The following is a 46,938-nucleotide window of genomic DNA, read 5'->3' as shown; positions in this document are numbered from 1 at the left end:
TAACATTCTCTGCAGCCGATAAATTCATCTCTCAAATCACGACTAGTTTCTCCCGATGAGGAATCAGCCATCATAGACGTGGTCTTTGTACCATTAGTTGGCTGTGGTGTAACATTCTCAGAACCACTTGTTATTTCGCCAACAACTTCCTCATTAGCTGGTACAGCCTCCTCTGCTAAAACACCTGGGGCAAGCAAAAGACTAGCAGTGGCAACACCAGCAACAACCCACTGCTTTTTAGCCTTATACATCTTCTTTTTCATGATTTAATCTCCTAAGCTAAAACATTTTGAAATAAGTATAGCAAACGTTTCTTTAATTTTCTACCTTTTTTACTAAAATTTTCCTTATTTTAATTTATCATTTTTGTAAAGGTGCACCCTTTCTAAACCTCGAAACTGTTGCTGCCGCAATGCTTCATATACAACCATGCAAACAGCATTAGAAACATTTAAACTTCTAACGTGTTCATCATTCATTGGAATCCTAAGAGCCTTCTCTGCATTTTTTCGCATAAACATTTCCGGTAGACCAGTATCTTCGCGTCCAAACATAAAGTATTGATCTAGCTGCTGATTATAATCCACATCAGAATAGGTTTTATCTGCAAACTTAGAAATCAAAAAAACTGGTCCATCAACGCTTTCCATAAACTCTTCCAAAGAGTCATAATAATAAATATCCAATTTATCCCAATAATCCAGACCAGCACGTTTCATTTTTTTATCATCAATAGGAAATCCCATTGGTTTAATAATATGTAAGGGACTATTAGTCGCTGCACAGGTTCTCGCAATATTCCCAGTATTTTGTGGGATTTGCGGCTGAAAAAGCACGATGTGATTACGACCAGTTGATTGTTTCTCATAATTATTTTCTATCATAGCTTCATCTCCTTGATTTTGCCCATAAAAATAACCACGCTACCCGGAGTCAAGCTCAGCAGATAGCGTGGTTCGTGTTGACTCGTTACCTTAAATCATAACAGGTTTGATTTAAACCAACGAATAGCTTAATAGTAAGTATAACACTTTCATCACTAGTGTCAACTATTTTCTCTTAAATTTCTTCATAAAATTATCCTTCAGTGTGATGCATTTCTGACAAAAAAGGAGTATGATAGGATGTAATTATTTATGGAGGAAAATCATGCAAATAATTCTAGTCGGCGGTGGTAAGGTCGGAGCTGCGCTTTGCCGATCACTCGTCGAAGAAAATCACGATGTCGTATTGATTGAACAAAAAGAAAGTGTCTTAAAACATCTCACTAAACGCTACGATATCATTGGACTTCTTGGAAACGGCGCCAACCATAAGATTCTAGAACAAGCTGATATTCAAGATTGTGATATTTTCATTGCAATGACCGACAAAGATGAAGTCAATATGATTTCAGCAGTTCTTGCTAAGCAAATGGGAGCTAAAGATACCATTGTCCGTGTCCGTAACCCAGAATACTCCAACGCTTACTTTAAGGAACGCAATTTCTTAGGATTTTCACTAGTGATTAATCCTGAACTTTTGACAGCTCGCTACATCGCTAATAGTATCGACTTTCCAAATGCTAAATCTGTCGAACACTTTGTCAATGGACGCGTCATGCTTATGGAATTTTCGGTATCCGACCAAAGCGTGCTAAGCCATATGTCACTATCAGAATTCCGTAGAAAATTTGGAAATATCGTTATCTGCGCTGTTCAAAGACAAGGTACTATCCTCATTCCTGATGGTAACGACACCATCCTTCCTAAGGACCGTATTTTTGTAACAGGTAGTCGTGTTGAAATGGTTCTTTTCCACAACTTTGTTAAGCACAAACTCATCAAAAATATGATGATTATTGGTGCAGGACGCATTGCCTACTACCTACTCTCGTTACTTCGCAATAACAAAATTAATTTAAAAGTTATTGAACGGGATGAAAAACACGCGCAATGGCTTAGCCAAGAGTTCCCCCATCTGAACATTGTTGTTGGTGACGGAACTGCCAAGGATGTCCTCTTAGAAGAAAGTGCTGCCAGTTATGATGCCGTAGCTACCTTGACAGGTGTTGATGAAGAAAATATCATTGCTTCTCTTTTCTTGGAAAAAGTCGGTGTGCCAAAAAACATTACCAAGGTCAATCGTACAAGTCTCCTCGAAATTATCGACCATAATTTTGTCTCTTCTAGTATTATTACTCCAAAAAGTATCGCTGCTGATACCGTCATGCACTTTGTCCGTGGACGTGACAATGCTCAAGATTCTAATTTGGATGCCATGCATCACGTGGCCAATGGCCGTATCGAAACGCTTCAGTTTGAAATTCGCGAGAAGAACAAAATGGCTGGGCAACAACTCTCCAATATCAAACTTAAAGATAATGTCCTGATTGCTGCTATTATCCGTAAAGGCAGAACGATCTACCCCACTGGTGAAGACATTCTTGAAGTCGGAGATAAAATCGTTATCATTACCCTGCTTAAAAACATTACAAAAATCTATGATTTGATGGAGAGGTCCCGTCATGAATAGAGCAATGGTTCGTTTTTTATTATCAAAACTCCTTATCATTGAGGCAGGGCTGCTCCTAGTTCCTCTTTTGGTATCCTTCATCTATCAAGAAGATTGGACTATTAAATTCAGTATCCTCTATACAATTGGGCTGCTCCTAGTCCTTGGGGGCCTAGGCAGTTTGCGAAAACCGAAAAACCACCACATTTACACTAAAGAAGGCATGCTGATCGTCGCACTCTGTTGGGTCCTTTGGTCCTTCTTTGGTGCTCTTCCCTTCGTGTTTTCAGGTCAAATTCCAAGTCTTATCGATGCCTTTTTCGAAGTCAGCTCAGGCTTTACGACCACTGGAGCTACTATTCTGCCCGATGTTTCTGTCTTATCGCATTCTCTCCTTTTCTGGAGAAGTTTCGCTCATCTGATCGGAGGTATGGGGGTACTGGTTTTTGCACTTGCTATTATGAGCAATAGCAAAAATGGTCACCATGAAGTTATGAGAGCTGAAGTTCCTGGGCCTGTCTTTGGAAAAGTGGTTGCAAAGCTAAAAAACACCGCTCAAATCCTATACTTCATCTACATGGGAATGTTCCTGATCTTTACTCTCATTTTATGGCTTTGTGGCATGCCATTTTTTGACAGCATCATAACAGCTATGGGAGGTGCTGGTACTGGTGGATTCGGTGTCTACAACGATTCTATCGCTCACTATAAGAGTCCACTTATCACCTATGTCATTTCTTTTGGTGTCACGCTTTTTGGCATTAATTTCAACTTATACTATTTGATATTGATGCGAAAGTTCAAGCTTTTCTTTAAAGATACTGAATTACGTCTATATCTGGGAATCATTCTCGTAGCGACAATAATGATCAGCTTAAACATCAGCCACCTATATACTAGCTTAGATGAGACTATTCGCTTCTCTTTCTTCCAGGTAACCAATATCATCACAACGACCGGTTTTGGGATTACAGATTTAACGGTTTGGCCATTATTTGCGCAATTTATGCTTCTCTTATTGATGTTTTTAGGCGGATCTGCTGGCTCCACAGCCGGTGGTTTTAAAGTTATAAGAGCACTTATCATTTCTAAGGTTGTCAAAAACGAAGTTTTAAGGACACTTTATCCTCGTCGCGTAATGTCTCTTCATATCGGAGAAAATGTTATCGATAAGGAAACACAGCATAGTGTTCTAAAATACTTAGCCATCTATGTTATCATGTTTCTTTGTCTGGTCTTTTGTTTAAGCATCGACCATCAAAAAGATTTTATGGTAGTTATTAGCGCAGCTGCTTCTACCTTTAATAATATCGGACCGATGTTGGGAACGGCTGAAACTTTTGACATCTTCAGTCCCTTCTCAAAACTGCTCATGAGTTTTGCCATGATTGCTGGTCGTCTGGAAATCTACCCTATGCTCTTACTTTTCCTAAAACGCACCTGGTCCAAATATTAATACTAATCATGACCACCCATCTAACGGGTGGTTTATTTGTCTCGCACCTATCGGAGCGAGACTGGGCTTAAAGCCACATAATGAAAAAACGGTTCACTTTTGTGAATCGTTTTTGCTATGTCTTTTAAGCGAAAAATGGTCAGGAACGGGATCAAACCCCGTTTTTGACCAAGGATGGCAACGCATAATTCTGGCTATTCCCATTAGCATTCCTTTAAAGCCATGTTTATCAATGGCTTCAATCATATACTGGGAGCAGGTAGGTCGAAAACGACAGGTTCCTGATGATATGGGAGAAAGGTATCTTTGATAAAAGCGAACAATTGCTATTAATGCTTTTCTCATCTGGTTTTGTTAACCGCCAAATTATGAAGCTGGCTGACTTCTTTCTTGTTAAGACGACGAGATTCTCCTGGACGAAGTCCTGTCAAATCAAGGGTACCAAACTGAGTGCGTGATAATTTATCAACGAGTAAACCGACAGCTTCAAACATCTTCTTAACCTGGTGATTGCGTCCCTCATGGATGACCAATTCAACAACGGAACGATTTTTATCTACTTCAACTTTAATGATATTGTAACGAGCAGGCTTCGTTTTCTTACCATCAATAACAACACCACGTGTCAGTGGTCGAAGATTTTCTTTAGTTGCAAGACCCTTCACACGTGCCACGTAGACCTTGTCAATTTCATTACGAGGATGGATCATTTTATCAGTAAAATCACCATCATTTGTCAAAAGAAGAAGCCCAGAAGTGTCCCAGTCCAAGCGACCAACAGGATAGATCCGTTCCTTAACTTGTGGCAGTAAATCCACAACTGTTTGACGTCCTTTTTCGTCCGACACACTGGAAATCACCCCTCGGGGCTTATTTAACAGATAATAAACTTTTTCTTCGTTATAAATAGGGCTACCTTCAACTTCAACAACATCACCTGACTTGACGGTTGTCGCCAACTCGGTCACTTTCTCTCCATTGATGGTTACGAGACCCTTTTTAATCAATTCTTCTGCCTTACGACGACTTGCCACACCTGCGTGGGCAATGTATTTGTTAATTCTCATCATCTTGTTTCCTTATTCTTCTAGAGAGGGAACTTCCGCAAATAATGCGACCTCTTCTTCCTTGATGTCAATAGCTGACACATCAACCAACTCGTCTAAGCTATTGATCCCCATGTAATCTAAAAAATAATCCGTAGTCGCGTAAAGGTTAGGCCGGCCAAGAACTTCCTTCTTTCCAATTTCCTGAACCAATCCGAATGCTTGCAGCTTACTAATAGCTCCACTTGAATTTACCCCGCGAATCCCATCAACTTCAATCCGTGTAATCGGTTGCTTATAGGCAATAATAGATAAGGTTTCAAGGCTTGCGCGAGACAGACTTTGATTGACTGGAGTATGAGCATATGACTTCAAAAGTTCTGCGTAGTCATCTTTGGTGACTAATTTATAGGTATTGGCAGATTCTAAAACGCTTAGAGCAGAGTCCTTGTCTTGTTGATACTTCTCTACTAATTTGTCCATAGACTGTTGTAAGCCTGAGGGTGGTAGTTCCAGTAATTCTGCTAATTGACGGATTGATAAGCCTTCTTCTCCAGCCACGAAGAGAAGCGCTTCGATTTGCGATAAGGTTGTCATGTCGCCTCCCTTCTTAAGGTAATATCTGAAAAATTCTGCACTTGCTCAACTCTTAGTGTTTGACGTTTGACCAACTCTAAAATAGCCAAAAAGATGGTGATCATCTGCTCTGTGCTCTCCACTTTTTGAAACAATACTTGCATCGACTTAGGTTGACCAAACTCCAGCTGATCCTCAACAAATACCATCATGTCCTCAATACGGTAATCATCTGCTGCGATGGTCGTATGCTCTTGGTTAAAGGCGACCTGCCTTTGGGCCATGATTTTTGAAAAAGCTAAATAGAGATCTAATGTCGTCTTATCCTCTTTTAAGGTCACATCCTCTGAAACAATTTCTGTCTTAGGCTTTGAAAATAGTTTGGCACGCTCTTGATGTTGTTGATCCAGTTCCTGTGAAATAGCTTTGAAACGTTTGTACTCTTCGATTTGCGAAAGGAGTTCCATTTCAAGATCCTCTTCCAGTGGTACTGCTTCCACAAGTTTTGGTAAGAGTTTACGGCTTTTGATCAGCATGAGCTGACTAGCCATTACCATATATTCTCCAGCAACTTCCAACTTCATAACTTGAAGAGTTGCCAGATAGGCTAAATACTGTTCGATGACCTCAACCAAGGGCACATCATAGATATCCACCTCATACTTTGACACCAAGTGCAAAAGTAAATCAAGGGGGCCTTCAAAATCTTTTAATTTTATATCCATTATTTGAAATATCTCTCGAGCGTTTGAGTGGATTTTAATCCCAACTGTTTAGCAATCTCTGTCGCTGATTTTCCTAAAACGATTTGACTGAGAATATACTGCTGTCTCAATTTTTGAGCAGTCAGGTGACTCAGATCAAGACTATCTAAATAGGACTTGAGCTGTAAGAAAAACCACTGACGAGAATAAGCTTTCCCTTTATTATCAAAGAGGTAAGACCCCTCAGACACTTGTGGTAGTTGTTGCAAGATAGTTTTTGGCAGGTGAAGAATCCTGATTTGATCATCTTTCTTGACCTTCAAAACCTTAAAGTCAACGTCAAGCCTGTCACCTTTTATCTCCGCAATTTCTTTCAGAGTCAAGCCCATAAGTGCTAGAAATGAAGCAATTAATCGTCCTTGCCACCATTTACTGTCTTCATTTAAAAAATCCAAATCAACCTTTTCGAGAGAGGTCTTTGGTGTAGTCAGACCTGCTTTTACCTTTTTTAAACGGTGGTAATGGTCTACATGACCTTCTTCGTAGAGATAGCGTAACAATTGATTAACCGATGATTGTTTGCGCTTTTGGACACTGACTTTTAAGGATTTTAAAAATTCTTGGTAATAAAGAAGACTAGTGTCACTGATGTGTCCTTCTACCAAATCCCTAAACTGCTCCAAGTCGTAAGAGTAGGATTTTTGAGAGGCGTCTGAGATGTTTTTCTCAGCTAAAAAGGACGTAATCATCTCCTTAGTTATCCTATTTTTCTTTTGGTGTGATGTCATAATCCTCAGTAAAATCGTGTAATAAGGCATTGACAGCCTTTAGAATAGATTTCCGCGTGATAATCCCCATAAAATGCTTATCGCTGTCCAAAACTGGCAAGAAAGGATTATCCACGAGTTTGTGCATGATTTCTGTCAGTGGGGCATCCGCCAAGATCGTTTCCACCTTATCATTAACGGCCACAGCGACATCAGTTTGAGAAAGCTCCCAAGCTGCTAAATTATTTTCAGCCTGATAGTTCATAATATCAGAAATCGACACTGTTCCACAATAGATTTTCTCTTTTGAGATAACTGGGATACGTGAATAACCGTTACTCGTTATTAAGAGCAAGACATGATCCATATTATGGGTATCCACCACGATAGCAAGGTCTTTAGAAGGAATTAAATAGTGCTCAGTATAATTCAATAAAAAATCTTCAAATTCTTTGGCAATCATCTGCTAAATTCCTGTGATAAACTTGGGTAAACTTGGTGATTGAGGTCTAAGAAGTCAACCTTGATTGAAGTATCAGTGACCTTGATCAAGGCGTAGAGTTTTTCATTTATGTCACCTCGGGGTTGTAGCACAGAGCCTGGGTTAACAAAAACAATTCCTTCTTCCTGCCAAGCTGCCGCACGATGTAAATGGCCATACAAGCAAATATCGGCTTGTGCTTCTTGGGCAAAATAGACCAGACGATTCCACATAAAATTGATGTGGTAAAGATGTCCATGTGTCTGAGCAACAGTCAATCCTGGTAAGGTGACAATATTGTCATCTTGATAGTCTGAATCATAATCACAATTTCCTCGAACCACATGGATCCCTTGCCATACAGGATCATTTGCAGATAATTCAGAATCTCCATTGTGGAAAATGGCGTCAACCTTTCCTTGATAATGAGCCTTTATCTTTTCAACTACAGCTTTGTCGGTATGAGAGTCACTCATGACGATTAGTGTTAGTTCTGCCATGCTGGAAATTCCTCCATTAGTTTTTTCATTGCTAATCCTCGGTGAGAAATGTCATTCTTTTGTTCTGGACTGAGCTGAGCAGCTGTTTGCCCTGTTTCACCAACCAGAAAAAGCGGATCATAGCCAAAGCCACCCTCACCTTTTGCTTCATAGGCAATATAACCTGGCCAATCAGCAGCGACAACTAGACTTTCTTTATTTGGTGCCGCCACAACTAGCGTCGAATGAAATTGGGCGCTACGATCTTTTTGTTCAAAAACCATAGCTAATTCATGCAAGAGTTTGGCATTATTTTTGTCATCCGTTGGCTCTGGTGCTGAGAAGCGTGCCGACCAGACACCAGGTAAGCCACCTAGGGCATCGACCTTCAAGCCTGAATCATCGGCTAAAACCATACGACCGGTTAATTTAGAAATGGTCTCTGCTTTGAGTCGAGCATTTTCTTCAAAAGTCATTCCCGTTTCTTCAACTTCTGGTAAATCAGGATAGTCGTTTAGACTTTCCACTTCAATTCCGAGCGAAGCAAACATCTTACGGAATTCCTTGACCTTGCCTTCATTATGGGTGGCAATGAGCAATTTATCACCGAAAGTTGATTGCTTTTTACCGAAGAAATCAGAAGTATTAACACCACCTTTAGGGAGATGGACAGCCAGTAACCTATCTTCTTCTAGAAGCAGGATAGCCCCTTGATGTTGGCGTGTTTCTAATCGTCGTCCAAACTGCTCGTTAACCATATCAAGGACAAAATTGATCAGCTTCATTTCAGAAGTCAATTTAACCACTGTCACACGATAACCGCGAGGATGGCGCCATTCTTCTTCAGACAAAACATCTATCTCCAGTACCCCATCTAAAAGTCGGTTTAGGTTAAATAACGGATCGTCTATTTTATGCTCATCTCCGAGATAGCTTAACGAGTTATGTCCTGACATATCTCCAATAAACCAATCATTCTCATCTTTATACTCATAAATCTTGTCAGCCATTCAAAGTCTCCTCTAAGCTCACGTGCTCAACACTAATGGTGGTGCCCAACCAATTTTCGGCAATGTCTTGGAAGCTAGTAACGCCAGCTGTTGTGTAGAAACGGTCGTTTTTTTCTTGTGCTTCTCGGTTACGGTTAATTTCAAAATAATTAAGTAAAACCGAAATATCACGCACCGTCTCGGCACCACTATCGATTAACTTAACCTCAGGTCCCATAACGTTTTGGATAATAGGGCGAAGCAAGGGATAATGAGTACAGCCCAAAATCAAGGTATCAACTTTTCCAACCAAAGGAGCCAAGGTCTCATAGACAACTTTTTTGGCCACACTCGAGGTCGTTTCATTGGATTCTACTAAGGGCACAAACCTAGGACAAGCCAAAGAGGTCACCTCAACCTGAGGATCTAACAGTTGTACTTTGCTTTTATAGATGTCGGATTGAACTGTCATTTGGGTAGCAATAACACCAATCTTCTTTTCCTTGGTTGCCTTAATCGCTGCACTTGACCCTGGTAAAATCACTCCTAGTACAGGAATGTCAAGGGATTTTTTTATTTCTTCCCAAGCTACTGCTGTCGCAGTATTACAAGCAAATACAATCATTTTAACGTTTTTGGTCAAGAGAAAATTAACCAGTTGCCATGTGTACTCTCGAATTTGGTCAGCTGGTCGTGGTCCATAGGGTGCTCTAGCTGAATCACCAATATAAACAATTTCTTCATGAGGGAGTTGCCGCATTAATTCCCTAACAACTGTCAAGCCACCGACACCTGAATCTAAAAAACCAATAGGACGATTATCCATAGTCTCTTCTTTCTAAAAAGGGTTGAGAACTCTGCTCCCAACCCCTCTTAATCTTATTTTTTCTTTTTAGCAGCGGCTGCTTTTGATTGTTTAACGATATTGCGGTAAGTTTGTTGAACTTTCGCTTCGTTTGGTTTTTGACCCATTTGGCTCATCATTTCACGAATAGCATCTGGTGTCAAACGTGGGTATTGACCGATTTCTTTTTCGATTTGTTTACGGGCAATGAAAATACCACCAAATACACCTGCCATTGCTGCTAATACAACGATTAAAATCCATAATGCTGTTGACATGTTTTTTGAGTTCTCCTAGTCTTATTTACCGTCCTATTATAGCAGAAAAGTCACAGCTTTACAAATTTGAAAATACCTAAAAATAAGCCCTAAGAACTGCCTCAAATAAAACTAGCAACACGTTAGCTACTCCGATGTTTTATCTAAAAACAGCCTTTAGCCCACATCCAAAAAATCAGTACCAAACTAACTAAGCTGAAGAAGACAAGCGTCATATCCATCATTATGACTTTGATGAATGGTCCCCAAAACATGATAAAGCTAAGAGAATGATGACATTCAAAACTGTTTTGTAATCGAGAGGTTAGAATCACCCAAAATGTCATCTTGAATAGCACCGACATTGTCAGATTTCTTTCAAAGCTAGTGTATCAAAGCACTCAAAGTTGTTTTCAATACCTAGTCACTCCCTTTGAGTGAGTAAACAGGCTTTATATAACATCTGAAATTCCCTTACGCACCATGCGCTAATTCTGCTGCAACTATCAGCGTTCTTGCTTAAGATAATGAGCAAAGAACTGCCGCTAACACTAACAAGAACAATAGTTCTCCTTTTAATGGCTTTCTTAATCCGAACAGAAAAGCTATCTTAACATGAAAAGAGCTGGATCTTAGTCCAACCTCTTCACACACTATTAGTCAAAATCAAATCCTGTAATAGTCGCAAAATAATCCTCTGGTGTCTCTGCACGACGGATAAGACGAGCACTACCGTCTGTTTGATAAAGAATTTCAGCCGAACGAAGACGGGCATTATACTGATAGCCCATTGAAAAGCCATGTGCGCCTGTATCATGAATGACCAAAGTATCTCCTACACGCGCCTCAGGCAACTCACGCTGCTTGGCAAATTTATCATTATTCTCACAGAGTGAACCAACAACATCTACTACTTCTACGCCACCATTAGGATTGCTGATATTCGTAATGTGATGATAAGAACCATACATTGCAGGACGTAAAAGATTGACAGCTGATGCATCCACACCGACGTAATCACGATACGTTTTCTTGCGGTGTAAAACTTTTGTGACTAAGAGACCATGGGGAGCCAGCATAAAGCGGCCTAGTTCTGTAAAAATCTTAATCCCCCCAAGCCCAGCTGGGGTAAGCACTTCTTCGTAAACCTTACGAACACCCTCTCCAATAGCTGCAATGTCATTAGCTTTGTCTTCAGGATGATAGTCAACCCCAATACCACCAGATAAGTTGATAAAACTAAGTTCAACTCCTGCTTTTTCTCGGATTTCCACAGCTAAGGTAAAGAGTTGACGTGCCAACTCTGGATAATAGTCATTAGTAACTGTATTGGAAGCCAGGAAGGAATGAATCCCAAACTCTTTGACCCCTTCAGCTTTTAAATCCTTGAAACCTTGGATGAGTTGCTCACGCGTCATGCCGAATTTAGACTCCTCAGGATTATCCATTATAGCTGTCCCAAGAGCGAAAACACCACCTGGATTATAGCGAAGTGACACTGTTTCTGGTAGACCAATTGTTTCTTTAACGAAAGCAATCATTTCATAAGCATCGAGGTTGATAGTTGCTCCAATTTCTTTGGCGTACTGATACTCCGAAGCGGGTGTATTATTAGAGGAGAACATGATATCTTTAAATCCCAACTTATGGCTCATTAAAAGTTCCACACCTGTCGCACAATCCACACCGCAATTTTCTTCTTGTAAAATCTTTAGAATAGCTGGTGTCGGCGTCGCCTTAACCGCAAAATATTCTTTGAATCCCTTATTCCATGAAAAGGCCTTATTTAAGGCACGCGCTTTTTCACGAATTCCTTTCTCATCATAAAGATGGAAAGGTGTAGGGAATTGTTCAGTAATCTTATCCAACTCTTGACGAGAAATAAAAGGTGTTTTCATAAGAATCTCCAAATCTTCAAAATATTAGGATTATTATAGCATAAAAAAACAATAATAAAAGCCCAATTCGCTGAACCGGACTTTCATATCGCTTACAATAAGGCTTTAAACTGAATATCTGAATCTTCTAAGAAGTAATCATCAAAGCCACGTGGATGATGGTACTCTATACGGTCTTTATCTTGCGGATAAGTGTATTTTCCACCGACTTCCCAGATAAAAGGATGGAACTTGTATTGCAATCGTTCTTTTCGCATTTTCCAAAGTTCTAGGATTTCATCAGTTGAAGCCATGAAGTTTGACCAAATATCGTAGTGAACTGGAATAATAACTTCAGCACCAAGATTTTCCGCCATACGAAGAAGATCAATAGAGGTCATTTTATCTTGAATTCCGATTGGATTGTCACCATAATTATTAATCGCAACGTCAATATTAAAATCACGACCATGTTTAGCAAAATAATTTGAAAAATGTGAATCAGCACCGTGATAAATAGTTCCACCAGGTGTTTCAAAGATGTAGTTAACAGCTTTACTTGCCATAAGTTCATCGCTGACTGGAAGTCCTGATAAACTATTACCGTTTTCTTCGTAGCCTTCAATAGGAAGTGTTACCAAACAAGTTCTGTCAAAGGATTCTACTGCAGTTACTTTGATGTCTTTAAACTCAAAACTTTCACCAGGTTTGATGACCTGAATACGTTCTTCAGGAACACCCCAGCCTTTCCAAATATCAGCACAACCACTTGGGCCTACAAATTTTACGTGGTCAAGTTTCGGATTATTAAGAATAGCTGCGGATGTAGAAATATCCATGTGATCTGAGTGAACATGAGATACCAAATAATAGTCTAACTCATTAATAGCAAAGGGATCAATAACCATTGGTTGCACGCGTAAATTCGGTTGTAATTTGCGTACCCCAGCCATATTAGCCATTTGATGCCCCCAAATCATATCTTTAACCTTTTTAGTGGCCTTTCCTCGATTTGCCCATAGGTCCATGACCACATTGGCTCCACCAGGTGTTTTTATCCAAACACCACAATTGCCTAGCCACCACATAGCAAAGTTACCTTCTGCAACAACTTCTTCTTCAATCTCTTCATTTAACCATGTTCCCCATTCTGGGAATGTTGCTAAAATCCATGATTCACGGGTAATATCTTTCACATTTGGCATAAACTTTCCTCCAATTTAAATTCCTTGATAAGTTAAGTATATGCCTATCAGGCTTGCCAAAAAAGACCAAGAAGCACACAAAAAAGTGTTCAAAATTAGACTTTTATCCAACAATTGATACCTTTTTCAATTTTTCTATCAAAAATAATCTGGCACAACTATACCAGATTTTGTCTTCTAAAAGGAGCACTAGCTATTGTGCCCTAAGTTTACATTTATTATTTTCCATAGGAAATTAAATCTGAAATCAATTCTTGATAAATAACTTCTTCAAGCGACTGAATGAATTGATCTGTCTGCTTGCAATTAGGGGCAAATTGCTCAATACAACTCTTAATTTTTTCCTGAATACCTTGTGTATCCCACGGCTGATAATTACCTTGAGTAATTCTAAGCAGTTTAAGGATGTCATCATCGGTCATTAGCGGATTAACAAAAACAATAGGAAGATCCGTCTCTAAGCTATCCTGAGTGGTAATGATAAAGCTTATTTCGAGAAGATCAGCGACACTTTGAAATTGTTCTGTGGTAAAAACGGCTTCAATTTTCAAGGATGGAACAAAACGTTTTGTTCGACTCAGTAGAAATTTCTGTATAGCAATCCCATCATCACTGACAATAACTGCTTTTTTCTGATGATAGTTATCATTATGCCGTCGAATCGCTCCTCCTATGTGGATCACTAAAAAAGCAATTTCACCGTCGCTTAGACTAACTTGCCATTCCCCTTCTAACAAGTATATGGTCGAAGCAACCATGGTATAGAGTCGCTCGTATTTTTCCTTAATCGTCTCTGTTAGAGGATTATAACTAGGAATGCCATATCGTTTGCGGTAGAGCAGCGACTTACAATGCATTAAGAGTTGATTTTCTAAATCCTCTCTATTGACGAATTGGCTACCAAAATGCTCTTGAAAATAATTGAGATAGGTGACCAAGGATTGCCTCAAACTAGCATAATCGCTACTTTCAAGATGGGAATCCTTATCCTTTCGAAATGAGAGCAGAAGTAGCGTGATAATATCGATTTCCAGATCTTCTAGTGATAGGTCAAATTGCCTTTGAACAGCTAGATTTAACTCTTGTACCAATCGGAATTCTAAGCGTTTTCGAACCGGCTCCAGTTCTTGTGATAATAGCTCTCTAAAACTCTTTGGGCACTCTAACTTTCGATAAGCTAATAGAAGGTAAGGAAGGCTGTTAACGAAGAATTGCCGTTCTTTTTGATTCAAAGATTTACCTAACTTTAATTCAGCTTCCATAAAATAATCACTAATAAACTTGTGAAGAGCATCAGATACTAAGAGATGCGGTTGAGTTATATTCTTCAATCGCTCAAACACAATAGCCGAAAAATAATCCGACGCCATCTGATCTAGAGATAACAGAACGCCGTAAAAGTATTGTATAAAAGCAAGAGGGTGCCCTTCAAAATGATAACCCTTGGCTTTTGTAACCAATAATTTTATCCCTAAACCTGTTTCACTTAATCTATTTCTCAACTGATTTAAATCACTTAGTACCGTATTTCTGGATACTTCACAGATAGAGATTAATTGGTCAATCGTCATCCTAGTTTGACTAGTTGCAATAGTTAAGGTAGTCAACATTAAGCGCTCATCGGCATTCATCACATAGAAATAAGAATCCGTTTGATGTAAAAGTTCTTGGCAGGCGGTCTTTTGTTCAGGACTTAGTAAAATCCCCAATCTAGGAATACTAGTAATTGGAGCAACATCACCAGGTAATGAATCATTGATTTTTTCTAAATGGTAATAAATTTTTCGACGCGACTGCTCAAGCTGCTCAGCAATGTGACTAATCGTTTGATGTTGGTCCAATACCAACAGATATGCTAGTAACTCATAACTCTTTTTATCCAATAACAAAAGGCCACCTCTTTCTTTTTGAACTTAATTATACCCCATCAAAAATTAGGATTTAGCTTTCTAAGAAAAATTCCACAATATAAAATAAACTTTTATAAAAAGCAATAAAAGACAAATAGGAGCAAATCAATGAGTTGCTCCTTAAACTTTTATGGCATTAGTGATTATCATCTTTCTGCCCGTAATAAGCATTAGGTCCATGTTTTCTGAGATAGTGTTTGTCCAAAATATACTGAGGAGCAGTTTCAACTTGTGGGTTAATGCTCTCAGTCAAGCGGTTCATTTTCGCAACTTCCTCTAACACTACTGAATGATAGACAGCTTGAGCTGGGTCTTTCCCCCAAGTGAATGGTCCATGATTACGAACGACAATACCAGGAACAGCCACTGGGTCTAAACCACGTCTTTCAAATTCTTCAATGATGACCGTTCCAGTCTCTTTTTCATAGGCTAATTCCACCTCTTCTTGACTCAAAGAGCGAGCACAAGGAACAGGACCATAAAAATAATCGGCATGGGTTGTTCCATAAAAAGGAATATCACGACCAGCTTGAGCCCAACCAACTGCCTCCGTTGAATGCGTATGAACAATGCCTTCAACTTCTGGCCAAGCTTTATAAAGTTCTACATGGGTGGGTAAATCTGAAGATGGGTTTAACTCTCCCTCCACCACATTACCATCTAAATCAGTAACCACCATATTTTCTGGCGTCAAGAGATCGTAGTCAACTCCAGACGGTTTGATAACAATCCGACCAATTTCTCGACAAACTTCAGAGACATTCCCCCAAGTAAATTTTACCAAACCATACTCTGGCAACGATTTATTGGCTTGGCAGACGCGTTCTCTCATTTCTTGTAAATTTTTTGGCATTAGATAACCTCTGCTTTCTTCATTAGTGGGTATAGAAAATCTTGAGCCTCTCTGATAGCAGCCTTCGTTTCATCAATCGTCTCGCAATTTTCAGACCACATTTCAATCAAGAATGGTCCCTTATAATTGATGCGCTTAATAACCGCAAACATTTCCTCCCAATCCACACATCCCTTACCAAATGGAACGTCTCTGAATTGACCATTTGATTTCTCAGTGACAGGGTATGTATCCTTTAGATGAAGGGCGGCAATAGAGCGATGTCCATTGTAAAATTCACTCCATAAATCATTATGCCAAGCCGAAACATTCCCTGTATCTGGATAAACAAAAAGGTATGGAGAATCAATTTCTTTTTCAATGGCTAAGTATTTTTCGATGGAATTAATAAAAGGATCATCCATGATTTCAATCGCTAAAATCACCTGTGCTGCTTCAGCCCAATCGCAAGCACGTCTGAGGTTTTTTATAAATCTTTCTCGCGTTTGAGAAGATTTTTCTTCATAATAGACGTCATAACCTGCTAACTGAATCGTTCTAACACCTAAATCTTGAGCTAAATGAATACATTTTTTCATCAATTCAAGAGATTTAGTTTCAATATCAGGATCATTAGAGCCTAGTGGAAAGCGTCTGTGACCTGAAAAGCAGATGGTGGGGATACGAATACCTGTATCAAAAATGGCTTTAACAAGCTCTAGACGTTCCTCTTTTGACCAGTCAAGCCTTGCCAATCGACTATCAGTCTCATCAATGGACATCTCCACAAAATCAAAACCCAATTCTTCGGCAAAGTTTAACCGCTCTCTCCATGAAAAATCCTTTGGTGTAGCCTTTTCGTAAATACCAATCGGACGGTTCATCAAATCACCCCCAAATACGGCGGATTTCTTCTTTGAAATCACGAGCTGCTTTTGCAGGATTTTCCGCTTCGGTAATACCTCGACCAGCAATAAAAGTAAAGACATCAACGCCTTGGAACAACTTCAAAGTATCAATATTTAATCCCCCAGTGACAGAAACTCTGAATCCCATCTCAATGAGTTTTTTTACTTTATTAAGATCTTTTTCACCCCAAGTTTCACCAGCAAGAAGCGCGTCACGTGATTGATGGTAGATTGCTTGGGAGATACCTGCATCAAGCCACTGCTGAGCTTGTTCAAAGGTCCAATCACCATATAGTTCAATTTGGATTTCACCGCGATCACCACGAACTTCTTTAATAGCTTTTAAAGCCGCCTCCATAGTTGGAATGGTTGCACAACAAATACAAGTCATCCAGTCTGCACCGCGATTAGCATTATTTTTAGCAACTGTTCCTCCTGCGTCAGCACATTTAGTATCAGCAACAATTATTTTATCAGGGAATAAACTCCTTAATACTTCTACTAACTCACTACCAACTTGCAGCAAACAAACTGTCCCTGCCTCAATTACATCAACTTCATGCCCAACCGCTACTGCAGCCTTAATTGCTCCTTGTAAATCTGAATGATCCAATGCAACTTGTAAATTTGGAATTGATTTTGTCATTATTAAATTACCAGACTTGAAAAATATCTAGAGGAGCTTCTAAAGCTAATCAATCCTTCACTCCAAATATTTCGTAAAAGCCTTATCCTTTCTATATTCTTGGGAAATTTCTTTTTTTTGGTTATTAACTATCCAAATCCAGACCTTCTAAATATGGACTGTCTTTTGAGGCTTCAACTAGTTGTAAAACTTCTTCTGGAGTTTGACAAGCCAATAAACGGTCAATAGCATTGTCAAGTTCAAAGAGAGCTACAATTTGTGGAATAGCCACAGTGGTATGAATAGCAGGATCGGTCGCCGCTAACGTAATAAAAACAGATGCTTCTTTTCCATCAGAAAAAACGACAGGATTAGTTAAAGTAATCAGGGCAAAGGCGTCTTTAAAAACGCCATTACCAGCTTCCGCATGGGGCATAGCCATCCCAGGCATCAAAACATAATAGGGGCCATATTTCTCAGTGGAGGCAATGATAGCATCATAATATTCAGAACTGACAGCACCGCTATCAATAAGGGGTTGAACAGCTAGTTTGACAGCTTCTTGCCAGCTATCTGCATTCAAACCCAGCCTAATGGAATTATTTTCTTTAAAAGATTGTTGTAAATTCATCTGTTCTCCTCAAATCATTTATAGGATAAGGGTTGGTTGCCCAACCCTTCCTCTTTTTATAGAATCTCGCTCAATTTTGTTTTAATTTCATTGTCATCCATAAGATTATCAAGTCCGACAAGTTTTCCATTTGTTCTTCCATCTAATTCATGAATGAGATGATTTGATGCGACCACAATATCATAACCAGAAGCTAATCCTTTTGCTTCACCAACTGAACAAGAGGCTGATTGAATATCAGTAACTCCTAATTCACGAAGAGCTTTTTCGACCTTCATTTTGATAACCATTGAAGACCCCATACCATTTCCACACGCTGTTAATACTTTTACCATTATTTTTTCCTTTCAAATGTCACAATATTATTATATTATTAATCATTACTCACCCTGAGCATCACCACGGTAGTAAGCCTCTTTATCTTTTGCTTTAGCATATTGAAGCTGCGGGATAATCAAGAAGAATAAACAAGCGATTACATAACCAATCACACCAAGGTATTTAAAGAGATAACCAATTGGCAACCACGGAAGCACTAAATCGATATTGCCGTGATACCCTCCTGTCAAGCCAAGCAATCCTACGGCTACCGCACCGAGAGCCACTTGTAATATACCTGAGATAAATGAGAGAGCTACTGCTGCTTTCCAGCCTCCACGTTTATCCGCGTAAACGGCGATAGCAGCATTATCGAAGAACACAGGAACAAATCCTGTAATAATTAAAATAGGGTTTCTAAAGATAACTAACAATGCAATCGTCATTAATTGCCCAATCAAACCAAAAGCAAATCCTGATAAAACAGCATTTGATGACCCAAATCCGTAAGAGGCTGCAACATCAACCGCTGGAAATGATCCAGGAAGCAATTTACTTGAAATCCCTTGAAAGGCGTTGGTTAATTCAGCAACAAACATCCGAACCCCTTGCATCAAAATGAAAAGGTAGACAGAGAACGTTAGAGCTGTTTGAAGAACATACATGAAGAAAGCTTGTTTTTCGGGAACATAAGCCCCTGCACCAATCAATTCTGCATTGGACATAATTTCTGGGCCAAGTACGGCAAGAATTCCTCCAAAGAAGACCAACATCAATGTAGCTGAAGCCACAACAGTATCATGGAAAATATTCAAGAAAGTTGGCAATTTTAAGTTATCCAAATTTTCTTCTTTTTTACCAAAAAATGGGGCAACTTTGTCAACAAACCAAATGGCAAATTGTTGTTGGTGACCAATGGCAAAGCCTCCTCCACCTGTCAATCGTTGTGTTGCTTCAACAGTCATATTTGAACTAACCGCCCAGTAAAGACCACATATAATTCCTACTGCCCATGCTCCAAAAGCATTTTGAAACTGAGGTATCAGTAATAACACGAATACTGAAATGGTCGCTGCTTGTTGAACCATAATATGCCCTGTAATAAAGAGTGTTCTAATTTTTGTCACTTTACGAAGAGCAACCATGAGGATATTGATTCCAAATCCAATGAGCAAAGCTGTAGTCGCAACACTGATAAATCCCATGGTTTCCAGCTTAGCATTAGCTGCTGCTAGACCGAAATAAGGATCGATAACTGCGGCTTCTAATTTGAATTTTTCAGCCAAGGCAACCAGAATTGGTCGGAAAGTATTGACCAAACCGCCTGCACCAACGTTCAAAATTAAATAACCAACTGTCGCTTTAATAAAACCTGCAAAGACATCATGCAAAGGTTTCTTCAAAAGTAAATATCCAATAAGAACTAAAAGTCCTACAAAAAATGCGGGGTTTTGCAAAATATTTTGCGAAAACCAATTAAGGGGAGCTAGGAGTATATCCATAATGACTACCTCTTTCCATATGTGATGTGTTATTTATGTCTATATTATAAAATTTGGAAGCGCTTCAAAAAAGACCAAGAATCACACAAGAAAGTGTTCAAAAGTGGGAGGGAGGAAGAACACGTTAAAGCCAACTATTTTACATAATCCATAATTTATTTTTAACATCTCAGTGATTTCACTTGAAAAACAATTATTCTTTGAATCTTTTTATCAACCACACCCCAAAAATTACTCTATTGGATTATTAAGTCAGAAGCCATTTGAATCCTTTATCACAATATTAAGCGTCATACTGAAAGCGATTTGTTGTAGCCATATAGCGACTCTTTTCAAGACAAATAAAAGACTGAGAGCAACTCTCAATCTCAGATTGAAGACAAAGAGGCTGGACAAAAACTAGCTTCGAAATAAAACCACACAGTGATTTCACACTTGAAAACAATCAAGAAGTGAGAATTACGGTGTGGTTCTTATGGCTAACAATCTACTGAAGTACAATACCAGAATGATAAGAAATTAAAATCAGAGACTCACATCAAACGTGAATCTCTGATTTTTTTATGACTGATAGACTTTTGTCCCAGACTCTTATTCATAAGAAGTCTATACTAAATGAATTAGCGATTAATATTCTCCCATTTCCATTCTTGAACTTCTGGGATATCATCTCCATGCTCACGAATGTATCCTTTATGGTAAGTCACTTTTGCTTCCATCTCATCTTTGAATTCTTCTGCTTTTGAGCCGTAAACTGCATCTGCTGCGTCTTGTGCAATATGGTAGCGATCCAATTCTGACATAACACGCATATCGAATGGTGTGGTAATATCACCATTTTCACGGTATCCATGAACTCGGAGATTATGGTTATGACGTTTGAAGAAGATATCACGAATCATACCTTCATAGCCATGGAAACCAAAGATAACTGGCTTATCAGTTGTAAAGACTTTATTAAACTCATCATCTGAAAGGCCTCGAGAGTCGACACTTGGATGGCGAAGCTTCAAGACATCTACTACGTTAACAAAACGAATTTTCAATTCTGGAAAAGCCTTATGAAGGATCGAAATACCTGCCAAAACTTCGAGGTTAGGCTCTGTACCTGCCGCTGCAAAGACAATATCTGGTTCCTCATCAGCTGAAACAGTGGATGCCCAATCAATCACTTTATATCCTTTATCAACCAACTCTTCGGCTTCATCTGCTGAGTAGAATTGAGGTCGTGGGTGTTTGGATGTGACAATCAGGTTGATGACATCCTCATCCTTGAAAGCTCTATCTGCCACTGCTAAGAGGCTATTGGTATCTGCTGGGAGATATTCGCGGATGAATTCAGGTGTTTTTTCAGCCAAATGTGTCAATAATCCAGGATCCTGATGGGTGTACCCATTGTGGTCTTGTTGGAAGACAGTTGATGTGGCAATCAAGTTAAGTGGTGGGTAGTTTTTACGCCAAGTGGTATGTGTTTTTGATTTTCGTAACCATTTGAAATGTTGTGTAATCATCGTATCAACTACACGTAGGAAAGATTCATATGATGCAAAGAAACCATGGCGACCTGTTAAAACATAACCTTCTAAAAAGCCTTCTGCCTGATGTTCTGACAGTTGTGAATCAATAACACGACCATAAGGTGAAATCCACTCATCATAACTTTCGTCACGGCGACCGAGCCATTGGCGATTAGTTTTCTTAAAGACTTCTTGAAGACGATTTGATTTCGTTTCATCCGGACCAAAGATACGGAAATTATCCGGATTAGCTTCCACCAAATCTGCGGCGTACTTACCAAATTCAATCATATCTTGAGCCATAATAGCGCCTGGTGTCTCGATATCAAAGGCATGTTTTTGCCATTTAGCAGTATCAACTGCCTTGACAATACCTGCATTAGTAATTGGGTTCATTCCCATGCGACGATCACCTTTTGGAGCAATCTCTGCAATTTCTGAAACTAAACGACCTTCCTCATCAAAGAGTTCTTCAGGACGATAAGCTTTTAACCAATCAAGAAGGGCATCTACATGTTCTATATGATGTGAGTCTACTGGAATTGGTACTTGGTGAGCACGCCAACCACCCGCAATTGGTGTCCCTTCCCAGCTTTCTGGACCCGTCCAGCCTTTTGGAATACGAGCCACAAGCACTGGCCAAGCCGGTTGACTAGCCTCTTCAGGTGATTTTTTACGTGCCTTGGTCTGAATATCGCGAATAGATTCGATCGCTTGATCTAATTTTTCAGCGAACAAGGCGTGTGATTTTTCAAAATCTGAACTTACTGCTGTGATATCGGCAAAAATAGGTTGCCAACCAAGTCCTGTGAAGAACTGGCTTAGCTCATCATCTGTTTTGCGCTCTAAGATCGTTGGGTTATGGATCTTGCCACCATTGAGATAAAGAATTGGCAAAACAGCACCATCAGAGACAGGATTGATGAAGGTGTTCGATAGCCAACCTGCCATTAAAGGACCAGTCTCAGCTTCCCCATCACCAATAACAGTTGCAGCAATCACATCAGGATTATCTAAAACGGCACCTGTTGCATGAGACAAGGCGTAACCTAGCTCCCCTCCTTCATGAATTGAGCCTGGTGTTTCTGGTGCAGCATGAGACGCAATACCTCCTGGAAATGAGAAGATTTTACATAGTTTAGTAAAACCTTCTTCTGTTTGCGTAATTTCAGGATTTAACTCAGTATATGATCCATCAAGATATGAGTTAGAAACCATCACCTGGCCACCATGACCAGGACCTTCAATATAGAAGATATCTGCATCGTATTTATTAATCGCACGATTCAAATGAGCATAGATAAAGTTTTGACCTGGTACTGTTCCCCAGTGGCCAATCGGATGAGCTTTTAAATCTTCGGCTACAACGTCACGTTTTAATAGTGAATTATCTTTTAAATACATTTGCGCAGCTGATAGATAGTTGGCCGCACGCCACCAAGCGTCAACTTTTCCCAAATAAGTTTTTGAATTAAAATCAAATGACATAACATTCTCCTTGTGATTTTTTAGACAAGATTTAGCATAAATAAACTCGTAAGACTAATAAATTCTTTACTAGCCTTACAAGTTTATAACATTATTTTCTTCTCTGTGATTGCCACAAACTATACGCTGAATAAGAGGTATAGATGATAACAATTATCAAAGAGATATAAAAGATCACATTATAAATAGAGAACACATCTTGATTTAAGGTAATTGCTTCGTAGACTACTTGTATTACCCACAAAAAACAGCTTAATGAGGTCAAAATGTACAACCTTATTTTTGATTTATTTGATAGTTCACTATTCATAATAAGCATCACTCTTTCTATTTACGTTTTTTTGAATAAATATCAACGGCTACGGCAAGCAATAATACTAACCCTTTTATAGTCTGAATAAGAGCAGAATCAACACCCATGATAGACAAGCCTTGATTAATAACACCAATGACTGCAGCTCCAATAACTACTCCTGGGATTGTTCCAACACCTCCCGTTACAGCCGTTCCACCAACGAAACATGATGCAATAGCATCCATTTCAAATGAATTCCCTGTTGCAGCCGATGCTGAACTAAGTCGAGACAAGATAGCAATGGCAGCTACAGCAGATAAGAAGCCCATATGGACGTACAATAAGAAGTCAACCTTTTTGGTATTGATACCTGATAACATAGCAGCTCTGCGATTTCCACCGACAGCATAAACATGTCGTCCAAAAACCGTTTTCGTCAAAATAAAGTGGTAGACAGCAACTAAAATACCTACAATCACTAGCATAATTGGAATACCACCTTGGGTATTATTGCCCGACAAAGCAAATAGATAAGTTAAAGCTAAGATAATAATAGAAGAAGAAGCAATTTTCATATATGTTGCTGATAATGGTTCAACATCCAAACCAACATTAAAGGCTTTCTTACGGTTTCTAAATTGATGATATGCAAACAATACCGTTAGTAAAACACCCATAATCACAGTTAAGGCATCAAACTGCCCCCAAAATCCAAAAATATTTGGCAAGTAATTAGCTGCGATAGCATTGAATGAGGCATTATTAACTGGGATGGAAGCATTAATCATCGTAGTAGCTAAACCACGGAAAATCAACATACCTGCCAACGTTGTAATAAACCCTGGGATCCCTACATAGGCTACCCAAAATCCTTGCCATACACCAATTACAAGTCCTATTAAAATACCTACGATGATTGCCAAAAACCAATTCAAATGCATGTCTTGCATTAGAAGAGCGATACACCCTCCTATAAATCCAACTAAAGAACCAACGGATAAATCGATATGCGTCGCTATGATTACCATAACCATCCCTACAGCAAGGATAATAACGTAAGCATTTTGTTGAATTAACTGAACAACAGTGTTAGGTTGGAGTAGCAAGCCCCCTGTCAGAAATTGGAAGATGGCAATAATAGCAACTAATGCTCCTACAATACCATATTGACGACTACCTGATAAAAATGAGTTGAAAAATGTTTTATAGTCTGCTGTGTTCTCTGAAGTTTTATTATTCTGTGAAGTCATTTTTATTCCTTTTCCCTAAGAGATTTTCTCTTTGGTCATACCTTTCATTAGATATTCTTGTGTGAATTTTTCCTTAGCTACGTCTTCTGTGATGACGCCTTGACTGACAGTATAAATCCGATCACATATACCAATCAATTCTGGCAATTCAGAAGAAATCACAATGATTGCTTTTCCTTCATTTGCTAACTGATTAATGATTTCGTAAATTTCATATTTAGCACCAACATCGATACCACGTGTTGGTTCATCAACAATAAGGATATCTGGATCTGAAATAACCCATTTTGACAGAACTACCTTTTGCTGATTTCCACCAGATAAATTGGAAACTCGCTCTTCAATAGAGGGTGCCTTAATATGGAAATCTTTTCGATATTTTTCGGAAATGACTCTCTCGATATTATCGTCCATAATACCATGTTTAGAATGTTTATGAAGAGCCGCTAAAGAAGCATTCTCTCTTATGCTTTGTAATAGGTTTAATCCATAACCTTTTCTATCTTCGGTTGCATATGCTAAACCAGCTGATATAGCTTTTTTTACTGTTGAAGTATCTGTCTCTTTTCCACGAATGAATACCTTTCCAGAAATATTAGCTCCATATGACTTGCCAAAAACACTCATAGCAAGTTCCGTACGGCCTGCACCCATAAGACCGGCAATACCAACAATCTCACCTGAGCGCACACTGATAGATGCGTTATCAACTACTTTACGTTCTTGATCAATTGGGTGATGAACATTCCAATTTTCCACCCTAAAAATTTCATCTCCAATATGAGATTCGTGTTCAGGGTATAGACTAGTCAATTCACGTCCTACCATAGCCGCAATTAGTCTATCTTGATTTAGTGGTTCTTCTTTGGTATTAGGCATGTAACCGACTGTAGAACCGTCACGGATAATTGTCACATTATCTGTAATATCTTGAATTTCATTTAACTTATGAGAAATAATAACAGAAGTAACTCCTTGGTTATCACGTAAATCTCGTAAAATATTTAATAAATGAGCAGAGTCTTCATCATTAAGTGCTGCTGTAGGTTCATCTAAAACCAATAATTTAACATTTTTAGATAGTGCCTTAGCAATTTCAACAAGCTGCTGTTTGCCGACACCAATATCAGAAATTTTTGTTTCTGGGCTATCCATTAACCCAACGCGTCCCATAACCTTAATAGCATCAGAGCGAGTTCTCATCCAATCAATGACCCCATGTTCTTGTTTTTCATTTCCTAAAAAGATATTTTCAGCGATGGACAGATAGGGGCTTAGAGCAAGCTCTTGCTGGATAACAACTATTCCAAGATCTTCAGAATCTGAAATAGTTTTAAATTGACATTCCTTTCCATCATATAAGATATTCCCAGAGTATGTACCGTAAGGATAAACTCCAGATAAAACATTCATCAAGGTAGATTTTCCAGCACCGTTTTCTCCACAAATTCCATGAATTTCACCTTTTTTGATATTAAGATTAACATTTGTTAGCGCTTTAACTGGTCCAAATGTTTTGGTAATATCTTGCATCTGCAATATTAAATCAGAATTTTCCATAGTTTATTTCCTATTTATTAGTTTTTAGTGCGATACTTTTTTGTTACAAGTAGATATCCTACTTGATAATTGGGGCTTTAATATCTTTTTGATATTGATCTTCTGTAATGAAGCCAACTTCAACAACATAATGTAGCCCTTTTTGTTCACCTTTAGGATTTTTCACTAATTCGTCAGAATTCATCAACCAAGTTGGAACATCTTTTTTACCATTATTCATTGGTTTTTTATCGGATTTAGGTGTTTTTCCTTCCAAAATATCCACTAACAAATCTCTTGTTTGGTCAGATAGTAATGATGTATCTTTAAACACTGTTTGTGCTTGAGCCCCGTGGTAGATATTGGTAATAGCAATATCCATACCATCTTGACCAGTTATAATTGGCCATGCTGAGGCGTTTGTTGGATTTTTTGAATCAAATGGAATTGATGGTGACATTTCTGGGCGAGCGTTTTTGATTGATTTCATTGCTCCTAAAGAGATAGCATCATAAGGAGAAAGAACAGCTGCAAGTGGTTTATCTCCTAATTTAGTCATAATAGCATCCATTTGTTTTTGAGCTTGTGACTGATCCCAAGCATGCACAGAAATTTTCTTCCAATCTTTTGTAGTAAAATCTTTTGTTACAATGCCTGATGGATCAACAAGTTGCCCAGATTCAAAATAGGGTTGTAATAGATCCCATGCACCCTTAAAGAAATATGGAGCATTATTATCATCGTCAGACCCTGCAAACAAAGCAATATTATAAGGGGTATCTTTACCTCCACCATTTTTTAAATCTAAACGATCAATGATAGTCTGTGCCTCTAGAATCCCCGTACGTTCTAGTTCAAACGTAACATAAAAATCAACAGATTCAGTATTCATAATAAGACGGTCATACGCAATAACGGTTGCTCCATTATCTTTAGCTTGTTTAACTGCTGGACCAACTGCAGTTCCATCAACAGAGGCTACAACAACAGCTTTAGCACCAGCCGAAACAAGGTTGTTAATATCAGTTGATTGTTGAGATGGAGAATTATTAGCATAAGCTAACTTGGTTTTAAATCCCTGTTCTTCTAATTTTTTTACAAGATTATTACCGTCCATATTCCAACGTTGGTCAGCTTTAGTTGGCATTGAGATTCCAATTAAATCACCTTTTTTAAGCTGTTGTCCATTATCTTCCCAACCACGAGTTTGACTGCCACAACCATATAGAATAACCATCATCATAGCACCCAATACTGCAAAAACAAATGATTTCATTATTTTTTTCATAATTTTCCCGCTCTTTTCAAAAGTCAATCTTTTATTTTATCAATGTATACTCAAGTCCAACAAGTTTAGCCCATGCAATAATTTGATCAGAAGTCAAATTCAAGGACACAACTGTATGGTGACCTCCGCCAGCTTCAATCCATGATTTAACACCACTTTGGAAGTCTGGTTTCACTTTCCACATAACTCGAGCTACTGGTAGTTTTGGTGCAGCTTCTGTTGGCTCAAAAGCTTCTACTTCATTAATTAGAAGTTTATAGTGAGTACCAAAGTCAGCCATTGATACAACGACACCTTCACCGGCTTTACCATCAAATACTAGACGAGCTGGATCAGCCTTTCCACCAATACCTAATGGTGACACAAGAATACGAGGTTTATTAGCCGCAAGGCTGGGATCTACTTCTAGCATATGTGATTGTAAAATGGACTCTTGGCCTTGTGCTAACTCATAAGTATAATCTTCCATAAAACCTGTATTTTGATTATGTGACATTACCTTCATAAAACGATCAAGGGCAGCTGTTTTCCAATCCCCTTCACCAGCAAAACCATAACCTTGAGCCATTAACCGTTGAACGGCTAGTCCAGGAAGTTGCTCCATTCCATGCAAATCTTCAAAATTTGATGTGAAGGCAGTATAGCCACCATCATCAAGGAAACGCTTGATGGCAATTTCATACCGAGCTTGAACCTTGACATGCTTTTCCCAAGTTGCTTGATTATAATCTGCATAATCAAAGTCGTAAAGAGTTTCATAATCTGCAAAAAGATTATCAACTTCTTCATCTGTAACTTGGTTCACGACTTCTACCAAATCTCCAATACCAAAGTAATCAACTGTCCAACCAAACTGAATTTGTGCTTCCACTTTATCACCTTCAGTTACTCCTACATTGCGCATATTATCACCAAAGCGAGCAACTTTGATGTTGAAACCTTCATTATAGGCAACGGCAACATCCATCCAGCTTCCAATTTTTTCTTGTACGCTGTCATTTTCCCAATGTCCTACTACAACCTCGTTATTTTTTTTAAGGCGTGCATTAATAAAACCATATTCACGATCCCCATGAGCTGATTGATTTAAATTCATGAAGTCCATATCGATTGTTGACCAAGGAATTGATTCATTATATTGGGTCGCCAAATGAAGCAACGGCTTTTGAAGCAATTTAGTGCCACGAATCCACATTTTCGCTGGAGAGAAAGTATGCATCCATGTAATAACACCAGCTACTTCATCACGATAGTTAATCTCTTTCATCAGTTTAGTGATACTATCTGCTGAAACCGCCAAATCTTCTTGAAACACTAACTTATATGGTAACTTACCACTGTCATTTAGTTTTTTTACCATATCCCTAGCATGAACCTTTACTTCTTCTAAAGCTTCTTCACCGTATAAGTGTTGTGATCCCACAACAAACCAAAATTCTTGATTTAATTCTGACATTTTAAACTCCTTTTTATTTATTTTTGCCCATAGTAGGCATTTTTACCATGTTTACGTTGATAGTGTTTATCCAAAATGTGCTGAGGCAAATCTGGAGAATCTGGATTTAACTGACGCGTAAAAAAGTTCATTTTACTTACTTCTTCAAGAACTACTGCATGCATGACAGCATCTTCAGCATCTTTCCCCCATGTAAATGGTCCATGACCTTGCAACAGGATTCCAGGTACTTCATTAGGTTTTAGGCCCCGTTCCTTAAATGTTTCAACGATTACCGTTCCAGTTTCAGCTTCGTAGCCTGCATCAAGTTCTTCTTGAGTTAAGAATCTCGCACAAGGAACTGTACCATAGAAAGTGTCTGCGTGTGTTGTTCCCAATGCAGGCAAATCTTTTCCAGCTTGAGACCATACCACTGCCCATGGAGAATGTGTATGAACAACCCCACCAACATCTTGAAAATATTTATATATTTTTGCATGAGTTGGCATATCAGACGATGGTCGAAAATCTCCTTCAACGACATTACCGTCAAAATCACAAACAACCATGTCGGAGGCTTTCATAGCGTCGTAGTCAACTCCAGAGGGTTTGATAACAAACAAACCTTTTTCTCGATCAACTTGACTCACATTTCCCCAAGTGTATTTTATTAATCCCCGCTTGGGAAGTTCTAAATTTTGTTGATAAACTATTTCTTTTATATCTTCTAACATATTTGCCCCTTTCTCTAAATTATCTTGCCAGCTAAATTCTCAATGGCTAAACCATCTTCAAATGCTCTAATAAATTGTTCAAATTCTTTAACGTCTTCGTCTTTTGGTTCAATACGATACCGTTCTACTTTTCCAAAAACATCCTCATCTAAAAATTCCTGAAGTGTTTTTTCTTTTGAGAGACGTGTATAATTCGCTAATACTGCAATACCCCAAGCACCACCTTCACTAGCGGTTGTCATAACTTCAACTGGAGTCTTTATCGCACCAGCTAATAACCTCTGAGCAACATCTTTAGTTTTAAAAAGTCCACCATGACCAAGAATGCTATCCAATTTAACTTGCTCTTTGTCTGTCAAAATCCGCATCCCTATTGATACCGCAGCAAATGCTCCGTATAACTGCGTTTTCATGAAATTAGCTAAGCCAAAAGGACTTTCTGCACGTCTCACAAATAGTGGACGACCTTCATCAACCTTGACAATATCTTCGCCTGAATGATACGGATAACTAAGCATTGGTGCTTCTGATAACTGTTCTGTTAACATATGATTAAACAGAATTTCATACAATTTCCCTTTATCAGCCTTACCCCCAGTTAACTGAGTTAACTCATCAAACAAGCCGACCCATGCATTCAATTCTGTCGAACAATTATTGGCATGCACCATGGCCACACTATCTCCAACAGGAGTAGTAACAATATCAATTTCTGGGTAAACATTTTTTAAAGGCTCTTCTAAAACAACCATTGAAAATATTGAGGTACCAGCAGAAATATTACCTGTTTTCGGTCTAATACTATTTGTTGCCACCATACCAGTACCTGCATCACCTTCTGGAGGACAAAAAACAGAACCTGATTTCAAATCACCCGAAGGGTCTAGCAATTTTGCGCCTTCTTCGGTCAAAATTCCCGCAATTTCTCCTGCGGATAATACCTTTGGCAATAACTCTTCTACCTGCCAGGATAACTGTTTTGATGCGACCAAATTATCGAAACAAGAGAGTAGTTTTTCATCATACTGACCTGTATCACTATCTATTGGAAACATCCCAGAGGCATCTCCAACACCTAGTACAAATTCATTTGTTAATAACCCGTGGACATAGCCTGCAAGTGTTGTAAATCTAGAAATTTGTGAGATATGATCTTCACTATTTAAGATAGCTTGATACAAATGCGATACACTCCATCGGAGTGGCACATTAAAGTCAAAAGCCTTTGTCAACAGCTGCGCCGCTTCTCCAGTATTAGTATTTCGCCATGTTCTAAAAGGAACTAATAATTCTCCTGCGTGATTAAATGCTAAATAACCATGCATCATTGCACTGATTCCGATTTGACCAATACGTGACAAAGTAAGACCATACTGATTCTCAACTGCTCCCTTTAACTGTGAGTAGGCTTTTTGTAATCCTGACTGAATCGAATCCAAAGAGTAAGTCCATAAACCATCCACTAATTGATTTTCCCAGTCATGATTTCCCTGAGCCAAAACATCATTTGTATCGGATATAAGAACAGCTTTGATACGTGTAGAACCAAATTCAATTCCCAATGAGACATTTCCTTTTAAAATATCATCTATTACTTTTTTGTCCATACAACCTCCCATTATTTTGTAAGCGCTTTTTTTAATTATAATCCTTTTATATGTTTTTGTAAACGCTTTATTATTTTTTTAAAAATAAAATTGTGCATTGTACGCACAATCTCTTACTTTACGATAATTTTGGGTCGGAATAAATACGTACTTATCTTTTTATCGTCTGTTCCTTTTAGTTTTTCTAAGATGATTTGTACGACCTTTTCCCCTAAAACATGCTTTGGATGCTCCGCAGATAAAGTTATCGGATAAGATTTACCCAATTGAGAGTAGTCAAAGCTAGCTATGGTAAGTCTCTCTATGAGATCAGGACAAGTTTGAGTTAGTAATCTAATAAGATCTATAGCCAACTCATCATTGTAACAGATAAGCGCATCAACCTCTGCCGTTCTTTCCAAATAATTGATAACAGAATTCAGAATAATATCTCTATTCGAATGATTAAAACAGAAAATATCTTCATTGGAAAATAATTTATCAGACTGAAGATGAGCTTTAATAAAACCTTCCAAACGATCTTTTCCCTGCTTAAAATCCCAATTTGTTACAATAGCAATCTTTTCTAAATTTCTTTCAAACAGCGCCTCTGTCAAATATTGAGAGGAGCTAACATCATCTAAACTAACTGTGGGAATATCGATTAAGTCAATTCGTGAATTAATAAAAATAAGCGGAATCCCCGCTTCCCGAATACGAAGGTACTCAGAAATATTAGGATTATAACAATTGCTTTTTGCTGGTTCCATAATCAGAGCATCAATACCTTGATTTTGCAAAGAAAGCAAGCACTCTTTTTCCTGCTCAAAATCATTATTACTACTTGATAATATGAGGCTACAGTTATTTTCTCTAAGAGTTTTTTCGATACCACTAATAATCTCAGGAAAAATGTAGTCTGATAAAGAGGTTAATAAAACACCTACTGTTATGGTTTTTTCATGCTCTTCTTCAACACGATTCGCTCTTTCAGCAACAAAGGTTCCCGAACCGCGTTCGCTAACTAATAACCCCTCATTAACTAATAGAGATATTGCTTGTCTAACGGTGTGACGACTGACTTGATAATCATTTTGTAGCATTTGTTCCGTTGGAATTGAAGTCCCTTCTTCATACAAACCTCCTAAAATTTTCCCCCGTAAGTCATCAGCTATCTTTCTATATTTAGCAACCATAATTATTTCCCTCTCAAAATTTGTACGTACATATATTTTACAATTATTTCACTTTATTTTCAAGCGCCCATTGTCAAATCAAGTGTAACAAATGGTTCATCTGATTAAAAAGTTGTTCTCAAGGGTCTGGGCAAAAACTAGCTTCAGAATACAAAAACAGGCATTTCCGCAGTTGGAGATGCTCGTTTTTCTGGCTCTATAATTTCTGTAGTGGGTAAATTCCCATCGGAGATTATGGAGTCTTTTTTGACTATAGCAAAAAAGTTCCATATGACTTATAATGAAAAGCGACTAAACCACTCATTAGAAAGATTCATATGGAACAACTAGATGATATCAAAGATTCACTCAACATTAAAGACCCTAACATCGCTTTTGAAAAGCAATTTGACAAGTTCTTCACTCACAGAGAGTATCATGCCAAGTTAGATTATGATGCCCCACAATACCCTTCTTGTCAAGGAAAAATGGCAAAGTACGACTTCCAAAAACCATGTAAAATTCCCTATCTGGAAATGGCTGGTTGTAAAGTACTGATTCGTCTCAAAAAGCGTCGCTTCAAATGTCAATCGTGTGGGAAAATGGCTGTCGCTAAGACCTCTCTGGTCAGAGAAAATCATCAGATTCCCAACATCATTAACCACAAAATCACCGACAAACTCATGAGCCGTGAGGCAATGTCAAAAATCGCCGAAGACCTCTCTGTCTCTGTGTCAACCGTCTATCGGCAACTCAACCGCTTTGAGTGTCAGACAGATTTAACCTGGTTACCCGAAAATGTGTCGTGGGATGAGTATGCTTTCAAGAAGGGAAAGATGAGCTTTATTGCCCAAGATTTCGATGCCAACAAGATTATCGCTATCCTTGATGGTCGGACGCAAGCTGTCATTAAAAATCATTTCATGCGGTATTCTCACAAGGTGCGCAGTCGTGTCAAAGTCATCACCATGGATATGTTTAGCCCCTATTATGACATCGCTAAGACACTGTTTCCTAAGGCGAAGATTGTGCTCGATAGGTTCCACATTGTTCAAAACCTATCTCGCGCCATGAACCGTTTCCGTATCCAAATCATGAACCAATTTGAGCGTCAATCTCAGGAATATAAGGCCTTAAAACGTTACTGGAAACTCATCCAACAAAACAGTCGAAAACTCAGTGATAAACGATTTTATCGCCCAACTTTTCGCATGCACTTGACCAATCAGGAGATTGTGCAACGTCTTTTGGGCTACTCTGATGAACTACGCCACCACTATGACCTCTTCCAATGCCTTCTCTTTCATTTCCAAGAAAAGCAGGAGAAACACTTCTTTGATCTCATTTCTGATACCATCAAACAAGTTCATCCCATCTTCAAGACCGTCTTTTCAACCTTTCTAAAAGACAAAGACAAGATTATCAATCCCCTGAAACTACCTTATTCCAACGCCAAACTAGAGGCGACCAACAACCTTATTAAAGTCATTAAGCGAAATGCTTTTGGCTTTAGGAAGATGAAAACTTCAAAAAACGGATTTATCTCGCTTTGAACACAACAAAAGAGAGAACCAATCTGATTCTCTCCCGGTGTTAGTTATAAGTCAACCCACTACAGTTGACAATGAGCCGATTTTTTTTGCTCAATACTTCCTAAACTTCTCATATCTTTTTTCTAACAATTCTTCTATCGGCAATTGTTTAAGAGATGCTAGTTCTTGAACCAAATTGTCTTTTAGCATGTCAGCTATTTCACTTGAAAAATAACCATGCTCGGGAATGACTTTATCGACTACCCCCATATTGAGTAATTCTCCAGCTGTGATTTTCATCAATTCTGCCGCTTCTGGAGCTCGGCTGCCATCTTTCCATAAAATCGATGCAAAGCCTTCTGGGCTCAAAACAGCATACGTGGTATGTTCTAACATCCAAACACGATCAGCCACTGCTAAAGCCAGAGCACCACCAGAACCACCCTCACCGATGATAATAGCGATAATCGGTACCCTCAGCTCACTCATCTCAAGTAGGTTTCTGGCGATCGCTTCACCTTGACCACGCTCTTCTGCTTCCACCCCAGGATAAGCCCCAGCTGTATTAATAAAAGTAATAACAGGACGACCAAACTTCTCAGCCTGCTTCATAAAGCGCAAGGCTTTACGATAACCCTCAGGGTGCGGTTGCCCAAAATTACGATGAAGATTATCTTGTAAATTCTTACCTTTTTGGATCCCAATTATTGTCACTGGTTGACCGTCCAAACGAGCAAGCCCAGCAACTACTGCTCCGTCATCAGCGAACTGACGATCTCCATGCAGCTGAATAAAATCCTCAAATAGCGTTTCAGCATAATCCAAAGTGGTCATGCGATGTTGATCGCGCGCTTCTTTTAAAATTCTTGACACATCACTCACGGCATACCTCCATGAAAACCCAACAAACACCCAATCACTTGCGGCAAATCTATGCGTTTGACAATCTTATCCACAAAACCATGCTCCAAAAGAAATTCTGACTTCTGAAAATCCTCGGGTAAATCTTCTTTCACTGTCGTTTCAATAACGCGACGTCCCGCAAATCCGACGAGTGTTTGTGGCTCAGCTAAAATAATATCTCCTTGCATCGCAAAACTAGCTGTCACTCCCCCAGTTGTCGGATCAGTCAAAACAGTCAAATAAAAGAGCCCAGCTTTAGAATGACGTTTTACAGCCGCAGAAACCTTAGCCATCTGCATAAGACTCATAATCCCCTCTTGCATTCTAGCGCCACCCGAAGCTGTGAAAATAACCACTGGAAGTTTCCTCCTTGTTGCCAACTCAAACAAAAGGGTGATCTTCTCACCAACAACAGTCCCCATCGAGGCCATGATAAAATTAGCATCCATGATAGCTAGAGCTGTTTTTTGCCCTTTAATTTCAGCCAATCCTGTCAAAACAGCCTCATCAAGACCAGTTTTTTCACGTGCTTGAGTCAGCTTTTCCTGATATTTTGGAAAACGTAAGGGATCCTTCGTCTCCATACCAGAAAATAGTTCCTCAAACGTGCCATCATCAGCTGTAATCGCTAGACGCTCTAAAGCTGAAATTCTAAAGTTATAAGAACAAGTCGGACAAATTTTAGCTAAACCCAAATCCTTTTGGTAAATCAAGTGCTTACAGGCAGGACACTTAGCAAAAAGTTCATCAGGAACCTCCGGTTTAGGCGCATTGTCCCTCTTAAAAGAACGATTGGGATTAATTCTAAAGTACTTATCCTTCTGATCAAATAAACCCATACATCACCTTTCTAGTCGTCGAGGTCTTTTCGTTTCTGATAAACCGGTAAAAATGTCTCCGTCAAAAACGAGGTATCGTAATCACCAGCAATCACATGTTGATCTGAAATTAAATCCAACTGGAAGTCCGCATTCGTTACCAAACCCTCTACTTCAAATTCATAAAGAGCACGTTGCATCTTCATAAGCGCATCGAAGCGGTTTTCCCCATGCACAATGATTTTAGCAATCATACTATCGTAGTAAGGAGGAATAGCATAACCATTGTAAACGGCAGAATCAACACGAAGTCCCAAACTCCCACCTGGTATATGCACATTGGTAATCTTACCTGGACTTGGTGCAAAGTTTAAGCGAGGATTTTCAGCATTGATCCGACACTCGATAGCGTGACCACTAATAGCCACCTCATCTTGTGTAAGCAATAGTTTATGACCTGCAGCAATCTTAATCTGTTCCTTAACAATATCAACACCCGTTACAAATTCCGTCACAGGATGCTCTACTTGAATACGAGTATTCATTTCCATGAAGTAAAAATCTCCTGACTGCTCATTCAAGAGAAACTCTATCGTTCCAGCGTTAACATAAGAAACCGCTTTAGCCGCGCGAACAGCAGCATCACCTAAGGCTTGACGAAGGGTTTTCCCAATAGCAACTGATGGACTTTCTTCTAAAACTTTTTGATTATTCCGCTGCAAAGAGCAATCACGTTCTCCTAGGTGGATGATATTCCCATAACGATCACCCAAAATCTGAACCTCAATATGGCGAGCAGGATAAATCACTTTTTCAACATACATAGCACTATTGCCAAAAGCTTCCAAGGCTTCTTTTGAAGCTGACTCAAACGCTTCAGCTAGTTCGCACTCTTGCTCAACCTTACGAATCCCTCTTCCACCACCGCCAGCCGAAGCCTTTAACATAACTGGATAACCAATTTGCTTAGCGATGGCCATAGCCTCGTCAGCGGTGTGAACTTCACCATCAGACCCCGGAATAACCGGAACACCCGCTGCAATCATCTCACGCCGTGCATTGATTTTGTCACCCATTTTGTTCATAACCTGTGGAGAAGGACCAATAAAACTGATATTCATCTCTTCACACATAGTAGCAAACTTAGCATTCTCACTTAAAAAGCCAAAGCCTGGGTGAATGGCTTCAGCTCCAGTAACAATGGCAGCCGATAGTACAGAGCTCATATTTAAATACGAGTCTGCTGAGCGTGCTGGCCCAATACAGATAGCCTCATCGGCCAAAATGGTATGAAGGGCATCCCTGTCAGCTTCCGAATAAACGGCAACCGTGGCAATACCTAACTCACGCGCTGCTCGAATAATACGTACCGCAATTTCACCACGATTAGCAATCAGTAGCTTCTTAAACATTTGATTTCTCCTTACCACAAGTCCTTGCAGATAGACTTGTCAACAGTTCTAGTCACGAATAGCAAAAGTAAGTATGCCACTGGCAGCCAATTGCCCCTCAACTTCGGCCTTTGCTTCCACAACAGCAATATTACGACGACGTTTAATGAACCTCGCTGTCATGACCAACTGATCTCCAGGCACCACTTGCTTTTTAAATTTAACCTTATCCATGCCTGCATAAAAAACTAACTTACCCTTGTTTTCATCTTTCGATAATTCCAAAACACCTGCTGTTTGAGCTAAAGCTTCCATAATCAAAACACCCGGCATTACTGGGTAATCTGGGAAATGCCCATCGAAGAAGGGTTCATTGATCGTCACATTTTTAATAGCAACAATCTTATCATCACTCGTCTCTAAAACACGATCAACCAAAAGCATAGGATACCGGTGCGGTAAAGCCTCACGAATAGCTTTAATATCAATCATTTAATCCGCACCAACCCTTGTCCATACTCTACCACATCTTCATTAGCCACTAAAATGTCTACCACCACTCCATCACGCGGCGCAGGCACCTCATTCATAACTTTCATAGCCTCAATAATCATCAAGGTTTGCCCCTTTTTAACGGAATCACCCACAGAGACAAACTTAGCTTTCTCAGGTGTCGGTGACAAATAAGCCACACCAACCAAGGGACTTTCCACAAGATCTCCTTCTGCAGTCTGAGCTGACCGTAATTCAGCCTGATCCAAAGCCGATGCCATTTTAAGCTCTGAAGCATCCACTGCATGATGAGCTAACTCTGAAACAGCACTAGCTTGCGCTGACACTGGTATATCTTGCCGCTCATTTTTACTAAAGCGCAACTCATTACCATCTTGTTTAAACGAAAATTCACGAAGACTAGATTCATCAAATTGACTCATCAAGTCCTTAATTTCTGAAAGATTCACCTTTAATCCTCCCAACGTTTGAAGGCAAGAACCGCATTGTGTCCACCAAATCCAAAGGTATTAGAAATGGCATAGCGAATATCTGCTTTAAGTCCTTGCCCCATCACCACATTGGCTTCTATATCTTCTGATAATTCTCTTGTACCAGCTGTCATATGGATAAAACCATGACGCATACTCTCAATGGTAGCAATTGCTTCAACGGCACCAGTTGCCCCTAATAAATGCCCAGTAAATGATTTAGTTGACGACACAGGCACATCTTTGCCTAAGACAGCAACAATAGCTTGACTTTCACCCTGTTCATTAGCTTGTGTGGAAGTACCATGTGCATTAACGTAATCCACATCGCTCGGCTCAATCCCTGCTTCTGAGATCGCTAATGCCATTGCTTTAGCAGCACCTGACCCGTCTGGAGACGGGGTAGTTTGATGATAGGCATCACAAGTATTGCCGTAGCCGACAATCTCAGCTAAGATAGTCGCCCCGCGTTTTTGGGCATGCTCTAAACTTTCTACCACTAGCACTCCTGAGCCCTCGCCCATCACAAAACCATTACGGTCTTTGTCAAATGGAATAGACGAACGAGCAGGATTCTCTGTTGTCGACAGAGCCGTCAAAGCATTAAAACCACCAATACCAATTTCATTAATGGTACTTTCAGACCCACCGGCTAAAACGACATCTTGATAGCCAAATTTAATTTCACGGAAAGCTTCTCCGATAGCATCGTTAGCTGACGCACAGGCTGTCGTAATCGACTTACAAACACCATTAGCACCGATACGAAGCGAAATATTTCCAGCACCCATGTTAGAAAGGGCTTTAGGAATAAACATAGGTTTAATGCGCCTCATACCTTTTTCATGCATACGGATAATTTGCTCTTGCATTTCTTCAAGACCACCAATACCAGATGAAACGATAACCCCAACGCGATCACGATCAACCGTATTCATATCAAGACCAGCATTTTCCAAAGCTTCTAGCGTCGCATAGATAGCATAAAGTGAATACAGATCCATTCGATTCTTGTCCTTGCGAACAAAATACTTATCAAATGGAAAATCCTGAATCTCTCCAGCATTATACACAGGAATTTCTGAAGTATCAAATTTTGTAATTGGTTTTATACCAATTGTACCAGATTCTAAGCTTTTCCAAAACTCTTTAGGTGTATTTCCGATAGGTGATGTCACACCATATCCTGTAATAACCACACGATTCGTTGACATAAATTCTCCTTTATTTCGTTTCTAGATGGATCGTAGTCATTCAAACCACTCTCATCCAGTCAGTAGAAGATACTTAAATCATGGTCATACCACCATCAATAGCGATGATTTGACCGGTTAAATACTCTTGCTCTGCTAAAAAGACCGCTACTTGAGCAACTTCTTGTGGCTTACCGATACGTCTCATTGGAATCTGTCCCAAGATAATATCTTTCATTTTATCAGGAATAGCATCTGTCATATCCGATGCTATAAAACCAGGTGCAATAACATTTACCCTTACCCCACGAGCAGCAACTTCTCTCGCTACTGATTTTGAAAATCCTATTAAGCCAGCTTTAGATGCTGCATAGTTAGCCTGACCAACATTACCTGTCAAACCAACCACAGACGATACGTTAACAATGGCACCTTGCCGCGCCTTGGTCATCGTTTTTAAAACAGCCTGTGTCATATTAAAGGCACCTGTCAGATTAATCTTTAGGACCTTCTCAAAGTCAGCCTCTGTCATTTTCAACATCAATTTATCATTAGTGATTCCAGCATTATTAACCAAAACATCAAGACTGCCAAGCTCTGAAATAGCTTCTTGAACCATGCGTTTTGCCTCAGCCTCCTGTGAAATATCACCTGAAATCCCGATGACCTTCACACCATAATCAACGAACTGACTCAAAAGTTCCTCTGAAATCTCTGAACGCCCATTTAAAACAACATTCGCACCACGACGTGCAAATTCATGAGCAATACCTAGACCAATCCCGCGAGTGGATCCTGTAACAAAAACATTTTTAGTTTTAATTTCCATTTTTTTCCTCACTTATTTGATTGAGCAATTGTTCCAAGCTAGCTAAATCATTGACGGATATAGTTGGAAGGCTCTTATCAATTTTCTTGATGAATCCTGATAAAACTTTTCCGGGACCAATTTCAATCACTCGGTCAACACCAAATGCCTGAATTTCGGCTATTGATTCATAAAACCTAACAGGTTCTATAACTTGACGTGCTAACAAAGACTTAACGTCATCTTTTGCCATCAGTTTAGCCTCTGTATTGCCAACCAAAGGAATCTTAAACTCATTAAACGTCACCTTCTCTAGAACTTCTGTTAAACCTTGACTAGCTTTTTGAAGCAAGGCTGTATGGAAAGGCCCTGAAACTTTAAGTGGAATCATACGTTTGACACCCGCTTCTTTTAACATAGCAAGAGCCATATCGACAGCAGCAATCTCACCACCAATAACGATTTGCTGAGGAGTATTGTAATTAGCGGGACTAACAATGCCTAAGCCAGAAGCTTTTTGACAAGCGTCTTCAATGAGTGAGACATCCGTATTCATAATGGCAACCATTTTTCCAATGCCAGTAGGGGCTGCTTCCTCCATCAACTGACCACGCTTTGCAACCACTCTTAAAGCCGTTTCAAACTCTAGCGCACCCGCAGCAACCAAAGCTGAATACTCCCCCAGAGACAGTCCTGCAACAATATCTGGTCTTATCCCTTTTTCCATTAAAAGTCTGTAAATAGCGACGGAAGTCGTTAAGATAGCAGGTTGAGTATATCTCGTCTGATCCAACTTATCTTGATTGTCATCAATCAAAGAACGAATATCATAGCCTAAAACCTGCCTTGCTTGGTCAAAAGTTTCTTTAATAATCTCAAAATGCTCATACAAATCACGAGCCATTCCTAAAGTTTGCGCTCCTTGACCCGCAAATAAAAAAGCCGTTTTTGTCATCTTTTCTCCTTCGTTTAATCTAGAAGATTTGCCCAACGTTTAGCTTCCTCAGCAATGACTGCTTTAGCACCTAAATACAAATCTTCTAAAATGTCGGCACAAGTTTCTTCTTTATTAACTAAACCAGCAATTTGACCAGCCATCACAGAACCATTGATCACGTCACCATCAACAACTGCATCACGAAGAGCTCCCGCACCCAATTCTTCAATTTCTTCAATTGTTTTTTTACCAACAAGAAAATCTTTTTCAGCTTGGCTATAAGCAGTTACTAATTTATTCTTAATAGCACGAACAGGGTGTCCAACAATGGAAGCCGAAACCACTGTATCAATATCTTTTGCCTTCAAGACTTTATTTTTAAAAGCCTGGTGAGCATTAGATTCCTTGGCTACGATAAAACGCGTTCCAACTTGAACAGCATCTGCTCCCAACATAAAGCTAGCCGCCATGCCTCGACCATCTGCAATACCGCCTGCCGCAATAACAGGAATATCAAGGGCCTCGACCACTTGGCGAACCAAAGTCATTGTTGTCAATTTCCCAATATGACCACCTGCTTCCATACCTTCAGCAATCACAGCATCTGCCCCCAATTTTTGCATTCTTTTTGCTAAAGCAACACTAGGTACAACTGGAATGACAGTCACTCCTGCCTCATGTAGACGTCCCATATACTTACCAGGGTTACCGGCACCAGTCGTTACAACTTTAACACCTTCTTCAATTACTAGATCAACAATGTCATCAGCAAAAGGCGATAACAACATGATATTAACACCAAAAGGATTGTCTGTCATTGACTTAATTTTATCAATATTGGCTTTAACAACCTCTTTAGGCGCATTGCCACCACCGACAATTCCTAGACCACCTGCTTTAGAGACCGCACTAGCAAGGTCGCCATCTGCAACCCAAGCCATACCACCTTGAAAAATAGGATATTTGATATTTAAGAGTTCTGTAATACGTGTTTTCATAAACGGTTCGAATAATACTTTCTATTTTAAATGATTTGATAATCAAATTATATAGCTAAAATAAGAAGGAGTGGGAGATACACTAGATAGAAATACTCTTATCGTTTATCATCCCACTCCCATAAGCCAGTTAGAAGTTAACAATCAAAATGTCACTCACCGACCTTAGGAGCTGAGTTGTTCTCAACCTCTAAAATTTATTTTGTTTTGTCTTCAACATAAGCAACCAAGTCACCTACAGTGTTAAGACCTTCTTCAGTTTCGATTTGAATATCAAACTCATCTTCGATTTCAGAAATAACTTGGAAGACATCCAGTGAATCTGCATCAAGATCATCAAAAGTTGTTTCCATTTTTACTTCTTCTGCTTCTTTGCCAAGTTCTTCTATGATAATCTCTTGTACTTTATCAAATACTGCCATGGTTTTTTTCTCCTTAGAAAATAAATAATATATAAATGTGCTATCTGCACAAAGTTAACTAAATTTTAACAATTAGATTTCCCCATGTCAAACCTCCACCAAAAGCAGAAAGAAAAACAGTTTGAGAACCATCTAATGTGATTAAACCTCGCTCTACACTTTCCGATAATAAGATTGGAATACTTGCACCGCTAGTATTACCATAATCTTGCATATTTGCCAAAAACTTATCTCGATCTACCGATATTTTTTTAGCCATCTTATCAAGAATTCTGACATTAGCCTGATGCAACAAGAAATAATCAATCTTTAAATCCTTGTGATTATCAAGCAACTGAGCAATACTCTTCGATACTGTTTTGATGGTAAACTCAAAAACCGCTCTTCCATCCATCTTCAAATAAGAAGATTCTTGCGCTATAATCTGACTAAAAGGAGAGGCTAAACTTCTTGTTCCAGATTGTAAACTTTCCCACTGACTTCCCTTGGTATTCAATGATTCTGCCAAAAAATGTCGTTGGTCTGAAGTCTCTAAGAGCACCCCTCCAGCTCCATCACCAAATATAACAGCTGTCGATCGATCTGTCCAATCAAGAACCTTAGACATCACTTCCGCTCCGATAACCAATCCCTTTTGATACGCACCAGAGGCAATAAACTTCTCAGCTGTTGCCAGTGCAAATACGAAACCACTACAAGCTGCGGTCACATCGAAAGCAAAAGCTTTATCAGCGCCAACATTACCTTGAACTTTAGCAGCCACAGAAGGCATATTACTATCCGGCGTAATAGTCGCAACGATAATAAAGTCTAGCTCATCAGCATTCAAAGCAGACTTCTCCAGTAAAGCTTGGGCTACCTTAGTGGCTAAATCACTAGTTTCCTCATTTTGTGAAATATGACGCCGTTTAATTCCTGTTCTACTAGTAATCCATTCATCACTGGTATCTAAGATTTGAGATAAGTCATTATTGGTGACAATATTTTCAGGAACATAGTGAGCTACTTGTGAAATTTTTGCAAAACCCATTATTTAAGGTCCTCCAAAAACTGATTCAAATTTTTCAAACCACGACTCATGATCGCAAACTCCTCCTCATCAAAACCATCAGTAATCTGTTTAACCATATTCATATGAAATTTTTGGTGTAAGCGAAACAGGAGACGCCCTTTCTGAGAGAGACTTAAATGAACAACACGACGGTCTCTATTAGATCTCGTTCGAATGATATAGCCTTTTTTCTCTAGCTTGTTCAAACTCGTTGTAACCGTCCCTAATGTCACCATTAAAGCCTTAGCAATGTCACTAGGTGTCGCGTTTGGAGTGTTACCGATTTCATCAATAGTATGCATTTCTTTAATTGAAACATCATTGAAACGGCTTGTTTTCAAGCTAGCTTCTTCAATAACGAGTACATTGTTAAAAATACCTACTAGGTAATCATTGATTTCCTTGTAATCCACCGAAATAACCTCCATAAAGTTTGACTATCAAATTATATCAAAGGTAAAATTATTTTGCAAGGATTTTATAGCATCAACCGCTCATCTATCGAATAAACCATTGCCTGTAAAAGCAGGCCTTCTTCTTTCGGCATGTGCTTTAACGCCTTCTTTAAAATCATCCTGAAAAGCCAATCGTTCCTGCCAAGATAATTCTTTAGTAGCATAGCTTTCCCAGTCAGAAAAGAAGCTCGCCCAGACCAACTGCTTTGGCTGCATAAGAATTGAACGAACCACGTTTCAACCGTTTTATGAGCTGATCTCGGGTTTTCCCCAATTTTTCCGATTCACAAGATTTATAAACAAAACCATACTCCTCAGCTTTTTCAGCTGAAACGGCTTCCCCCGTCATCGCCAATTGAGTTGCACGGTTGATGCCTAGCGAACGGGTGAGTAAGAATAGTCCTCCAGCATCCGGAGCCAAACCAACATTTACAAAGGCCTGAATAAACTTAGATTTATCACTAGCAATACAAAAGTCTGAAGCTATAGCCAAGTTAAATGCCGCACCGGCAACAGCTCCGTCTGTACACATGATGACAGGTTTGGGGAGTTGTTTAAGTTTAAATGCAATATCCTGCACATACCTCGCTATATCTACTAAGGATTCCACATCATCTTCAGTTACCGCTCTTTCCATCTCCAGCAAATCACCACCGACTGAAAAAACAGAACCTTCAGCCTCAATGACTAACATTTGAATATTTGGATCATTATCAATATTTGTCAAAACATCTAGTACTTCAAGACACATCGAAATATTAAAACCATTGTTTGCTTGAGCCCTTGTAAACATTAAACTGCCAACATTATCAGTCACTGTAAATCGAATTGTATGATAAATCATTTCCACCTCTTTTTGTTTGAATGTTAAATAGTTTTATTTTCAAAGTATATCACAAAAAAATAGTTTTTCAATTAAAAAACAATCTTTTTCACTTTAATAAATCAAGTTATTTAGCCATTCAAAGCAGTCTGTTCCTGTAAGTAATACTGATTTTCAAATTGATTATACGGTCGTACCTACTTCTACTTATGATAGAGACATAGCCTTAAAAAACAGCACAATTGCCCTAATGTTATGAGGGTAAACTTATAGCGAAAAGATCAGAGTAACATTAGCAGGATATAATGATTGATTGAGGTCACAACTTAGAAAAGATGTCAAACTGACCACGTTTTGAAAATAATAAAATCAGTCTTTTGCAAAAGCCATTGTAACAAGATTACTTGCTCATTCTCTTACCCCTGAAGTGACCTCAGATGAATTCGACTAAAATTTAAAATACTCTCCCACTTACGCTTAATTTATTTATACAATAGGATATGAATAGAACAAACGCATGAGACATTTTATGGATTTTAATGTTCAGATTTTCCTAAAATAAGTATTATCTTTTCGAGTTCTTACTGGAGATAACTCTCTAAAAGGAATTATCATCTGCACTATAATTCGGAAATATCTGTTTCATACATTTAGCGCGGAGATATGAAATAAGATCTTGTAAATTATCTGAAATTTGTTATAATTTCCCTAATACACTTTACTGAGGAGTAACATTATGAAAGTTACAAAATTTGGCGGAAGCTCACTTGCTTCAGCTGAACAATTACAAAAAGTTCTCAATATTGTCAAAAGTGATCAAGAGCGACGTTTCATCGTTGTGTCTGCTCCAGGTAAACGACATCCCGAAGATACTAAAGTAACAGATGCTCTCATCAATTACTACAATCATTATATTAATCAGGAAGACACAGCTGAAGAAAAAAAGTGGATTGTTGAACGCTATCGTGACATAGCAACTGAACTTAATCTTGATTTGACAATCATTGACACCATTCAAAACGCCATCGAACATCTTGCGACACTCCCAATTGAAAACAATCCTTATCTATACGACACCTTTCTGGCTGCTGGAGAGGATAATAATGCAAAATTAATTGCTGCTTACTTTAAAGAAAATGGTTTGGACGCTGTTTACTTACATCCTAGAGAAGCAGGGCTTTTTGTATCAAGTGAACCGCAAAATGCGCGACTTTTACCAATGAGTTACCATCACATTGAAAGAATAACTCACAACCGACATATATGTATTATTCCAGGATTTTTTGGTGTAACCATTGATAATGATATTTGCACCTTTTCGCGTGGTGGCTCGGATATTACTGGTTCATTAATTGCCACTGGAACACATGCTGATCTCTATGAAAACTTCACTGACGTTGATGGTATCTTCGCAGCTCATCCAGGTGTTGTTCATAAACCACATTCAATTAGTGAATTAACTTATAAAGAGATGCGAGAGTTAGCCTACGCAGGTTTCTCAGTCTTACACGATGAGGCTCTCATTCCCGTCTATCGCGCCAAGATTCCTCTTGTCATTAAAAATACCAATAATCCTGACCATCCAGGCACAAAAGTCATTCTAAAACATGAAGATTTAGATTTACCGGTTGTTGGTATTTCAGGAGATGATCAGTTTGTTAGTATCAATATTTCTAAATACCTAATGAACAGAGAAATTGGATTCGGTCGCAAAGTTTTACAACTTTTAGAAGAGCTTAACATGCGCTGGGAGCACATTCCAACAGGAATTGACGACATGTCCATTGTACTCAGAAAACGCGAATTAACACCAGAAAAAGAAGAAAAAATAATTGACTATCTTCAAAATGAGCTCCATGTGGATGAAGTTGACATCGAAAGAGACCTCTCAATCATTATGATCGTAGGGGAAAAAATGAAAAATCATATTGGGATCACATCTACCGCAACAAAAGTTTTATCTGAGAAAAATATCAACTTAGAGATGATTTCTCAAGGCTCAAGTGAAGTTTCAATTATGTTTGTCATAAAAACTCAGCAAGAAAAAGAAGCAATTAGAGCCCTCTACTCAGCATTTTTCTAAAATCTAATAAACTCGCGCTTTAGATAACACTGCCTAACACTTCGTCAATGCCAAACAACACTCAACTCCAAAAGCTCTATCTTTTTCGGCTCTATAATTTCTGTAGTGGGTAAATTCCCATCGGAGATTATGGAGTCTTTTTGACTGTAGCAAAAAAGTTCCATATGACTTATAATGAAAAGCGACTAAACCACTCATTAGAAAGATTCATATGGAACAACTAGATGATATCAAAGATTCACTCAACATTAAAGACCCTAACATCGCTTTTGAAAAGCAATTTGACAAGTTCTTCACTCACAGAGAGTATCATGCCAAGTTAGATTATGATGCT

45 protein-coding genes and 1 pseudogene are annotated in these 46,938 nt (G+C 39.0%); 4 read left to right on the top strand and 42 right to left on the bottom strand.

From position 1 onward, the window contains the following. Nucleotides 1-263: KxYKxGKxW signal peptide domain-containing protein (locus tag ABP870_RS08540; protein WP_350015021.1), on the bottom strand; the 263-nt coding region annotated here is incomplete at its 3' end. A gap of 84 nt (nt 264-347) precedes the next feature. Further along, entirely contained in the window at nt 348-884 is a 537-nt protein-coding gene (gene trmL, locus ABP870_RS08535; RefSeq protein WP_350015020.1) for a tRNA (uridine(34)/cytosine(34)/5-carboxymethylaminomethyluridine(34)-2'-O)-methyltransferase TrmL, read from the bottom strand. A 265-nt stretch (nt 885-1,149) separates the two neighbouring features. On the opposite strand from trmL, the gene trkA reads away from it, so the two are divergent. Together trkA and ABP870_RS08525 are read left to right on the top strand one after the other, a co-directional pair. Then, the gene (gene trkA / locus ABP870_RS08530) at nt 1,150-2,514 is read left to right on the top strand and encodes a Trk system potassium transporter TrkA (protein WP_350015019.1); all 1,365 of its coding nucleotides are present in this window, start codon (nt 1,150-1,152) and stop codon (nt 2,512-2,514) included. After that, nucleotides 2,507-3,949: a TrkH family potassium uptake protein gene (locus ABP870_RS08525; protein ID WP_350015018.1), complete on the top strand. Its 1,443-nt coding sequence runs from the start codon at nt 2,507-2,509 to the stop codon at nt 3,947-3,949. The genes trkA and ABP870_RS08525 overlap by 8 nt, the downstream gene beginning before the upstream one ends. Nucleotides 3,950-4,042: 93 nt before the next feature. Here ABP870_RS08525 and yidD read toward each other — a convergent pair whose 3' ends face one another. The 27 genes from yidD to ABP870_RS08390 all read right to left on the bottom strand — a co-directional run bounded on the left by yidD (nt 4,043) and on the right by ABP870_RS08390 (nt 32,228). Next, nucleotides 4,043-4,294 carry a membrane protein insertion efficiency factor YidD gene (yidD, locus tag ABP870_RS08520; RefSeq protein ID WP_350015017.1) on the bottom strand — a complete coding sequence of 84 codons (252 nt, stop codon included), beginning with the start codon at nt 4,292-4,294 and terminating at the stop codon, nt 4,043-4,045. Next, entirely contained in the window at nt 4,291-5,016 is a 726-nt protein-coding gene (locus tag ABP870_RS08515) for a pseudouridine synthase (protein WP_350015023.1), read from the bottom strand. The genes yidD and ABP870_RS08515 overlap by 4 nt, the downstream gene beginning before the upstream one ends. Before the next feature lie 12 nt (nt 5,017-5,028). Continuing rightward, on the bottom strand, nt 5,029-5,592 hold the full coding sequence (gene scpB, locus ABP870_RS08510) for an SMC-Scp complex subunit ScpB (protein ID WP_350015016.1): 564 nt from the start codon (nt 5,590-5,592) through the stop codon (nt 5,029-5,031). Further along, nucleotides 5,589-6,296 carry a segregation/condensation protein A gene (locus ABP870_RS08505; protein WP_350015015.1) on the bottom strand — a complete coding sequence of 236 codons (708 nt, stop codon included), beginning with the start codon at nt 6,294-6,296 and terminating at the stop codon, nt 5,589-5,591. Before ABP870_RS08505 ends, scpB begins: the two co-directional genes overlap by 4 nt. Further along, nucleotides 6,296-7,024: a site-specific tyrosine recombinase XerD gene (gene xerD / locus ABP870_RS08500; protein ID WP_350015014.1), complete on the bottom strand. Its 729-nt coding sequence runs from the start codon at nt 7,022-7,024 to the stop codon at nt 6,296-6,298. The genes ABP870_RS08505 and xerD overlap by 1 nt, the downstream gene beginning before the upstream one ends. Nucleotides 7,025-7,037: 13 nt before the next feature. Then, nucleotides 7,038-7,505: a cyclic-di-AMP-binding protein CbpB gene (gene cbpB / locus ABP870_RS08495; RefSeq protein WP_350015013.1), complete on the bottom strand. Its 468-nt coding sequence runs from the start codon at nt 7,503-7,505 to the stop codon at nt 7,038-7,040. Next, a complete protein-coding gene (locus ABP870_RS08490) occupies nt 7,502-8,023 on the bottom strand; it encodes a metallophosphoesterase (protein ID WP_350015012.1) in 522 nt (173 codons plus the stop codon). The genes cbpB and ABP870_RS08490 overlap by 4 nt, the downstream gene beginning before the upstream one ends. Continuing rightward, nucleotides 8,011-9,012, bottom strand: a complete 1,002-nt coding sequence (locus tag ABP870_RS08485) for a nucleoside-triphosphate diphosphatase (RefSeq protein WP_350015011.1) — start codon at nt 9,010-9,012, stop codon at nt 8,011-8,013. The genes ABP870_RS08490 and ABP870_RS08485 overlap by 13 nt, the downstream gene beginning before the upstream one ends. After that, a complete protein-coding gene (gene racE, locus ABP870_RS08480; RefSeq protein ID WP_350015010.1) occupies nt 9,005-9,817 on the bottom strand; it encodes a glutamate racemase in 813 nt (270 codons plus the stop codon). Before racE ends, ABP870_RS08485 begins: the two co-directional genes overlap by 8 nt. Before the next feature lie 53 nt (nt 9,818-9,870). Continuing rightward, nucleotides 9,871-10,113 carry a YneF family protein gene (locus ABP870_RS08475; protein ID WP_062710171.1) on the bottom strand — a complete coding sequence of 81 codons (243 nt, stop codon included), beginning with the start codon at nt 10,111-10,113 and terminating at the stop codon, nt 9,871-9,873. Nucleotides 10,114-10,748: 635 nt separating this feature from the next. Beyond that, on the bottom strand, nt 10,749-11,990 hold the full coding sequence (locus tag ABP870_RS08470; RefSeq protein ID WP_350015009.1) for a diaminopimelate decarboxylase: 1,242 nt from the start codon (nt 11,988-11,990) through the stop codon (nt 10,749-10,751). A 92-nt stretch (nt 11,991-12,082) separates the two neighbouring features. Then, entirely contained in the window at nt 12,083-13,174 is a 1,092-nt protein-coding gene (ulaG, locus tag ABP870_RS08465) for an L-ascorbate 6-phosphate lactonase (protein WP_350015008.1), read from the bottom strand. A gap of 218 nt (nt 13,175-13,392) precedes the next feature. Continuing rightward, on the bottom strand, nt 13,393-15,063 hold the full coding sequence (locus tag ABP870_RS08460) for a BglG family transcription antiterminator (RefSeq protein ID WP_350015007.1): 1,671 nt from the start codon (nt 15,061-15,063) through the stop codon (nt 13,393-13,395). A gap of 157 nt (nt 15,064-15,220) precedes the next feature. Then, nucleotides 15,221-15,937: an L-ribulose-5-phosphate 4-epimerase gene (locus ABP870_RS08455; RefSeq protein WP_350015006.1), complete on the bottom strand. Its 717-nt coding sequence runs from the start codon at nt 15,935-15,937 to the stop codon at nt 15,221-15,223. Further along, nucleotides 15,937-16,800 (bottom strand): L-ribulose-5-phosphate 3-epimerase, encoded by an 864-nt coding sequence (locus ABP870_RS08450; RefSeq protein WP_350015022.1) that lies wholly within the window; start codon nt 16,798-16,800, stop codon nt 15,937-15,939. The genes ABP870_RS08455 and ABP870_RS08450 overlap by 1 nt, the downstream gene beginning before the upstream one ends. Nucleotides 16,801-16,804: 4 nt before the next feature. Next, nucleotides 16,805-17,470, bottom strand: coding sequence for a 3-keto-L-gulonate-6-phosphate decarboxylase UlaD (locus tag ABP870_RS08445; RefSeq protein ID WP_350015005.1), 666 nt, complete (start codon nt 17,468-17,470; stop codon nt 16,805-16,807). Between the two features lie 124 nt (nt 17,471-17,594). Continuing rightward, a complete protein-coding gene (locus tag ABP870_RS08440) occupies nt 17,595-18,080 on the bottom strand; it encodes a PTS sugar transporter subunit IIA (protein WP_018379976.1) in 486 nt (161 codons plus the stop codon). Between the two features lie 56 nt (nt 18,081-18,136). Then, complete coding sequence (locus ABP870_RS08435; RefSeq protein ID WP_018379977.1) at nt 18,137-18,415, bottom strand: PTS sugar transporter subunit IIB; 279 nt, start codon at nt 18,413-18,415, stop codon at nt 18,137-18,139. 45 nt (nt 18,416-18,460) lie between these two features. Further along, a complete protein-coding gene (locus tag ABP870_RS08430; RefSeq protein ID WP_350015004.1) occupies nt 18,461-19,900 on the bottom strand; it encodes a PTS sugar transporter subunit IIC in 1,440 nt (479 codons plus the stop codon). A 620-nt stretch (nt 19,901-20,520) separates the two neighbouring features. Further along, nucleotides 20,521-22,905, bottom strand: coding sequence for a phosphoketolase family protein (locus tag ABP870_RS08425; protein WP_350015003.1), 2,385 nt, complete (start codon nt 22,903-22,905; stop codon nt 20,521-20,523). Nucleotides 22,906-23,232: 327 nt separating this feature from the next. Further along, entirely contained in the window at nt 23,233-24,450 is a 1,218-nt protein-coding gene (gene mmsB, locus ABP870_RS08420) for a multiple monosaccharide ABC transporter permease (RefSeq protein ID WP_350015002.1), read from the bottom strand. A gap of 15 nt (nt 24,451-24,465) precedes the next feature. Beyond that, nucleotides 24,466-26,010 (bottom strand): sugar ABC transporter ATP-binding protein, encoded by a 1,545-nt coding sequence (locus tag ABP870_RS08415; protein WP_350015001.1) that lies wholly within the window; start codon nt 26,008-26,010, stop codon nt 24,466-24,468. 58 nt (nt 26,011-26,068) lie between these two features. Further along, nucleotides 26,069-27,277: a substrate-binding domain-containing protein gene (locus ABP870_RS08410; RefSeq protein WP_350015000.1), complete on the bottom strand. Its 1,209-nt coding sequence runs from the start codon at nt 27,275-27,277 to the stop codon at nt 26,069-26,071. A 31-nt stretch (nt 27,278-27,308) separates the two neighbouring features. Further along, the gene (gene araA, locus ABP870_RS08405; protein ID WP_350014999.1) at nt 27,309-28,733 is read right to left on the bottom strand and encodes an L-arabinose isomerase; all 1,425 of its coding nucleotides are present in this window, start codon (nt 28,731-28,733) and stop codon (nt 27,309-27,311) included. 17 nt (nt 28,734-28,750) lie between these two features. Beyond that, entirely contained in the window at nt 28,751-29,446 is a 696-nt protein-coding gene (locus ABP870_RS08400; protein ID WP_350014998.1) for an L-ribulose-5-phosphate 4-epimerase, read from the bottom strand. Between the two features lie 14 nt (nt 29,447-29,460). Beyond that, a complete protein-coding gene (locus tag ABP870_RS08395) occupies nt 29,461-31,053 on the bottom strand; it encodes a xylulokinase (protein WP_350014997.1) in 1,593 nt (530 codons plus the stop codon). Nucleotides 31,054-31,166: 113 nt separating this feature from the next. After that, a complete protein-coding gene (locus tag ABP870_RS08390; protein ID WP_350014996.1) occupies nt 31,167-32,228 on the bottom strand; it encodes a GntR family transcriptional regulator in 1,062 nt (353 codons plus the stop codon). 317 nt (nt 32,229-32,545) lie between these two features. Between ABP870_RS08390 and ABP870_RS08385 the strand changes: the two genes are divergently transcribed. Beyond that, a protein-coding gene (locus ABP870_RS08385; protein WP_350014995.1) for an ISL3 family transposase occupies nt 32,546-33,804 on the top strand; the annotation gives its coding sequence in 2 pieces (ribosomal slippage) (nt 32,546-33,725 and nt 33,725-33,804; 1,260 coding nt in all). A gap of 46 nt (nt 33,805-33,850) precedes the next feature. Here the strand turns inward: ABP870_RS08385 and ABP870_RS08380 are convergent. The 13 genes and pseudogenes from ABP870_RS08380 to fabM all read right to left on the bottom strand — a co-directional run bounded on the left by ABP870_RS08380 (nt 33,851) and on the right by fabM (nt 44,542). Further along, a complete protein-coding gene (locus ABP870_RS08380) occupies nt 33,851-34,621 on the bottom strand; it encodes an acetyl-CoA carboxylase carboxyl transferase subunit alpha (protein ID WP_350014994.1) in 771 nt (256 codons plus the stop codon). Further along, nucleotides 34,618-35,481 carry an acetyl-CoA carboxylase, carboxyltransferase subunit beta gene (gene accD / locus ABP870_RS08375; RefSeq protein WP_350014993.1) on the bottom strand — a complete coding sequence of 288 codons (864 nt, stop codon included), beginning with the start codon at nt 35,479-35,481 and terminating at the stop codon, nt 34,618-34,620. The genes ABP870_RS08380 and accD overlap by 4 nt, the downstream gene beginning before the upstream one ends. Before the next feature lie 11 nt (nt 35,482-35,492). Further along, complete coding sequence (locus ABP870_RS08370; RefSeq protein WP_350014992.1) at nt 35,493-36,872, bottom strand: acetyl-CoA carboxylase biotin carboxylase subunit; 1,380 nt, start codon at nt 36,870-36,872, stop codon at nt 35,493-35,495. Between the two features lie 48 nt (nt 36,873-36,920). Continuing rightward, nucleotides 36,921-37,343 carry a 3-hydroxyacyl-ACP dehydratase FabZ gene (gene fabZ / locus ABP870_RS08365; protein WP_350014991.1) on the bottom strand — a complete coding sequence of 141 codons (423 nt, stop codon included), beginning with the start codon at nt 37,341-37,343 and terminating at the stop codon, nt 36,921-36,923. Next, the gene (gene accB, locus ABP870_RS08360) at nt 37,340-37,813 is read right to left on the bottom strand and encodes an acetyl-CoA carboxylase biotin carboxyl carrier protein (protein WP_350014990.1); all 474 of its coding nucleotides are present in this window, start codon (nt 37,811-37,813) and stop codon (nt 37,340-37,342) included. Before accB ends, fabZ begins: the two co-directional genes overlap by 4 nt. A gap of 2 nt (nt 37,814-37,815) precedes the next feature. Next, nucleotides 37,816-39,048, bottom strand: a complete 1,233-nt coding sequence (gene fabF, locus ABP870_RS08355; RefSeq protein ID WP_350014989.1) for a beta-ketoacyl-ACP synthase II — start codon at nt 39,046-39,048, stop codon at nt 37,816-37,818. Nucleotides 39,049-39,121: 73 nt separating this feature from the next. Continuing rightward, entirely contained in the window at nt 39,122-39,856 is a 735-nt protein-coding gene (gene fabG / locus ABP870_RS08350) for a 3-oxoacyl-[acyl-carrier-protein] reductase (protein ID WP_350014988.1), read from the bottom strand. Next, entirely contained in the window at nt 39,846-40,790 is a 945-nt protein-coding gene (fabD, locus tag ABP870_RS08345; protein ID WP_350014987.1) for an ACP S-malonyltransferase, read from the bottom strand. Before fabD ends, fabG begins: the two co-directional genes overlap by 11 nt. Before the next feature lie 14 nt (nt 40,791-40,804). Continuing rightward, the gene (gene fabK, locus ABP870_RS08340) at nt 40,805-41,770 is read right to left on the bottom strand and encodes an enoyl-[acyl-carrier-protein] reductase FabK (RefSeq protein WP_350014986.1); all 966 of its coding nucleotides are present in this window, start codon (nt 41,768-41,770) and stop codon (nt 40,805-40,807) included. Nucleotides 41,771-41,967: 197 nt separating this feature from the next. Then, entirely contained in the window at nt 41,968-42,192 is a 225-nt protein-coding gene (locus ABP870_RS08335; RefSeq protein ID WP_062710218.1) for an acyl carrier protein, read from the bottom strand. A gap of 58 nt (nt 42,193-42,250) precedes the next feature. Further along, nucleotides 42,251-43,222 carry a beta-ketoacyl-ACP synthase III gene (locus ABP870_RS08330; protein WP_350014985.1) on the bottom strand — a complete coding sequence of 324 codons (972 nt, stop codon included), beginning with the start codon at nt 43,220-43,222 and terminating at the stop codon, nt 42,251-42,253. Beyond that, nucleotides 43,222-43,656, bottom strand: coding sequence for a fatty acid biosynthesis transcriptional regulator FabT (gene fabT, locus ABP870_RS08325; RefSeq protein ID WP_350014984.1), 435 nt, complete (start codon nt 43,654-43,656; stop codon nt 43,222-43,224). Before fabT ends, ABP870_RS08330 begins: the two co-directional genes overlap by 1 nt. 81 nt (nt 43,657-43,737) lie before the next feature. Beyond that, nucleotides 43,738-44,542: pseudogene (gene fabM, locus ABP870_RS08320) on the bottom strand (trans-2-decenoyl-ACP isomerase). Between the two features lie 715 nt (nt 44,543-45,257). Here fabM and ABP870_RS08315 point away from each other — a divergent pair. Further along, entirely contained in the window at nt 45,258-46,604 is a 1,347-nt protein-coding gene (locus ABP870_RS08315) for an aspartate kinase (protein WP_350014983.1), read from the top strand. Nucleotides 46,605-46,938: the final 334 nt, after the last annotated feature.

It is taken from the genome of Streptococcus jiangjianxini (assembly GCF_040225085.1).
GTDB lineage: Bacteria > Bacillota > Bacilli > Lactobacillales > Streptococcaceae > Streptococcus > Streptococcus jiangjianxini.
The sequence above is the reverse complement of the archived record's forward strand: the minus strand, read 5'-3'. Positions and strand labels throughout refer to the sequence as shown.

What these genes read in the sequence shown, in the direction of transcription:
- ABP870_RS08515 (WP_350015023.1), bottom strand. Translation starts at nt 5,016, where the DNA reads ATGAGAATTAACAAATACATTGCCCACGCAGGTGTGGCAAGTCGTCGT.
- trkA (WP_350015019.1), top strand. Translation starts at nt 1,150, where the DNA reads ATGCAAATAATTCTAGTCGGCGGTGGTAAGGTCGGAGCTGCGCTTTGC.
- cbpB (WP_350015013.1), bottom strand. Translation starts at nt 7,505, where the DNA reads ATGATTGCCAAAGAATTTGAAGATTTTTTATTGAATTATACTGAGCAC.
- fabZ (WP_350014991.1), bottom strand. Translation starts at nt 37,343, where the DNA reads ATGATTGATATTAAAGCTATTCGTGAGGCTTTACCGCACCGGTATCCT.
- ABP870_RS08455 (WP_350015006.1), bottom strand. Translation starts at nt 15,937, where the DNA reads ATGCCAAAAAATTTACAAGAAATGAGAGAACGCGTCTGCCAAGCCAAT.
- fabK (WP_350014986.1), bottom strand. Translation starts at nt 41,770, where the DNA reads ATGAAAACACGTATTACAGAACTCTTAAATATCAAATATCCTATTTTT.
- ABP870_RS08315 (WP_350014983.1), top strand. Translation starts at nt 45,258, where the DNA reads ATGAAAGTTACAAAATTTGGCGGAAGCTCACTTGCTTCAGCTGAACAA.
- ABP870_RS08425 (WP_350015003.1), bottom strand. Translation starts at nt 22,905, where the DNA reads ATGTCATTTGATTTTAATTCAAAAACTTATTTGGGAAAAGTTGACGCT.
- fabD (WP_350014987.1), bottom strand. Translation starts at nt 40,790, where the DNA reads ATGACAAAAACGGCTTTTTTATTTGCGGGTCAAGGAGCGCAAACTTTA.
- ABP870_RS08410 (WP_350015000.1), bottom strand. Translation starts at nt 27,277, where the DNA reads ATGAAAAAAATAATGAAATCATTTGTTTTTGCAGTATTGGGTGCTATG.
- trmL (WP_350015020.1), bottom strand. Translation starts at nt 884, where the DNA reads ATGATAGAAAATAATTATGAGAAACAATCAACTGGTCGTAATCACATC.
- ABP870_RS08450 (WP_350015022.1), bottom strand. Translation starts at nt 16,800, where the DNA reads ATGAACCGTCCGATTGGTATTTACGAAAAGGCTACACCAAAGGATTTT.
- accD (WP_350014993.1), bottom strand. Translation starts at nt 35,481, where the DNA reads ATGGGTTTATTTGATCAGAAGGATAAGTACTTTAGAATTAATCCCAAT.
- racE (WP_350015010.1), bottom strand. Translation starts at nt 9,817, where the DNA reads ATGGATAATCGTCCTATTGGTTTTTTAGATTCAGGTGTCGGTGGCTTG.
- mmsB (WP_350015002.1), bottom strand. Translation starts at nt 24,450, where the DNA reads ATGACTTCACAGAATAATAAAACTTCAGAGAACACAGCAGACTATAAA.
- ABP870_RS08470 (WP_350015009.1), bottom strand. Translation starts at nt 11,990, where the DNA reads ATGAAAACACCTTTTATTTCTCGTCAAGAGTTGGATAAGATTACTGAA.
- fabF (WP_350014989.1), bottom strand. Translation starts at nt 39,048, where the DNA reads ATGTCAACGAATCGTGTGGTTATTACAGGATATGGTGTGACATCACCT.
- araA (WP_350014999.1), bottom strand. Translation starts at nt 28,733, where the DNA reads ATGTCAGAATTAAATCAAGAATTTTGGTTTGTTGTGGGATCACAACAC.
- ABP870_RS08440 (WP_018379976.1), bottom strand. Translation starts at nt 18,080, where the DNA reads ATGAATTTACAACAATCTTTTAAAGAAAATAATTCCATTAGGCTGGGT.
- scpB (WP_350015016.1), bottom strand. Translation starts at nt 5,592, where the DNA reads ATGACAACCTTATCGCAAATCGAAGCGCTTCTCTTCGTGGCTGGAGAA.
- ABP870_RS08485 (WP_350015011.1), bottom strand. Translation starts at nt 9,012, where the DNA reads ATGGCTGACAAGATTTATGAGTATAAAGATGAGAATGATTGGTTTATT.
- ABP870_RS08395 (WP_350014997.1), bottom strand. Translation starts at nt 31,053, where the DNA reads ATGGACAAAAAAGTAATAGATGATATTTTAAAAGGAAATGTCTCATTG.
- ABP870_RS08390 (WP_350014996.1), bottom strand. Translation starts at nt 32,228, where the DNA reads ATGGTTGCTAAATATAGAAAGATAGCTGATGACTTACGGGGGAAAATT.
- ulaG (WP_350015008.1), bottom strand. Translation starts at nt 13,174, where the DNA reads ATGCCAAATGTGAAAGATATTACCCGTGAATCATGGATTTTAGCAACA.
- ABP870_RS08335 (WP_062710218.1), bottom strand. Translation starts at nt 42,192, where the DNA reads ATGGCAGTATTTGATAAAGTACAAGAGATTATCATAGAAGAACTTGGC.
- ABP870_RS08330 (WP_350014985.1), bottom strand. Translation starts at nt 43,222, where the DNA reads ATGGGTTTTGCAAAAATTTCACAAGTAGCTCACTATGTTCCTGAAAAT.
- fabG (WP_350014988.1), bottom strand. Translation starts at nt 39,856, where the DNA reads ATGGAAATTAAAACTAAAAATGTTTTTGTTACAGGATCCACTCGCGGG.
- ABP870_RS08445 (WP_350015005.1), bottom strand. Translation starts at nt 17,470, where the DNA reads ATGACAAAATCAATTCCAAATTTACAAGTTGCATTGGATCATTCAGAT.
- yidD (WP_350015017.1), bottom strand. Translation starts at nt 4,294, where the DNA reads ATGAGAAAAGCATTAATAGCAATTGTTCGCTTTTATCAAAGATACCTT.
- ABP870_RS08505 (WP_350015015.1), bottom strand. Translation starts at nt 6,296, where the DNA reads ATGGATATAAAATTAAAAGATTTTGAAGGCCCCCTTGATTTACTTTTG.
- ABP870_RS08475 (WP_062710171.1), bottom strand. Translation starts at nt 10,113, where the DNA reads ATGTCAACAGCATTATGGATTTTAATCGTTGTATTAGCAGCAATGGCA.
- ABP870_RS08370 (WP_350014992.1), bottom strand. Translation starts at nt 36,872, where the DNA reads ATGTTTAAGAAGCTACTGATTGCTAATCGTGGTGAAATTGCGGTACGT.
- ABP870_RS08430 (WP_350015004.1), bottom strand. Translation starts at nt 19,900, where the DNA reads ATGGATATACTCCTAGCTCCCCTTAATTGGTTTTCGCAAAATATTTTG.
- ABP870_RS08490 (WP_350015012.1), bottom strand. Translation starts at nt 8,023, where the DNA reads ATGGCAGAACTAACACTAATCGTCATGAGTGACTCTCATACCGACAAA.
- ABP870_RS08435 (WP_018379977.1), bottom strand. Translation starts at nt 18,415, where the DNA reads ATGGTAAAAGTATTAACAGCGTGTGGAAATGGTATGGGGTCTTCAATG.
- ABP870_RS08525 (WP_350015018.1), top strand. Translation starts at nt 2,507, where the DNA reads ATGAATAGAGCAATGGTTCGTTTTTTATTATCAAAACTCCTTATCATT.
- xerD (WP_350015014.1), bottom strand. Translation starts at nt 7,024, where the DNA reads ATGATTACGTCCTTTTTAGCTGAGAAAAACATCTCAGACGCCTCTCAA.
- ABP870_RS08400 (WP_350014998.1), bottom strand. Translation starts at nt 29,446, where the DNA reads ATGTTAGAAGATATAAAAGAAATAGTTTATCAACAAAATTTAGAACTT.
- ABP870_RS08415 (WP_350015001.1), bottom strand. Translation starts at nt 26,010, where the DNA reads ATGGAAAATTCTGATTTAATATTGCAGATGCAAGATATTACCAAAACA.